Consider the following 57671-nt stretch of genomic DNA (forward strand, 5'->3'; position numbering starts at 1 on the left):
GCAACAAAAACCAGCATCACTCCCAAAAAGAGTGCTACCAGTTTTCTGCTCATACGCCCACTTGTCTTCCGTCTCCGGAATGCCCCGCTTCGTTTTTTATTTTTTTTCTGTTTACTCACGTTTTCACCTATTTCGCATCCGGAACATCCTGATACTGTCTCACATAGCTGTTTTCTGAATCATCGAAATAAATTACCTGGGACTCATCTGCATATTTCATGCCGAGCCGGTTCTGTGCTGCTTCTTTGACTGCCTCAAGATCTTCGGAGGCAACCGTTGTATTGTAATAGGCGTCATTGTCCGCCTTCAGATCGCTCAATTCTTTTTCTTTGCTGGTAATGTCTTCCGCCTGCGTGGTAACCACGGTCTGCAACTTGACATACGCAACACACGCCGCGATACACAGTGTGCAGACAATGGCAAGAAAAACAGCGTAGCCCGCGCTGATCTGTGTCGCCCGTGCCCGGTTTCTTCTTGTCTGGCTGCTCACACCCGATTTCAGAGGCCGTGCTTCTTTTGGTGCTTCCTGCGGCTGTGCTGCAAGACGCCGTACCGCACTTCCGTCCTCAAACGTATCTGGCGTATAACGTTTCGTTCTATCTGTCGAATTTACCCTTCCATCTGCCCGTCTGGCCATAACTTCTCTGTCTCCTTCGTGCCGAGCCGTCACACTTTTCGTTCAAAGACGCGCAGTTTTGCGCTCTTGGAACGGGGATTTGTTTCCATTTCCTCTTCTCCCGGCAAGATCGGTTTCCGAGTTACTACGGTTCCCTTGGACTTCTTTCCGCATACACAGACCGGAAATTCCGGCGGACACGTACATGGATGCTCGTTTTTTCTGAAAATGTTTTTTACGATACGGTCTTCCAGAGAATGAAAGGTGATGACACAAAGTCTTCCACCGTCATTTAAGAGATCAATCATGCCGTCCAGTGACTCCGACAGAACGGTAAGTTCCTGGTTCACTTCGATACGGATTGCCTGAAAGGTTCTCTTGGCCGGATGGCCGCCCGTCGCCCTTATTTTTGCCGGAATCGAGCGCTTGATGATTTCGATTAACTCCCCAGTTGTTCGAATCGGCGCCTGCTGCCGGCTTACGCATATATTGTGTGCAATTTTTCTTGCAAAACGCTCTTCTCCATATTCATGGAGAATACGCGAAAGATTCTCTTCACTGTAATCGTTCACGACTTCGTACGCGGAAAGAGCATTTCTCTGATCCATCCGCATATCCAGCGGAACATCCTCACGGTATGTGAATCCACGCTCTGCATTATCCAGCTGATAGGATGAAACTCCAAGATCCAGCAGGATTCCGTCTACCCCGGTGACTCCGATTTCGGCAAGACGCGGAACCATATCGCAATAATTGCTGCGGATAATCGTGACCTGGTTCTGAAATGGTTCCAGGCGTTTACCCGCAGCAGCTATCGCAGCTTCGTCCTGATCTATGCCTATTAATCTCCCCGTGGCAGATAAGCGCTCACATATATGACTGGAATGTCCAGCGCCTCCCAACGTCCCGTCCACGTAGATTCCGTCCGGTTTTATCTTAAGGTTTTCAATGGTTTCCTTCAGTAATACTGATGTATGCGAAAATTCCATGGTCATCTCCTGTATCCCAACGAAACAGATCAGATCACAATGCCCATCTCTTCCATTGATTCGGCGATGGCATCCATATCATCATAATTGCTGTTTTCGTTCCATTTTTCCTTGCTCCAGATTTCAATCCGGTTGATATTTCCGGTAAGGACTACATCTTTTTCCAGACCAGCAAATTCCCGCAGCGTTGCCGGTACGAGAATCCTCCCCTGCTTGTCCAGTTCACATGACGTAGCACCTGCTACAAAGAAACGGGAAAAAGTTCTGGCGTTTTTGTTTGTAAGTGGTAAGGCTCTCAGCTTCTCTTCAAAGGCAGCCCATTCGTCGTTTGGGTAAATGGAAAGGCATCCGTCCAATCCCTTCGTCAGTACAAACTCTTCTCCCAGCTGTTCTCTGAACTTGGACGGTATGATCAATCTTCCCTTCGCGTCAATCGTATGACTGTACTCTCCCATGAACATAATGAAAACCCTCTTATCACCTGAAATGGCGGTCTCCCCACGCACCACTTCATGTATCGCGCCGCAGCCGGACTGCCACATCCGCTCCACAACGCACCACTTTTCACCACTTTCTACCACTTATATTTTTATTCTATATCAACTCAGGGAAAATAGCAAGGTCTTTTTTCTATTTCATTTTTAAGATTTTCCCCAAAATGCAACATTTTTATGCGCATTTTCCGCCTTTTTTATACCAATTTTGTATCAAAAAAAGAGAAAACCTTTTTTGCCAGTTTTCCCCTTTTCTGTATTTTTATTCTGTTTTTTTCACTGGTTTTATCCTTAAGAATGGGCTGTCTCCCCACCGGATGATAATTTTTTTCGTTTCCATACCACCAAGATGGTACATCCCACCACAAGGCACCCCGAAAGGAGCTGGGAAACCGGAAGTCCCACCACCGGAAGCAGAAGCTGGTCGGTGCGGAGTCCCTCGATCCAGATTCTTCCAAGGCCATATCCTATCAGATACATCAGGAACACTTCGCCGTTAAATTTTTTTCTTTTCCGAAACCAGAAAAGAAAAAGCAGGACACCCACATTCCATAAACTTTCATATAAAAAGGTGGGATGCACCTGAATATACTCGACGCCGTTTACCGTCACCACATGATCCCACATTTTCTGTGTGATTTCATTGGCACGGACCGCGGAAACCGGAAGCTGCATCGCAAACAGGTTGTTAGTGTAGTCACCGAATGCCTCACGGTTAAAGAAGTTTCCCCACCGTCCCATAATCTGACCGAACACGATGCTCATGCTCGCGGTATCCATCAGAAGGCTGAAGTTCTGTTTCTTCTTTCTGCTGTAAATCACCACCGCAATGCAGGCACCGATGATACCGCCGTAGATGGCAAGTCCGCCCTGGCGGATGTTGAAAATACTCAAAAGATCATCCTTATAATAGTCCCAGGCAAATATAACGTAGTAAATCCGCGCCCCGAGAATACCGGCTGCGATGCCGATCATCGCAAGATCGAGGTACTGCTCCGGGTTCTGCCCCGTCCGCTTTGCCTCTCTTTGGGCAATCCAGATCGCAATCATCATACCGGTTACGATCACGATGCCGTAATAGGCAATGGAAAATCCGAAAATACTGATGTTTTTTCCCACATGATCGAGATAAATCCCGAGATTGGGGAAATTAATTTCCATATCCATAGATTTTATTCTCTCTGATTTTCAGTTCATTGTTTCAACTCACAGTCGGTATTTTCACGGAGTCTGACATGTCGAAAATAGTTCGACTGTGACCTGCCTCATGTCAGTGGAGGATACCGATTTCTCTCCGCCCGCCACTGCCGTTATGTTTCTTTTAACAATTCATCCCACCGCTTTAGAAGCGGGGGACTTCTTGTCTACTGGTGTTAAACGTTAAAACGGAACAGGATGACATCGCCGTCGCGGACAATGTAATCTTTTCCTTCCATACGCACAAGGCCTTTCTCTCTTGCCCCTGCGTAGGAACCGCAGTCGAGCAGATCCTGATAATTGACAACCTCGGCTTTGATGAATCCGCGCTCGAAATCGGTGTGGATTTTTCCGGCTGCCTGCGGTGCTTTTGTTCCGACTTTGATGGTCCATGCACGGGTCTCATCCTCTCCTGCTGTAAGGAAGCTCATGAGGCCGAGCAGACGGTAGCTTGCTGCGATCAGTTTTTCCAGGCCGGACTCGGTAAGACCAAGATCCTCGAGGAACATTTTTTTCTCATCCTCTTCGAGTTCGGAGATTTCTGCCTCGATCTCGGCGCAGATAACGAATACTTCGCTGTTGTGCTCTTTTGCATATTCGCGGACGGACTGTACATAGGAGTTGTTTGCGCCGTCGTCAGCGAGATCATCCTCTGCTACGTTTGCTGCGTAGATGACCGGTTTGCTGGTCAGCAGGTTGTACTCTGCGATCCATTTCTCCTCGTCCTCGTTCTGCAGCTCCATCAGGATGGCATCTTTTCCGTCCTCGAGCAGTTTTTTCAGACGCTCCTGGAATTCGAGCTCTTTTGCTGCCTCTTTGTCCATTCTTGCAGATTTTGCAGTTTTGGAAATACGGCGCTCGAGTACCTCAAGGTCGGCGAAGATCAGCTCAAGGTCGATGGTCTCGATATCACGGAGCGGATCAATGCTGCCGTCTACGTGGATAACGTTCGGATCCTCGAAGCATCTGACAACGTGAACGATAGCGTCTACCTCACGGATATTGGCAAGGAACTGGTTTCCAAGTCCCTCTCCTTTGGATGCACCTTTTACAAGACCTGCGATGTCAACGAACTCGATGACAGCCGGTGTTACTTTCTTGGACTGATAGAAATCTCCGAGCTGCTGCAGACGCTTGTCCGGAACCGGCACGATGCCGACATTCGGGTCAATGGTACAGAACGGATAGTTTGCGCTCTCTGCTCCTGCTTTGGTCAGGGAATTGAAAAGTGTACTTTTTCCGACGTTCGGAAGGCCCACGATACCTAATTTCATAGTAATCTATATCTCCTTTGTTTTTATTTTTCGCTTCTTTTTCTGTTCGGGTTCTTTTTATGCACAAAAAGAGCCCAATGCAACTATAAATTATAGCACACGGGCTCTTTGATTTCAATGGATTTTAATCTCTTGACTGTACCATCAGAAGAATGCCGCCCTCGTACGATACATGCGCGGTCTCCTCGACGATCTCATTGCTCACGCACAGACCACCCGAAGTATTCGGCAGATAGTGATGGTCGAGCGGGTAGGCGAAGCCCTCCAGGGTGATGGATGCGACTTCCTTTTCCAGCGGGAAGAACGAAACGTACTTTCCGAACTGATCTTCTTTCCGGATTTCAAACGAAGTTTCCACCGGAATCGTAATCAGATTGCGGCTGTCCACGATGTAAGCCGGAATTTTCTTCTCCCATGCCGTTTTCAGGTTCTGCACAATACTTAAGAAATGGTCGAGTCTTCCTCCTGTTGCTCCGAGGATCGTGATTTCACTGCTTCCCAGAACAATCGCCTGCTGAAATGCGATGTCCGTGTCCGTATTGTCCTTCATGGGATTAAATTCCCGGATCGGTGCGACATGGTTCTCCTTGTAATAATTTAAAATCTCCGGAGATAAACTGTCAAAATCTCCCAGAATATACGTCGGCATAATCTGGTAATGGTAGCAGAACTCCAGTCCCCGGTCTGCTGCCAGGATAATATCAAACTGCTGTTTCTGAAGATATGGGAAGGCAAAATCCGGTTCGATCATCCCTCCCGAAATAATACATGTTCTCACGTTTCCCTGCCTCTTTTTTCTGTCTTTTTGTATCTTATTCTGCCTTTTTGCTGTATAAAGAAATTTTTTCCTGCAGCTCGCGCACGTTCTGCTCGATGTTGCTGCCAAATACAGCAGAGCCTGCCACGATGATGTTGGCACCTGCCGCAAGGACTTCATCGATGGTCGCGCGGTTGATGCCGCCATCGACCTGAATGTGCACATGCTCCAGTCCCTTTTCATCCAGCATTCTGCGGAGCGTACGGATCCTCTCCGTCGACTCCGGGATATACTTCTGGCCGCCGAAGCCAGGATAAACGCTCATAATCAGAATCATTTCTACCTGATCCATCACGTCCGTAACCGCAGAAAGCGGCGTATCCGGATTTACGGCAACTCCGGCATCTGCGCCTGTTTCATGAATCTTTTTCACGGTTTCTGCCAGATCGCGGCATGCCTCCGCGTGAACCGTGATCATATCCGCCCCGCAGCTTTGAAATTCTTCTACGTACCGCTCCGGGTCCTTTACCATCATATGAACATCAAAATACAGACTGCTTTCTTTTCGGATCGACTTTACCACCGGCATTCCAAACGAAATGGATGGTACAAACATTCCATCCATAATATCGATATGAAGCCACCGGCACTCTGCTTTCTCTACCCTTTGGATCTGTTCTCCGAGACGGTTGAAGTCTGCGGATAAAATAGAAGGTGCCAACTGATATACTCGGCTCATGCTAGTATCTCCTCTTTTCCTGTTCTTTCAGTTCTTCATAGAACATGGTATAGTTTTCAAATCTTTCTTTGCTGATATTTCCCTGTTCCAGTGCCTCTTTGACGGCACAGCCCGGCTCTTTTCCGTGGATGCAGCCGAGGAAACGGCATTTTCCTTCGTACGGATGAAATTCCGGGAAAAAGTTTTTCAGCTCCTCTTTTTCCATATCGGTTGTATAAAGCGAGCTGAACCCCGGCGTATCGCACAGATACGTCTCATGGTCGATCGGGATCATCTGGGAATGGCGCGTCGTGTGTTTTCCTTTTTTCAGCTTTTTGCTGATCTCTCCGGTCTCCATCTGGATTTCTTTCTGCATCCGGTTTGTGATCGAAGATTTTCCGACGCCGGACGGACCGGCTACCACCGTTGTTTTCCCTTTCAGGTATGCTTCCACTTCCTGCATGCCCTGCTCTTTCGCTGCACTCACCGTAAAGACACGGTAACCGCAGTTCTCATAGACGCTTCGCAGATGGTCTGTGTAATCTTCCCCCGCAAGATCTCTTTTATTGAAACAGATTGCCGTCGGAACGTTCTGCTGTTCCATCATCACAAGAAAACGGTCCAGAAGCGTCAGGTTCGGGGTCGGATTTTCCAGCGCAAAAATCACAAGCGCCTGATCGATATTGGCCACTGCCGGACGGATCAGTTCATTTTTTCGCGGCAGAATCCGGGTCATATTTCCTGTTTTTTCCGCTTCATCCAGAATCTCGATTTCCACAAGATCTCCGACGAGCGGTTTCTGGCCTTCCTTTCGGAAAATTCCTTTTGCTTTGCACTCATAAATGCCGGATTCTTCTACGTCTACGTAGTAGAATCCGGCAATTCCTTTCATAATCTTTCCTGTCATACTCACCCTTCACTCAACGGAACCGATGGGTACTGTGCAATTGCCTGATAACTTCCGCTCGAATCCATCTCATAGAAGACGATTCTTCCGGTAGAAGAAGCAGACGATGAAGCACTCCAGTTGGTGTTGACAGAATACGGCCAGCTCGTAATGGCCTGTCCGTCCATGATGGTGATGGAGGTTTCGTTTCCGTTTCCATCATCCTGGATCAGCTCAATTTTTGCAATACCACCCTGATACTGATCCGGCGCACTTAAGGTCTGGCTGCAGGACCAGGTAACATCCGTAGCGGTATTTGCGCCCGGCTCGGCCGGTGTCGGGGTCGGTGTATTCTCATCCGGCGTCGTTGGCTGTGCACTTGGGCTGTTGACATAAATCGTAACGTCCGAACCTTTCTTCACTTTGGTTCCGATTGCCGGGTCAACCTCCATGACTTCACCCTCGGCCACCTTGCTGCTGGTTCCTGTTTTTACAATAATATTGAAATCGCTCAGGATTGATTTTGCAGTTTCCTCATCCAGACCAATTACATCACGGATTGCAATTTCTTCCGCGTCCTTTGATCCCTTGCTGACAACGAGGGTAACGGTGGATTCCGGTGCAACCTGGCTTCCTTCGGCCGGATCAACGGAAATTACGTATCCTTCGGCAACGGTATCGCTGAAATCCTCTGTGGTAGAAACCTGAAGTCCAAGCTGGGTCAGAGCAGCGCTTGCAGCGTCTTTCTGTGTTCCCACAATGCCGGTCGGAATCGTTACGGTTTCTTTTCCGGAGCTTACATAATACGTAATCGTTGCATTTTTATCGACTTTCGTTCCCGGTTTCAGATCCTGGCGGCAGATCTTTCCTGCCTCAATGACATCCGATGCCTCGGTTCCGCCGTTGACCACACCAAGTTTCAGGCTGTTTGCCAGTGTGGTTGCATCTGCCTCGGTTTTATTGGTCAGATCCGGAACGGTTACTTTTTCCTCTTCTTTGCTGCTGGAAGAAACAACTTCCGTGCTGCTCGAAGATGATGCGGAACTGGAAGAGGCTGCGGTCGGTCCTTTTCCGCCGACAATGCCGGCTGCCTGTGCAATAAAGTAGATCAGCATGCAGATGATGATGGCTGCAATCGCAAAACCGCCGATTGTGATGATCTTTTCGAGTTTGTTTCCGGCTTTGTCATCGTCGTCGTCATCGTCGTAGTAGGAATCGTCGTCATCCTCATCGTAGGAATCGCGGTCATCCTCTTCTTCGTCCTCATCCTCGTCTTCTTCGTCCTCGTAGCTGTAATCTTCGTCCTCTTCCTCATCCTCGATCTTGCTGTAGCGCTTGCGGGCCGGCTCCTCTGCCGTCTGCGCATTTGCCTTTGCTGCTGCGCCGGAACGGATCTGGCTTAACTCCTCTGCGGATACCATAACAGTCTCGGCGTGAGAGCTTAACGGAGTTACTTTTACGAAATTGCCCTGCGGCTCCATCAGCGAATGCTTCAAGTCGTCGATCAGCTCCGCCATGTTATTGTAACGGCGGTCCGGGCTCTTCTGGGTACATTTTAAGATAATCTGCTCCAGTGCGAACGGAAGGTTCGGGGTATATTTGGATGGAGATTCAATCTCCTCCTGCAGATGCTTGATTGCGATGGCAACGGTGGTGTCGCCGTCAAACGGCACTCTTCCGGTTACCATCTCGTACATGGTGATACCAAGGGAATAGATATCACTCTTATAGTCCGAATATCCGCCGCGCACCTGCTCCGGAGAGCTGTAATGTACGCTTCCCATAACGTTCGAACTGATCGTATTGGAAGAAGTTGCCTTTGCAATACCAAAGTCGGAAAGTTTTACTTTTCCGTCTGTGGAAATGATGATGTTCTGCGGTTTGACATCGCGGTGTACAATATTGCGGTTGTGTGCTGCTTCAAGACCAAGGGAAACCTGAATGGCGATGCTGGTTGCCTCTTTTACGCTCAGTTTTCCTTTGCGGTCAATGTAATCCTTCAGAGTAATTCCCTCGACAAGCTCCATGACGATATAGTAAACGCCGCGGTCCTCCCCGACATCGTACACGTTTACAATATTCGGATGGGACAGTCCTGCTGCGGCCTGTGCCTCCGTGCGGAACTTGCGGATAAAGGTTTTATCCTCCCGGAATTCCGGTTTTAAAACCTTGACGGCCACCATGCGGTTCAGCTTGTGGTCTTTTGCTTTGTAGACATCAGCCATACCGCCGGAACCGATCCGGCTTATGATCTCATATCGTTCTCCTAAAATAACGCCCTCTTTTAACATTCTTTCACCTCGTTTGTAAATGGTTCAACGACAATGACTGCGATATTGTCTCTGCCGCCATTTGCATTTGCTTTATCAATTAAACGTTTCGCCTTGTCCTCACCGTCTTCTCGGCAGATGAGTTCGAAAATCTCCTCATCCGTTACCATGTTGGAAAGGCCGTCCGAGCACATCACCAATTGATTGCCCTCTTCAAGCTGAATGTCAAAGAAATCAATCTTTACGGTATCCTGTGTGCCTACTGCTCTGGTAATAATGTTTTTGTCCGGGTGATTCCGCGCCTGCTCGGGAGTGAGTTCTCCAAGGCGCACCATCTCTGCGATCAGGGAATGGTCCTGCGTCACCTGGTCAAACGTGCCATCTGCTGCCAGATACAGCCTGCTGTCTCCTACGTTTGCAACGTAGGCATAGTTGCCGACAACCGTAGCTACTACCATCGTCGTACCCATGCCTTCCATGGATATATCTCGTTTTGCCTGCTCAAAAATCTGGCTGTTTGCTGCTTCAATTCCATGCCGAATGATCCGCACCGGGTTGAAATTCGTATCCCTTTTTACAGATTCCACCAGTACAGAAACACCGTAACGCGAAGCAAAATCGCCCGCGTTATGGCCTCCCATGCCGTCTGCAACGACAAAGAGGTTCGGAAGGTTTCCGACCGGAGAGGCGGAGGCAAACACAAAATCCTGGTTCATCGTCCGTTTCTGTCCGATATCGGTTGCAGAAAATACCTTCATGCTTTTTCTCCTGTATTGACAGCCGCTTTTTTACGGCTGTTCGTTTGATTTATCAATAAAACTTTTTCTTAACTGTCCACAGGCTCCGTCAATATCAGCGCCCATTTCCCTTCTAATAGTAACATTAATTCCGTATTTTTCAAGTTTATTTTTGAAATTCTCTACGACTTTTTTCGTTGATTTCACGTAATCGCGCTCTTTGATCGGGTTGACCGGGATCAGATTTACGTGGCAGTTGATATCCGAAATACGCGAGGAAAGCTCTTTTGCATCAGCCTCGCTGTCATTTTTTCCACCAACAAGAGAATATTCAAATGTAATCCTGCGTCCTGTTTTTGCAAAGTAATTGCGACACGCATCAAGTACCTCATCAATGGAATATTTATTGGCGATCGGCATCAGCTCACGGCGCTTCTCATCGTTTGGTGCATGGAGGGAAAGTGCCAGGGTAATCTGGAGTCCCTCATCCGCCAGTTTATACATATTCGGTACAATTCCACAGGTTGAAACCGTGATATTCCGCTGGCTGATATTGAGACCCTCCGGGCTGGAAAGCAGTCGCACAAAACGCACCAGATTGTCGTAATTATCCATCGGCTCTCCCGTCCCCATCACAACCAGATTGGAGACCCGCTCCCCTGTGTCCTCCTGAATCCGGTAAATCTGATCCAGCATCTCCGACGGTGTCAGACACCGCACCAGTCCGCCGATTGTGGACGCGCAGAAGCGGCAGCCCATCCGGCAGCCGACCTGGGATGAGATGCAGACGGAATTTCCGTGGTAGTACTTCATCCAGACGCTCTCGATCACGTTGCCGTCGCTAAGGCGGAACAGGTATTTTCTCGTTCCGTCGATTTTAGACTCCTGCACCTGCACTTTTTCGAGACAGGTAAGCGGATACTGTTCCTTTAATTTTTCCCGGAAGGCAAGCGAGAGATTCGTCATCTCATCGTAGCTGCCCGCCAGACGATGATGCATCCAGTCGTATAACTGTTTGGAACGGAATGGCTTTTCTCCCATCTGCTGGCAGGCGTCCTTTAATTCGTCTAAGGTCATTGATTTAATATCCATCTGTTACGCCCGTCCTTCCTCTGTTTTCCGGAATTTTGCAAGGAAAAATCCGTCTGTCTTGTGTACCCCCGGGATCAGCTGCAGCTGTCCTTCGGCCGTTTCTCCGCTTTTCAGCTCATCCGGCAGCAGTTCATCCAGACTGACTGCTTCAAACGGGAACTGTTCCAGAAACCATGCGGCATTCTCGCCGTTTTCTTTTCTGTTGACGGTACATGTGCTGTACAACAGTGTGCCGCCCGGCTTTACGTACGATGCGGCATTTGCAAGGATTGCCCGCTGAATCCGTACCAGCTCCTCTTCTTTTTCTTTTGAAGCGTAATATTTGATATCCGGCTTTCTGCCGATGACGCCGTATCCGGTGCACGGCAGGTCTGCAATCACAACGTCCGCTTTTCCGATCCATTCCGCATCGAGCTGTTCCGCATCTTTTACCTTCGGCACGACGCAGGAAACACCTACTCTCTGCACATTTTCCCGGATCAGATCGACCTTGTATTCGGTGAGATCACGCGCTTCCACGCATCCCTGATTTCTCATTTTATCTGCTGCATGGAGGCTCTTTCCGCCCGGTGCCGCGCAGAGATCCAGCACCTGGTCACCCGGCTTTGGATCCGCCAGATGCGCCGCCATCATGGAGCTCACATCCTGAATCTGGAACCGGCCTTCCTGGAAGGCATTCAGTGATGCGATCGTCTCAAAGTTTTTCAAATAGAACGCCTCGCCAAGATACGGCGCTTTTTCCAGCTCTGCCCCCTGGCTTTCCAGGCTTTTCTTCGTCTCCTCGATCGTATTGTTCCAGCGGTTGATACGGATCGTCACCTGTTTTTCTTTCAGGAAATCCGCCATCATCGTTTCTGCCGTTTCTTTTCCGTACTGGGATACGAACTCCTCAACCAGAAATTCCGGCATGGAGTATTTCACGGAAAGATACTGCGTAGTATTGTTCTCCTTCGGCATCGGCAGATGATCTTTCTCCCGCACGATCGTGCGCAGAACGCCGTTGACAAAGCCCTTTAAGTTGTAAAAATGCTTCTTTTCCGCCAGTTTCACCGCCTCATTGACGACTGCCGAATCCGGTACTGCGTCAAGAAAACGGATCTGGTACACCGACATCCGTAAGATCGCACGAATCACCGGCTTGCATTTGTTGATCTTGATTTTGGAATACTGATTGATGATGTAGTCATTCTGGATGCCGTATTCCACGGTTCCCTCGCAGACCCGCTTGATAAACGCACGGTCCTGCCGCGGCAGGAACTGGTATTTATCGAGGGCGTCCCTTACAGCAAGATGGCAGGGCGTTTTCTCCCTGTCCATCTCAAGCAGAATGTTCATAATCAGCTCTCTTGTATTGATTGTATCAGTCATCATTTCTCCTAAATGCTCCGGATAAAATCAGCAGCCGGAGCAGCTGCAGCAGAGAACCGATCACCGCTGCCACGTATGTCATGGCTGCAGCCCAGAGTACTTTCTTGACTCCGTCGTGTTCCGTCTCTGTCACCATACCGCCCTCACTGAGCATTTTTAATGCTCTTCTCGACGCATCGAACTCGACCGGAAGTGTTACCACCTGGAATGCCAGTGCCAGCACAAACAGCCAGATACCGGCTTTCACCAGCATTGGAAGGCTGAAAATCAGTCCGATCAGGAACAGCGGCCAGAAAAGCTGGGATCCAAGGTTCGCTGCCGGAACAATGGCGCTTCTTACTTTCAGCGGCACGTAATCCGTATTATGCTGTACGGCATGGCCGCACTCATGCGCTGCGACGCCGATCGCTGCGACCGAGGTTGAATCGTAAACCGCATCCGATAAATTCACGGTTTTTGTCCGCGGATCATAGTGATCGGTCAGTTTACCGGATACGTGGCGGACGGTCACATCGTAGATGCCGGCCTGATGCAGAATGCGCATCGCCGCCTCGCGTCCCGTCATGCCGCTGTACGAGCGGACGGTCTGATATTTGCTGAAAATCGTGTTCATGCGGGCGGATACCGCCATGGAAATCAGTGCGGCAAGAATCACCAGCAGATACGTACTGTCATAAAAAAGTCCCATATCGTTTTTCTCCTTTTTTCTCAGGCACAGCAGCCATCACACCGCTGTGCAGTTCCCCGCCTTAACTTCAGGTTGCTTTTTCTCTTTTATTCGCCAAGTCTGGTACCCGGCTCGATCGCATAGCCGCGCAGGAAATCGGCGGTCTTCATCCGTTTCTTTCCTTCGAGCTGCAGCTCCTCGATCACCAGAATGCCGTCTCCCGTCTTTACATGGAGGCCTGTCTCATCTGCCACCCAGACTTTTCCGGCACTCTTCGTCGGATTCTGTCCCGGAATTTTCGAGAACAGATCGCCGCCGAACATGGCAATGACTTTGGCATCCCAGATTTTCAGGTTCTTTCCGTTTACTTTTGTAAAAGCACTCGGCCACGGGCTCATCGCACGGATCTGACGTTCGATCTCAACGGCACTCTTCGTCCAGTCGATCTTTCCGTCTTCTTTTTTGATCATCCGCGCATACTCTGTGGTGCTTATCTCCGGCTGTTTTTCCGGTGTCACTTCGCCTTTTTCAAGTTTTGGAAGTGTCTCCACCAGAAGTTTTGCTCCGGCTGCAGCGAGCTTGTCAAAGAGACTGCCGCCGGTCTCATCTGCTGCAAGCGGAACTTCCACTTTCGTCAGCATATCGCCTGTGTCGAGGCCTTCATCCATCTTCATAATGGTTACGCCGCTCACTTCATCGCCGTTCATGACAGCCCACTGGATCGGCGCTGCTCCGCGGTAAGCCGGAAGCAGGGATGCATGAACGTTGATGCATCCGTATTTCGGCATGTCCAAAATCTCTTTTGGAATAATCTGGCCGAATGCAACGACAACGATCACATCCGGCTCCATTTTCCGGATTTCCTCGATCGCCTCTGCATCCCGCACGCGGCGCGGCTGATAGACCGGAAGGCCGTGTTTTTCGGCTGCCTCTTTCACCGGTGTCGGCATCATCTGTTTTCCGCGGCCCTTCGGTTTGTCCGGCTGGGTCACAACGCCTGTGATCTCATAACCGGCCTCCACGAGTGCCTCAAGTGTTCCCACGGAGAAATCCGGGGTTCCCATAAATACCACTTTCATCTGAAGTCATCTCCTTTATTTTAAGACTTACTCTTCGTCCTCGTACTCCTCATACTCATCGTACGTGTTGTCCCAGAGTTCGCCTTCTACTTTTTCTGTATACATATGTCCATCAAGGTGATCGCACTCGTGGCAGATGCAGCGGGCAAGAAGTTCTGTTCCCTCCAGTTCAAACGGCTGCATGTCGCGGTCCAGCGCTCTTACCTTTACGTAATTCGGACGGGTTACTGTACCGGATTTTCCCGGAAGGCTTAAGCAGCCTTCTGCTCCTGTCTGGCTTCCTGAAGTCTCCAGGATTTCCGGATTGATCAGAAGATGTGGGGTTCCATCCACATCCATGACTACGATTCTCTTTAAGATGCCGACCTGCGGTGCGGCAAGGCCGACACCGTTTGCCTCATACATGGTGTCAAACATGTCGTCGATCAGCTCGCTGATTCTTGGTGTCATCTTCTCCACCGGTCTGCATTTTTTCGTTAATACGCGGTCGCCTACGACTCTGATTTCTCTGATTGCCATAATTCTTTTCCTTTCTTTTGCTCTTCTATTATAAATAATCTATGTGTAAATAGTATGAAAAAACTAATACTTTCTGCTGAAGTCAAACTGTAAATAAACGGTACGAAAGCCTTTGTTAATCTCGATATACCGCTCCAGTTTTTCCCGCAGCCCTGCCAGCACCTCTTCCTGCGGCGCGCGTACATACACGGCCATGCGGTACAGGTCATTGATTTTCGACACTGCCTCACTTGCCGGGCCGATGATCTGGACTTCGCGGTTTCCCCGGATGCGGATGAGATATCTGCGAATGTATTCCATCGCCTGCGTCAGATGCGCTTCATCCTCCCCGGCTCCGTGGATCGCCAGAAGCTCCGCCGCCGGGGGATATCCCATCAGACGGCGGTAGTCCATTTCTTTCTCATAAAATGCCCCGTAATCCTGCTCTGCCGCCGTCTGAATGCTGTAATGTTCGGGATGGTACGTCTGAATGACTGCCATTCCCGGCTTTTCGCCTCTTCCGGCGCGGCCGACTGCCTGCGTCAGCAGCTGGAACGTACGCTCCCCGGCACGGTAATCGACTGCATTCAGGGAGAGATCCGCCGCCAGCGCTCCCACCAGCGTGACATTCGGGAAATCGTGGCCTTTTACGATCATCTGGGTTCCAATCAGGATATCGGCCTCCCCCGCCGCAAATGAGGACAGGATTTCTTCATAACTGTTTTTCGTTTTTGTCGTGTCGCCGTCCATCCTAAGAACGCGTGCCTTTGGAAACAGCTTTTTCACGTTCTGCTCGATCTGCTGTGTGCCGGCACGGAAGCCGCCGATGTACGGGGAACCGCACGACGGGCACGCATGTACCTGCGGTGTTTCATAACCGCAGTAATGGCAGACGAGCTTTCCGTTATTGTGTGCTGTCAGTGATACATCGCAGTGCGGGCATTTCATCACATGGCCGCATGCACGGCACGAGACGAAGCCCGCATAGCCTCTGCGGTTCAGAAACAGTACAACCTGTTCCTTTTTTTCAAGTCGTTTTTCGATCTCTTCCCGCAGTTTTCCGGACAGAATCGAACGGTTTCCCATCTGTAATTCTTCCCGCATATCCGCGATCCATACGGACGGAAGTGCTGCATTTCCGTACCGCGCATCCATCCGGAACAGCGCGTACGCTCCCGTCTCGCAGGCGTAAGAAGCATCCACCGACGGCGTTGCCGAACCCATCACCACATGGGCATGCTCCAGCCCGGCGCGGCGCACGGCGGTCTCCCTTGCATGGTAGCGCGGCGTCACTTCACTTTTATAGGAGGTTTCATGCTCCTCATCGATTACGATCAGCCCCAGATCCGGAAACGGTGCAAAGAGTGCGGAACGCGGACCGATCATAATACTGACCTCCCCGCGCCGCGCGCGCTCCATCTGGTCGGCGCGCTCGGACGGTGTCATCCGCGAGTTGACCACCGTGACCCTTGTTCCAAACCGTGCGCAGAACCGCTCCACGTTCTGATACGTCAGCGCAATCTCCGGGATCAGCACGATCACCTGTTTTCCTTCCTTCAGCACTCGCTCCATCAGCTCCATATAGACGAGCGTTTTGCCGCTTCCCGTCACACCGCGGATCAGGCAGGGGCGGTTCTGTCCTTCCCATTCCTTTCGAATGCCGTCCACCACGGCCTGCTGCTGTTCGTTTGGTTTTCCCGCAGTTGTTCTTCCTGCCGCATCAGATACCGGATTTCTCCAGGTGCTCGTACGGCGGATTTCCAACACGCCCTGCTCTTCCATCACGTGCAGCGTATCTGCCGTGATTTTCAGTTTCTTGCTCACAACCGGCCCTGGAAGAACCGGCTGGGCCAGCAGCGCGTTTAAGAGACGGATTCTCGCTTTATAATTTTTCTTTCTGTAGTTTTCCAGCAGCTCCTCACATCTCGCAGGATCTGCAAGAAGCGCAATTTCGCGGGTTTCTTTCCCGCGCGCCTTTACTTTGACTGGAAGCACCGTCTTTAACGCCTGGATCATCGTCGATCCGTACGTATGACGCATCCACGCGGCGAGCGCGATGAGCTTCGTCTCTACGGTCGCCGCATCCTTTTGTACCGCGAGGATGGCCTTCATCCGGTCCTGCGGATATTTCGGCTCGTTTCCGACGGAAAGCACATAGCCGGTGATCGTGCGGTTTCCGTTTCCAAACGGAATCTGTACCGCCGTTCCCGGACCAATCTCCCCTGTCAGTTCCGGCGGAACCTTGTACTGAAAGGTCCGGTCCAGTTTTTCATTTGTGATGTCTACGATTACATCAGCGTAAACGCTGCTCATACATTTCCCTTACTTTCTTCCAGTATTTCCCGGATCAGCACGCGCTCATCCATCTCGTACCGTTTCCCCTTCCGGATCTGATACGTTTCGTGGCCTTTTCCCGCGAGCACCACGAGATCGCCCGGCTGCCGGTTTTCGATCACATACCGGATCGCCTCCTTACGGTCTGCAATCTCAACGAAAGCGCCTTCTGTTTTCCCGATTCCCGTCCGGATATCGTCCAGAATCGCCTGTGGTTCCTCATCCCGCGGATTGTCCGAGGTGATGACGGTCAGATCCGCCAGACGCCCCGACACCTCTCCCATCTGGAATCTCCGGTCCCGCGCGCGGTTTCCGCCGCAGCCGAAGAGACAGATCAGGCGCTTCGGATGGTACTTCCGCAGTGTCTTTAACAGGCTTTCGAGGCTCATCGCATTGTGTGCGTAGTCAATGAGAAGCGTCATTTCCGGATACACCGGAACTGCCTCACACCGCCCACGGACGCGGACTGCGGAAAGTGCCTCCTGCATCGCCTTTTCCGGGATTCCCATCTGCGCGCAGACCGCAATGGCGGCAAGCGAGTTGGAAACGGAAAACAGACCCGGCAGATCTACCCGTACCGGAAAATCCGCTGCGCCCTGCACCCGGTATGAGACACCGAGCACGCCGGGCGCCTGATCGAGTGCTGCATCTGCTGCCATAAAATCAGCTTTTTCCCTGCATCCGAATGTCACCAGACGGCAGGTGCTCTGCCTTATGATCTCCGGAAACCTTTTGTCATCCCGGTTTACAATTCCGGTTCTGCAGGTGCGAAGCAGCTTCTTTTTGCAGGACAGATATTCTGCAAACGATGCATGCTCCCCGGCGCCGATGTGGTCGTTTCCAATGTTGGTGAACACACCGTAATCAAACGTAATTCCATCACACCGGTGCTGTTTTTCCGCCTGCGAGGAAACCTCCATCACAACATGGGTGCAGCCCTCCCGCATCATTTCAGAAAACAGCTTCTGCAGCACAACAGGCTCCGGCGTTGTATTTTCTGACGGAATGCTTTTTTCCCCGATCCTCGTCTCGATCGTTCCGATGAGTCCTGCGCGGATCCCTGCTTTTCGCAGGATTTCGTAAATCATATATGCAGTCGTCGTCTTTCCCTTCGTGCCGGTCACTCCGATTGTCACAAGGTGCTGCGCCGGATCGTCCTCCCAGGCACAGGAAAGCTGTGCGAGTGCTTCTCTGCTGTCCTTTACTACGAGTACGGTTACCTTTTCCGGAATCCCTTCCAGTTCCCGCTCCGCAACCAGGATAGCAGCGCCCCTCTCGACTGCTTCCTCTGCATATACGTGCCCGTCCATCCTGTTTCCGCGGATGCAGACAAACACGTTCTGCGGCTGTACTTTTCTGCTGTCGCATGTGATTCCTGTAACTTCCGCATCCAGACTGCCCTGCTGGAGCTGATATGCGATCCGTTTTTGTAACGTGCGCATGTTTTTCATGCCGGGACCTCCCTTTCACGTTTCAAATCCCTACGACTCAGATACTTTTATAGAATACCATAGTCCGAAAAACATTTCAATGTGCGTAATGTCGGTTTCTTCTTGATTTTTGCCCCCATAAACTTTATAATAGTTTTATATTGATGCCTGGTTTTTTCGTATCAAAATCTATGAACTGCAAAGAGAGGTATCTTCCAATGAAAAGAAAAAAAATAGTTGTTGCACTGGGACACAAAGCTCTTGGAACGACGCTGCCGGAACAGAAAGCAGCCGTAAAACGTTCCGCAAAAGTAATCGCAGATCTCGTTGCTGCCGGCGCTGATGTTGTCATCACCCACAGCAATGCGCCGCAGGTCGGCATGATCCACATGGCGATGAATGAATTCGGCAAAATGCACACCGACTACAGCGCAGCCCCGATGTCTGTCTGCTCCGCTATGAGCGAAGGCTACATCGGCTACGACCTGCAGAACGCCATCCGTGCTGAGCTTCTCCGCAGAGGAATCTTCAAAACCACATCCACGATTCTTACACAGGTTGAAGTAGATCCGTACGACGATGCCTTCAACAATCCGGTCAAACTGATCGGCCGTACGCTTACCAAAGAGGAGGCTGACGCAGAGGAAGAAAAAGGAAACTACGTAACGAAAACCGAGGAGGGCTACCGTCGAATCGTTGCTGCTCCGAAGCCGCAGGATATCGTAGAGATCGACTCCATCCGTCTTCTTCTCGATGCCGGACAGGTTGTCATCGCAGCAGGCGGCGGCGGAATCCCGGTTCTCCCGCAGAATGAAGAGTTAAAGGGTGCATCCGCAGTCATCGAAAAAGACCTCACCAGCGGCCTGATGGCAGAAATGCTGAACGCAGACATGCTGATGATCCTGACCAGCGTGGAAAACGTTTCCATCAACTACGGTACCCCGGACGAAAAACCGCTGGAGCACATCACCGTTGCTGACGCGAAGAAATACATCGCAGAAGGCCAGTTCGGAGAAAACTCCATGCTGCCGAAGATGGAAGCAGCTGTTTCTTTCCTCGAGAAAGGCATCGGCCGTACCGCAGTCATCACTTCCATTGATTCTGCACTCGCCGGATTCCAGGGAAAAACAGGTACGATTATCGAGTAATACAAAGTATACAAAAAAGGATTCCCGCGAGTGGGAATCCTTTTTTCTACTCTTTTTTCGGACTAAAAAGCCAGATTAGAAAGTAAATTTATCTGCAAAGTAAGCATCGAGATCCTCAATTTTAATTCTCTCCTGCTCCATGGTGTCACGGTCACGGACGGTAACAGCACCATCGGTCTCGGAATCGAAGTCGTAGGTGATGCAGTACGGAGTACCGATCTCATCCTGACGGCGATACCGTTTTCCGATATTTCCACGGTCATCAAACTCGCAGTTGTATTTCTTGGACAGCTCTGCAAAGACTTTCTCAGCGCCCTCGTTCAGCTTCTTGGAAAGCGGAAGCACACCGATTTTTACCGGTGCCAGTGCCGGATGGAAATGCATCACAGTACGAACATCATTCTTCTCTGCGTCGAGAACTTCCTCGTCATAAGCGCTGCACAGGAATGCCAGAACGACACGGTCAGCACCAAGAGACGGCTCGATAACATACGGGATGTATTTCTCGTTCTTCTCTGGATCGAAATAGGTCATATCCTGTCCGGATACATTCTGATGCTGGGTCAGGTCGTAATCGGTACGGTCTGCGATTCCCCACAGCTCGCCCCATCCGAACGGGAACAGGAACTCGATATCGGTTGTTCCCTTGCTGTAGAAGCACAGCTCTTCCGGAGAATGGTCTCTTGCACGCATCTCTTCGTCTTTCATGCCGAGGCTCTTCAACCAGTTGATGCAGAAGCCTCTCCAGTACTGGAACCAGTCAAGGTCGGTGCCAGGCTCGCAGAAGAACTCCAGCTCCATCTGCTCGAACTCACGGGTACGGAAGGTGAAGTTACCCGGTGTAATCTCGTTACGGAAAGATTTACCGATCTGACCGATTCCGAACGGAATTTTCTTTCTGGAAGTACGCTGTACGTTTTTGAAGTTTACGAAGATACCCTGTGCAGTCTCCGGACGAAGATATACGGTGTTCTTCGCATCCTCTGTAACACCCTGGAAGGTTTTGAACATCAGGTTGAACTGACGGATATCGGTAAAGTTATGTTTTCCGCAGGACGGACACGGAATCTGATGCTCCTCGATGAAGTTCTTCATCTCTTCCTGGGACCATGCGTCTACACTGCCGCCTTCGATTTCAATGCCTTTTTCCTCGCAGAAGTCTTCGATCAGCTTGTCTGCACGGAAACGCTCGTGGCACTCTTTACAGTCCATCAGAGGATCGGAAAATCCGCCGAGATGACCGGAAGCTACCCATGTCTGCGGGTTCATCAGGATCGCGCAGTCAACACCTACGTTGTGCGGGCTCTCCATCACGAATTTCTGCCACCATGCTTTTTTCACGTTGTTTTTCAGCTCAACACCGAGCGGGCCGTAATCCCAGGTATTTGCCAGGCCGCCGTAGATTTCGGAACCCGGATATACAAAACCTCTGGATTTTGCTACTGCCACAATTTTGTCCATTGTCTTTTCCATAGTTAGTTACTCCTCTATTTTATTTGTTTACTTACCATAAACAACAATAACAGGACTGGCAAGAAGAACGTCCTGCTCATATTCCTGCTCTGTTTCTTCTGTCTTAGTCTGCTCTGATGATGACGCAGAATCACTCTCTGTGGACTTTGTGGTCCACTCGCCGGCCGTATCCACCGTGTTTTTTCCTTTGATCACGGCTGTACCGGAAACGCAGAGCACCGGATCTTCCGTTACGATTTCCAGCGGCTCCTCGCAGACAATCACGCGTACATGCTTAACGCCTTTGACCGCATCTTCGACTGAAACCTCATTGCCTTTAGAATCGACAAAGGAAGCGGAAAAATCATATCCCGCTTCTTCTGCCTCATCCAGCGTGCCTGCGAAAAATTCTGCTCCGTGATAATCCGCGTAGGACTGGTAATCTCCGTATTCCATCCGGATCTCCACCTTGTCCTCTTTGATCTGGCATTTTTCCAGCTTCACGGAATCCGCATCGCCGCGCTCCTCTGTGAATTTTTTGATGTCATCCTCCACAAAGACCTTCAGTTCGTCTTCCGTGTAATCATCGTCTTTGCTGTAATCTTCCACAATAGCTTCTGTCACAACACCATTTTTGCTCACATAGACAGATGTCGTTGTCACATCTTTTAACTTCTCACAGCCCGACAGCAGCACGGAAGCCGCTGTCAGAACTGCGAGAAGCTGTCCTGCTTTTTTCATAAAAATCCTCTAAAAACCGCCTGAATTATTTGTTGCGGTAAATGATATCGTCTCTTCCCGGTCCGTTGGAGATCATGGTGATCGGGAATCCGATTTCTTTCTCTACAAACTCGATGTAGTTTCTGCAGTTCTCCGGCAGATCCTCGTATTTCTTGATGCCACGGATATCGCATTTCCAGCCCGGAAGCGTTTTCAGCACCGGTTTTGCTTTCTCAAGAATGCTGGTGTTCGGGAAATCGTGGATTTCTTTTCCGTCTACTTCGTATGCTGTGCAGACCGGAATCTCATCCAGATAGCCAAGTACGTCAAGTACGGTGAACGCTACATCGGTGGTACCCTGCATTCTGCAGCCGTAACGGGAAGCAACACAGTCGAACCATCCCATACGTCTCGGACGGCCTGTGGTTGCACCGAACTCTCCGCCGTCTCCGCCGCGTCTTCTGAGCTCATCTGCCTCATCGCCGAAGATCTCGGAAACGAAAGCACCTGCTCCTACTGCGCTGGAGTAAGCTTTGCATACGGTTACGATTTTCTTGATTTCATACGGCGGAACACCTGCTCCTACTGCGCCGTAGCCGGCCAGTGTGGAAGAAGAAGTTACCATCGGGTAAATTCCGTGATCCGGGTCTTTTAAAGAACCAAGCTGACCCTCAAGCAGGATCTCCTTGCCTTCCTGAATCGCGTTCCACAGGAATGCGGAAGTATCGCATACATATGGCTCAACCATTTTTTTGTATTCCATCAGCTCTGCATAGATCTCATCCGGATTTAACTGCGGTTTGTGATACAGATGCTCAAGCAGAATGTTCTTGGTCTCGCATACAGATTTCAGTTTCTCTTTCAGATGCTCATCGTCGAACAGCTCATTTACCTGGAAACCGATTTTTGCATATTTATCTGAGTAGAACGGAGCGATACCGGATTTGGTGGAACCAAAGGATTTTCCGCCCAGACGCTCTTCCTCATACTGATCGAACAGGATGTGGTACGGCATTACCATCTGTGCACGGTCGGAAATTTTGATCTTCGGTGCCGGCACTCCCTTCGAAACGATCTCATTTAACTCTTTGATCAGAACCGGAATATTGAGTGCAACACCGTTTCCGATTACGCTTGTTGTGTGGCTGTAAAATACGCCGGATGGAAGGGTATGAAGTGCAAACTTTCCATAGTTGTTTACAATGGTATGGCCTGCATTCGCACCACCCTGGAAACGGACAATAATGTCTGCCTCTTTTGCGAGCATATCGGTAATCTTACCTTTTCCCTCGTCTCCCCAGTTTGCTCCTACTACTGCCTTAATCATGTGACATCCTCCTAATTCAACGTATACTTGCGGCCTCTTTGTTTCGGCCGTTCATGCATAGTATACCATGTTTTCTTCATAAGTAAAACTTATTATTACTTATAAAATTTGTTTTTTTATTATTTCTGTTTATCAAACGCATCAGACGTTGATTTCCGCAGTCATGCCAAGTGCCTCTTTGTTTGCCTCAAGCACCGGATTAACTACGTTCTTCAGGAATGCGTCAACCTGTACGGATGCGCGGCCTGTGTATTTGGACGGATCCATCGTCTTTTCCAGCTCTTCTTTGGTCAGATGGAACATCTCATCCGCTGCGATCAGATCCAGAAGATCGTTGTCGCGGCCTTCCTCTTTGACATGTTTTCCGGCGATCATGGACAGCTCGCGGATTCTCTCATGCAGCTCCTGACGGTCGCCGCCTGCTTTTACCGCATCCATCATGATATTCTCAGTTGCCATAAACGGAAGCTCTGCCATCATGTGTTTTAAGATAACCTTTGGATAAACCACAAGTCCGTCTACGACGTTCATGCACAGATCCAGGATACCGTCGATGGCAAGGAAGCCTTCCGGAATGGAAAGTCTCTTGTTTGCAGAGTCATCGAGGGTTCTCTCAAACCACTGTACAGAAGAGGTGATGGCCGGATTTAATGCATCGGTGATCACATAACGGGACAGGGATGCGATACGCTCGCTTCTCATCGGATTTCTCTTGTATGCCATGGCGGAAGATCCGATCTGTCCTTTCTCGAACGGCTCCTCAACTTCTTTTAAGTGCTGCAGAAGACGGATGTCGTTGGAGAATTTTGTTGCGCTTGCCGCAATGCCTGCCAGAACGTTTAATACTCTCGTATCGACTTTTCTGGAATACGTCTGTCCGGAAACAGGATAGCAGTTCTTGAAGCCCATTTTCTCAGCGATCATCGGATCGATCTTGTCGATGGTCTCCTGATCTCCGTCGAACAGCTCTAAAAAGCTTGCCTGTGTGCCTGTTGTTCCTTTGGAGCCGAGCAGCTTTAAGGTGCTCTGTACGTACTCGAGATCTTCAAGGTCCATTAAGAATTCCTGCATCCACAGGGTTGCACGTTTTCCGACGGTGGTCGGCTGTGCCGGCTGGAAGTGGGTGAAGGCAAGGGTCGGCTGGTCTTTGTAGGTATCCGCAAATTTTGCCAGCTCAGCGATAACGTTCACCAGTTTTTTCTTCACCAGCTTTAAGGCTTCGTTCATGACAATGATATCGGTATTGTCGCCTACGTAGCAGCTGGTTGCTCCCAGATGGATGATTCCTTTTGCTTTCGGACACTGTACGCCGTAGGCATACACATGGGACATTACGTCATGACGGCAGACTTTCTCTCTTTCTTTTGCCACATCGTAGTTGATGTTCTCGGCATTTGCTTTCAGTTCTTCGATCTGCTCATCTGTAATAGAAAGTCCCAGTTCTTTTTCTGTCTCAGCCAGCGCAATCCATAACTTTCTCCAGGTACGGAATTTCATATCCGGGGAGAAGATGTACTGCATCTCCTTGCTTGCATAACGTTCGGAAAGAGGGCTTACATATCTGTCAGTTCCGCTCATAGACACGATTCTCCTTTTCTTGTCAAAATGTGTATTCGGTTTCTCTTTTATCCCCGCTCTTTTTCATCCCCAAAAACAGAACGGGGCGTATAAAGAGCGTGTTTGAAATACGTTTCAACCACGCTCTAGTATAACGCATGTTGTTTTTTTAGGCAAGTGCAACGTCGTTACTTCTCACGAAATTTTCCCAAAAAGCCCTGCATTCTGGCATTTTCGGAATCGAAGACTTCGTCCGGCGTTCCTTCCACGGCGATCACGCCCTGGTCCATAAAGATGACGCGGTTGGAAATCTCCCGGGCAAAATTCATCTCGTGGGTAACGATCACCATGGTCATATTCATCTCCGCAAGGGATTTGATGACCTTCAGCACCTCGCCTGTCAGCTCCGGGTCGAGCGCCGAAGTCGGCTCATCAAAAAAGAGCACCTTCGGGTTCAGCATCAGCGCACGCGCAATCGCAACCCTCTGACACTGACCGCCGGAAAGCTGACACGGATACGCCTTTTCTTTTCCTGTGAGTCCCATTTTCTGCAGCAGCTCTTCTGCCTGTGCTTCCACCTCCGCACGGTTGCGTTTCTGCACATGAATCGGCGCATCGCAGAGGTTTTTCATCACATCATAATGTGGAAACAGGTGGAAGCTCTGGAATACCATTCCAAAGTTTTCCTGAATTTTCCGCAGCACGGCCGGCTTTGCATAAACGGATTTTCCATTTTGCATGGTGACTGCCTGCTCGTCAAGATACGTCAGGTCACCGCCATCCATCGTCTCCAGCATCGCCGCACACCGCAGCAGCGTCGATTTTCCCGATCCCGACGGGCCGATGATCGAGAGCACCTCGCCCTCTTCTACTTTGAGGGAAATATCTTTTAACACTTCGAGATCCCCAAAGCTCTTTCTTACATGGTTCATTTCCAGATAAATCATATCGTTTTCCGCTCTCTTCTATAGTTAATGATAATAAGAAAATTTCTTTTCCAAAAGTTCCATCACCCACGCCACGACAAAATTGAAGATGTAGTAGAAAATACCGGCGGCGACGAACGGAACCATCGTGGTCTTGGCCGCCGCGATCTGTTTTGCGATCGTGAACATTTCCACATAGGAAATGGAAAAGGCCAGCGACGTATCCTTGACCAGCGTAATCACCTCATTGGTGATCGCCGGCAGAATCCGTTTCACAACCTGCGGCAGAATAATGCGGACAAACGTCTGTCCCTTCGAATAACCAAGAAGCTTTGCTGCCTCGTACTGTCCACGATCCATCGAAACGATGCCGGAGCGGTAGATTTCTGCAAAATAGGCGCCGTAGTTTAAGGCAAATCCGGTGATAATCGCCGGAAAGCGCCATTTTCCTATGTTCATACCGAACAGATAGAACGGTCCGAAGTAAACCACCATGAGCTGCAGCATCAGAGGCGTGCCGCGCATCAGGGAGATATAGAGCCGGAAAATTCCGCTCACAATCCGGTTTTTCGACATACGCCCGAAGGCGATCAGCAGACCGAGCGGCAGGGAAAATACGAGCGTCAGGACAAATATCGAGATCGTTCCCGCCATTCCGGTACTAAGCTGTGATAGAATCATGGACAACTTCATGCTGCTTTACTCTCCTTTTTTCTCCAGACACACCATGTCTGCGATTCCGTATTTTTCTGCGAGCTTGTCGAATGTTCCGTCGGCCAGAACCTGCTGCAGGCCTTCGTTTACTTTATCGCAGAGCTCGGTATTTCCTTTTTTGAATCCGATCGCATATTTCTCAGAGTTCAGGTGCTCGTCGAGGATTTTGTATCCTTCTCCGCGGCTTTCCAGCTGATATTTGGCAACGCCGATATCCATGGCAACCGCATCGATGGAACCTGCCTGAAGCTCTACAAACGCATTGTTATAATCCGGGAACTGCTGCAGAGCGGCGAAAGTATCGGCGAGTTCTTTCTGACCGCCTTCTTCCTCACTCTGTAAAAGATCGAGTGCTGCGGATGCTGCCTGCACACCAACCGTCTTTCCTGCCAGATCGGACAGGCTGTTGATGCCGGAATTCTCAGATACGACCATCACCTGGCTGTTGTCCACGTACGGATCGGACCAGGTGTAATCGTCCTCTCTGCCGTTCATGGTAAAGCCGTTCCAGATGCAGTCAATCGCACCAGAATTCAGCTCGGTATCTTTCGCATCCCAGTTGATCGGGGTTTTTACCAGCTTCCAGCCGTAAATCTCGCAGACTGCCTCGGCGAGCTCCAGGTCAAATCCGGTGTAATCGCCGGTCTCATCGTCCATGTAGCCGTACGGCGGGTATTCTGCATCGAAGCCCACGGTAAAGGTTGTCGTTCCGTCTGCGGAAGAGGATGCTGCTCCTGCTGATGAGGCAGATGTTTTTGCTGTGTCTGCAAAGCCGCAGCCAGCCAGCAGGGCAGATACACAAAAGGCTGCTGTCAAAATGCTAACCATTTTCTTTTTCATAATAATCTTCTCCTTTTCTACGTGATCATGTTATCACTGTACTACGCTAAACTAATTGGTATCCTACCATACTCCGGCACCGCCTGTCAACCCGCACCGGTTAAATAATCCAGAAAACCTGTTCCAACACAAAAAAGTCTCCGAAACGGTCAGCAGATTCTGCTTTTTTCCGTCTTCGGAGACTTTGATTTTTCTATTTTGGATAACTATTTATAAACCCTTGTTACACGGCTGCTGATATCGCAGAGCATCTCGTAATCGAAACGTGCCGCCGGGTTGGCGATCTCTTCGATCGTGATGGTCTCATCCCCGTCGGTTCCGACAAGCGTTACAACGTCCTCCACCTGCACATCCGGGATGTCGGTCACGTCCACCATCATCTGATCCATACAGATTCTTCCGATGATCGGTGCTTTTTTCCCGTGGATCAGCACACAGCCCTGGTTCGAGAGAGCTCTCGGATAGCCGTCTGCATAGCCGGCTGAAACAGTTGCGATCCGTGTCATCGGTTTCTCGGTCACATACGTGGCACCGTAGCTGACGCCGATGCCCGGGCCGACTTCCTTCACATGGATGACATGGCTCTTCCAGGAAAGCGCCGGGATCAGATCGAGACGCTCTTTTTTTACCTTCTCGGATGGGTAAATGCCGTAGGTGATGATACCGGAACGCACCATCTCAAAGCGGTGATCGTCAAATTCCATGATTCCGGCGGAGTTGCAGATATGGCGAAGCGGAATCGTCACGCCGCGCTCTGCTAAAAGTGCCGTCATCTTATCATATTTTTCCATCTGCATCGAACAGTACGTCTTGTCTTCCTGATCGGCGCAGGAGAAATGCGTAAACATACCTTCCAGCTCGATGTGCGGAAGATCCGCGATTTTTGCCGCCTCATCCGCATCGTGCTCTGTCACCTGGAAGCCGATCCGCGTCATGCCGGTATCGACCGCGAGGTGTGCTTTTGCTTTCCGGTTCTGGCGTGCTGCCTCTTTTTCGAGGGCAAGTGCCTGTGCGTAGCTGTCGATCGTCTGAGTGATGTCGTATTCCACAAGGTCGCCGTACTGGGACGGGGACACGTAGCCGAGAATCAGGATCGGCGCGGAAATGCCGTTTTCTCTGAGCTCGACAGCCTCCTCGATGGTTGCGGTTGCAAAATAATCAACCTGGTTTTCCAGATAGGATGCTACCGGAACGGCACCGTGGCCGTAGGCGTTCGCTTTTACAACGCCAAGGAGTTTCACGCCCTCCGGTAGTCTTTTTTTCACTTCTCTGATGTTATGCCCGATCGCTTCGAGTGAAATCTCTGCATAACAGCGTAAGTATCTGTTCACTTTTTTCCTTCTTTCTTTCCGTACTTTTTCTGAGACGCCAAAACGTGCCTGAAAACTCTTTCGGATTATTTTCAGACACGCTCTCGTATCAGATTCCGGCTGTGCCGGTTTTTATTTGTCCGGTCTGCGGATGGCGGAATAGATATTTTTTACATTTTTCAGCACTACATGCGTTCTTGTCGCATCGACGCCCGGAAGGCTCATCACCTGGCGGTGGATTTCTTCGAGTTCGTCGGATGAGTGACAGGAAATGCGGATAATCAAATCAAAATCTCCGGTCTGATAATAGCAGGATACGATGTACTCCAGTTTCTGGATCGCATCTGCAAAACTGTCAAAGAACTTCGGATGCTCCAGGCTGACTTCCATCAGCGCGGTCATCTCATTTCCCGTTTTCTTTTCGTCTACAATAATGGTGTATTCTTTAATCACTCCGGTTTCTTCCATTTTACGGATTCTCTCGATGACTGCAGAAACCGATAAATGAATCTCTTTGCTGATATTGGAAGCCGTCTCGCGGGCATTTTTCTGCAATATCTTCAGAATCTTATAATCAATGGCATCCATGTATTTTTCCTCCCATAAAAATTGACAGGGCTCTTCTTTCCAGATTTTAGCATAAAATTTCCCTGTCACTACCTTTCTATTATATCAAATTTTTCAGATAAGTCCAGTTTTTCCCAAAATATTTTATAGAAAGATTAGAATGCTTCTTTAAATTGCACAGATGCTCCTTTTTTCCTATTCTCCGAAGGTTTCCGCAATATCCTGCATCAGAATGCCGATCCCGAGGTGCTGCGGGCACTGCTTTTCACAGCGATAACAGTTGATGCAGTCATCGGCACGTTTGTCCTGACGCTCATACTCTGCACGAACCGCTTCGACGCCTTCCGTCGCTGTCCGGTTGTAAAGCGCAAACAAACCCGGGATGTTGATTTTTACCATGCACGGCATACAGCTCTGACAACCGGTGCAGCAAACCAGAAGTTCTGTTCCATTTTCCTGCATAGGGAAATTCCCCCTTTTTTGCTTTTCCGTTTTTCTATTATAGTACATTTCCCGTTCTGGAACAAGGCTGATCTTTGCGGACATTTTCACGCCCCTTTCACCCTGAATTTTCTCCTTTTTCAGTGTTTTGAAAATTTTTTAATTTTTTTCAAAAAAGGGGTTGACTTTTTCTCAGCTTTCCTGTAGAATACGTTTTGTCAGTGAGGCACGGCAGTCAACAAGACAGAGAAAAAAAATCAGTGCCCATCATCTGCGGGTGTAGTTCAATGGTAGAACACCAGCCTTCCAAGCTGGATACGTGGGTTCGATTCCCATCACCCGCTTCATCCAAAAGGATGTATATGCGCGAGTGGCTCAGGGGTGGAGTACAACCTTGCCAAGGTTGGGGTCGCGGGTTCGAATCCCGTCTCGCGCTCTTTTTATTACCGAAATTTCTTCACAGGAATTTCGGTTTTTTGTTTTTCCAAAAACTTTTTTTACCAAAGAAAGGAATTCTTATGATTCAGGACATTGCTCCGCATAAATATTATGTAGATTACCAGCCTTCTGTTCCGAACGATACGGATCTTGTTTTAATTTACGGTCATCATACAATTCTGTGCAATTTCGAAGATCCCGAGATCTGCTACCCTTCCATTGCGGAAATTGCAGCTGTTTTTCCGGAGATTAAAGAAAAGGCAAAATTTCTGTTCCGCATTGATGAGACAGACTATTATGAACTGCGCAGTCCGCAGCTTCCGGAATTTGGCATCTGGAAATACGAAAATACACTAATTCTTCGCAGCGCCGTTCCGGGATGGCTCGGGTTTGCCGGTATCACCGGTTACCAGATCCACACCTGGTACACCGACCACACCTACTGCGGCCGCTGCGGAACGAAGATGCATGCGCCTGGAAATGAACGCGCGATGCAGTGCCCTTCCTGCGGCGCGCTCTCCTATCCGGTCATCTGCCCGAGCGTCATCGTTGCCATCACCGACGGTGACCGCCTGCTGCTCACGAAGTACGCACCTTCCCACAGCAGCCACCGCCAGTACGCCCTCGTGGCCGGCTATACCGAGGTCGGTGAGACGCTGGAACAGACGGTGCACCGTGAAGTCATGGAAGAAGTCGGATTAAAGGTCAAAAATCTGAGATACTATAAGAGTCAGCCGTGGTCCTTCAGCGGCTCGCTGCTCGCCGGATTTTACTGCGATGTGGACGGCGATCCGTCCATTACCCTCGACCGCGAGGAACTCTCCGTTGCCGAATGGTTTGACCGCGATTCTCTTCCGGAGACGCCGAACCTCATCAGTCTGACCGGTGAAATGATCGAATGCTTCCGCCAGGGAAAAGAACCGAAATAAAAAATAAGAAATCATTTTGTGACTTAGTCACAGAACTTCCCGTTCTGCTGTGGTATTCTACATTCACAACAGAAAAACACTTACCGGGAAATAAAAAATCCCGTTTTAAAAAAGGAGGACTTCTATTATGTCATTAATTCATGTTACATCCGAAAACTTTGAAAAAGCTCTGCAGGCAGCACCTGGCGTTGCCGTTGTTGATTTCTTTGCTACCTGGTGCGGACCGTGCAAAATGCTCGCCCCGGTCATCGAAGAGGCAGCTGAGGATATGCCGGAGATCCAGTTCTACAAAGTAGACGTTGACGAAGCACCGGAGCTGGCAAGATCCTTTAAAGTCATGAGCGTTCCGACCCTCGCTTTCTTCAAAAACGGCGAACTCGTAAAGAAAAACGTCGGCGCCGTTTCCTATGAGGAGCTGGAAGAACTGATTAACTCTGTAAAATAAACAGCGTAATATTGGAAATGCAAGAAAAAACGTATCGGCACAAAAACCGATACGTTTTTTCTTGCATTTCTTTCCGTTCTTTTCTATCATGGAAGAAACGGCTGCTGCCGTAGTTTACAAAAGAACGTTTTTCTTCCGAAAGGAGTTTTATTTATGTCATCTTTTCTGGAATCCTGTTTTCAGGAGCATTATCCATTTTATTCAAAGCTTACCGCCGATGAACAGCAGACACTCGTGCTCTCTTCCGTCCTGACGACGTATCAGCGCGGCGATTTTCTCTACAGCTGTGACGATGACTGTCTCGGCGTTCTGCTTGTCCTCTCCGGCAAGCTCCGCATCTTTATCCAGTCCGGCGAGCAGCGGGAAATTACCCTGTTTACCACCGGTCCCGGCGAAGTCTGCACGCTGTCTGCCTCCTGTGCGATGCAGGAAATCAGCTTTGATATTCTGATTGAGGCCGAGGAGGAGACGAAAGTTCTCATCACTCCGGCCAGCACGTTCCGCAGACTGTTGAATCAGAATATTTACGTTGAAAACTACATTTACCGGGAAACAACGGAGCATTTTTCCGAAGTCATGTGGGCGATGGGCCAGCTTCTCTTTACGCGGCTTGACCAGCGCCTTGCCGGATATCTCGAGGATGAACGCATCCGCACCGGTTCCCCGGTGCTCTCCACCACGCACGAACAGATCGCGCGGAACCTCGGCAGTGCCAGAGAGGTCGTTTCCCGCACCTTAAAGTCGTTCGAGAAAGACGGCATCGTCGCACTCTCCCGCGGCACGGTCACGATTCTCGATGTCAAAAAGCTCCGCGGCATCTGCCGGATGCGCCGATAGTTCTTCTACGTGCGCAGACATTTTCCCACAGGCTCTGCCCTGCCGCTCGAGAAAATATTTTTCAAAAGCGTTCTAACGGCACTCCATCTTAATTTCAATCTCATTTCCTTCCACGGCCACCTTCGCATAACTTCCGACGATCAGCGGCATCGCCGGATGAAGGTGTCCGATGTCGAGATCCATCACGATCGGCACGTTGTATTTTCCAAGCAGATCCGTCACGGCGCGGTACTGGTCGAGTTCCCCGAATTTCTGTCCGAACTGCAGCGGGCGGCCAATCAGAAAGCCTTTCACATATTGGAACCAGCCGGCGTGCTCCATCTGCCAGATTGCGCGGCGGATCGCAAAGACGTTCAGATCGCACGCTTCCAGAAACCAGACAAAACCGTCCTCTTTATATTTTTCCACAAAATCAACCGTTCCGTCGTACTTCGTTCCAAGAATATTGACGAGACAGTCGAGACAGCCGCCGATGAGTCGTCCCTCAAATGCACTGTCCGCATCCGGGAAGCGGCGCAGAACGCGCGGTTCTGTAATCTGGTACGGCAGATACGGATTTTCCTCGCTTCTGCCCTTCGCATCGTCTCTTTCCCATCCCTCATAGCCGCGGACGGTACGCACTTCTCCCGTCAGTACGCCAAACGCATCCGCTACGGATTTATGCCACGGCTCCATGCCGAAATCACTCGCACACGGACCGTAAACAGCCGCCGTATCGCAGATGGTCGGCAGAAGATACGTAAAATGCGTATTGTCAGAATAGCCGAGATACCATTTCGCCGGTGCCTTTCTGATCTTTTCAAAATCCACGTAATCGAGATCCTCGCACATCAGCTCTCCGCCGCCGCAGGAAATCAGACAGTCATTCTTCTCACTGACATAATATTCCGTCAGCTCTTTTCCGCACTCCTCCGGTGCCGCGCTGATTCCGATGCCGTGCTCTGCATAGCAGTTTGGCCCAAGATCCAGCTGATATCCCATCTCTTTCCATTTTTTCTGTGCATTTGCAAACGCGGACTTGTATGGCTCTGTTGTGCATCCAAACGATGGTGCCACAAAGCCGATCGTTCCGCCCTTTTTCAGATTTTCCGGAAACCTCATGTCGCATCCTCCTTTATCCTAATTCTTCTGCCTCCAGATTCTTATACTGCGTCAGCGCATCCCCGAAGATCAGCTCTCCGTCGTTCTGCGCAAAGTACAGCTCCTCTTCTTTTTCCAGTTTTGCCTTTCCGTTCGTCCCCTCGGTAATCTCCGCGCAGAGACGGTCCACCTCCGTTTTCGGAACGAGAACGCGGATTTTCACCTGATCGGTGTACTCGGATTCCAGAATCGGAATCCCCCGCTGGCCGAGCAGATACTGGATTTTACCGATGCCGTTGTAATCCGTCTCAATCAACAGCCGCACGCCGCAGATCTCGTCAATCAGAGCACTGTTTGCCAGCCCCTCCTGCACCGCCTGCGAGTACGCGCGCACCAGGCCGCCCGTTCCCAGCAGCGTACCGCCGAAATACCGCGTCACCACAACAAGCACATTGCGGAGGCCTGCTCCCTGTACCACATCGAGCATCGGCCGCCCTGCCGTGCCGGAAGGCTCCCCGTCGTCGCTGCAGCGCACCGTCTCCTGATTTTCTCCAATAATATACACAAAACAGTTATGCCGCGCATCCCAGTATTTTTTCCGCAGAGCTTCCAGGCAGGAAAGTGCCTCCTCCTCAGATTCCACCAGACGCACCGTCGCAATAAAACGTGATTTCTTCTCCACGATTTCCCCGGTTCCACCCCGGTAAACCGTCCGAAACTGATCGATCATATGTCCTTACTCCTTCATCCAAATATGTACCTATCTTACCATATCATTTCTGAAAAATCAGCATTCTTTTCAGAAATACTTTTATTCCAGCCCTTTATTTGGTATAATAAAAATAAGTATACCCTGCTTTTTGCAGGGCAGGAACACCATTGATTACTGAACTAAATCAGTTTTGCAGGAACATGACATAAGGAGGATTTTCTATATGCACTTTGGAAAAAGTCATCTGGAAGACAAACGTGAAGATCTGCGGTCCCATTACGGAAAGATTGAAAAGACGGCCGGCGTGACGGCGCTGCGCATCGCGTTCTGTCTTCTTCTTGTCGTTCTCGTCTGCGGTGCCGGGCTTGTGATCGGCGCTGTCCGCGGCGTGATTGACAGTGCCCCTGATATCTCGGAGGCAAATATCATGCCGCTCGGCAACGCGTCGTTTATCTACGATGCTGACGGCAACCAGGTACAGAAGCTGACCGGGGCTCAGGGAAACCGTGTCTCGATTTCGATTGAGGAGATTCCGCTCGATATGCAGCACGCGATCGTCGCGGTCGAGGATGCCCGTTTTTATGAGCACAACGGCATCGATCCGAGCGGTATCATCCGTGCTTTCGTTGTCGGCGTCAGCCACGGCTTTCATTTTACCGAGGGCGCCAGCACGATCACACAGCAGCTCTTAAAAAACAATGTTTTCACTGACTGGATGGAAGAGACGCGGATGCAGAGCTTCAAGCGGAAGATCCAGGAACAGTACCTGGCGCTGAAGCTGGAAAAAACACTGACCGCAGAGGGTGAAAACGCCAAAGACGTTATTCTGGAAAATTATCTGAATACGATCAACTTAGGTTCCGGCTGCTACGGTGTCCAGACGGCAGCGCAGACGTATTTCGGAAAGGATGCAAAAGATCTGACGCTCTCTGAATGCGCCGTTCTTGCCGCAATTCCAAAGGCGCCGACGGCATATAATCCGAAAAACCACCCGGAGAAAAACCAGCAGCGCCGCGACAAGATCCTGAACAACATGAAAGAGCAGGGCTACATCACCGAAGAAGAATACACCATTGCCATGAACGACAACGTTTACGACCGCATCGCCATGCACACGCAGTCCCAGGCGGAGAGCGCGCCGTACTCCTACTTTATCGATGAAGTCATCACCAACCTGATCAACGATCTGATGGTACAGAAAGGCTACACCGAAGTGCAGGCAAAGAACGTTGTCTACAGCGGCGGCCTCAAAATTTATACCACACAGGATTCCTACATGCAGTCAATCCTCGATACGGAATTCCAGAATCCGGAGAACTTCCCGGCGAACACGCAGATCGGTCTCGACTGGGCGCTCACCGTAGAGCAGGCAGACGGCGAGGTACAGAACTACAGCAAAGAGATGCTGCAGCTCTACTTCCGCAACAGCGATCCGAATTTCGATCTGCTCTTTGACTCCCAGGAGGAGGCACAGAGCTATATCGACCAGTACAAAGCCGCTATCATGCAGGAGGGCGATACGATTGTTGCCGAGCGCAGCAGCTTCACCCCGCAGCCGCAGGCGTGCATGACCGTTATGGACCAGCGCACCGGTTACGTGAAAGCCATCGTCGGCGGACGCGGCGAAAAAACAGCAAGTCTTACCTTCAACCGCGCAACCGATAATTATTCCCAGCCGGGTTCCACGTTTAAGATTCTTTCCGCGTACGGACCGGCACTCGACCTTGGAAAGATTACACTCGCTACGGTAATTAAGGATGAGCCGTTCAACTACAGCGACGGCACACCGCTGCAGAACTCGGATCTTACCTACCATGGTGATGTTACCGTCCGCCAGGCGATCATCAATTCCATCAATATCCCGGCCGTCAAAGTACTGACCGAGCTTACGCCGAAGGTCGGCTTTGATTATCTGAAGAAGCTTGGTTTTTCCAAACTCTCCGAGGAATACGATGTGATCCAGCCGCTGGCTCTCGGCGGTATCACCTACGGTGTCAGTGATCTCGAACTGACGGCAGCCTACGCGGCAATCGCAGACGGCGGCCAGTACCGCAAGCCGGTGTTCTACACAAAGGTTACCGACAGCAAGGGAAATGTTTTAATTGACAACACAGAAAACAAGGCAACGCAGGTCTTCAAGGCAAGCACTGCCTCCCTCCTCACCAATGCCATGGAGGATGTTCTGGAAAAAGGTACCGGTGTTGCCGCCCGCCTCGACAATATGCACGCAGCCGGAAAAACCGGTACGACGAACGAGGCCAAGGATCTTGTTTTTGCAGGCTTTACGCCGTATTATACCGCTGCCATCTGGGCAACGTATGATACACACGCGGAGTTTCCGGAGAGCGACCGTGAATTCCACAAACGTCTCTGGGCAAAGGTCATGAATGAAATCCACGAAGGCCTTGCCGATATGGATTTCGAGACTTCCGCAACAGTACAGGAGGCAACGATCTGTACGAAGACTGGCCTGCTCGCCCGCTCAAGCTGCCCGTCCATCACCGAATACTTTGCGGTATCCGATCTGCCGACCGAGCGTTGCAAGGGCCACTACACCGCGCCGGCCTCAACACCGACGCCGACCAGAACCCCTTCCGCAGCATCAACTCCGCAGACAACCCCGACACCGACGGAGGCACCGCAGGAAACTCCGGCTCCGACCGAAACACCTGCCGATCCGCCTTCTAATACACCGGAGACTCCTGACACACCGGAGACTCCTGACACACCGGAGACCCCTGATGCACCGTCAGAACCGGATACCCCGGCGGAGATATCGGAAGTACAGCCGCAGTCCGAAGAGAGCGGCTCTTCCGAATAACTTTTTCAGTCAGTCTATACACAAAAAACCGGCCCTCTGGCATATGCCAGCAGGACCGGTTTTTCTATACTTCTTTTTCCATCTGAATCAATTAGTCAATCAGCATTTTTGCTGCGCCGTAGATACCAGCATCGTTTCCAAGGGAAGCGAGTACGATCGGGGTATCTTTGCATGCGATGAATGCTGCTTCACGGTAGTATTTAGCTACGCCGTCGATCAGGATCTGGCCTGCTTTGGATACACCGCCGCCGACTACGATAACTTCCGGGTCAACAACGCATGCGAATACTGCAAGTGCTCTTCCGAGGTACTCGGAGAACTCCTGAACGATTGCTTCTGCTGCTGCATCGCCTTCTTTTAATGCATCAAAGACAGCTTTTGCACTGATGGACTCTCCTCTTTCTCTTAAAGAAGACGGAGTATCATGGGATGCCAGATATTTCTTTGCCAGACGAACGATACCGGTTGCAGATGTCATCTGCTCGAGGCATCCGTGGTTTCCGCAGTTGCAGACCGCTTCTTCTTCCGGCTCAACACATGCATGACCAACCTCGCCGCCTGCGCCGTGAGCACCTGCTACGATCTTGCCGTCCACGATGATTCCGCCGCCGACACCGGTTCCAAGGGTAACCATAACCAGGTTCTTGCTTCCCTTTCCGCCGCCTGCCCACATCTCACCGAGAGCTGCTGCGTTTGCGTCGTTTGCTGCTTTTACTGCCATTCCGCCGAGTTCGTCGGAAAGCTCTTTTACGATATTTTTATATCCCCAGTTCAGGTTGACTGCGATGGAAAGCTCACCTTTGTCATTAACCGGGCCAGGTACGTCAATGCCGACACCGGCAACATCATCTGCTGCGATACCCTTCTCAGCCATTTTTGCTTTTACGCTTTTTGCGATATCCGGCAGAATTTCGCTTCCGCCGTTTTCGGTGCGGGTCGGGATTTCCCATTTTTCCAACAGAGTTCCGTCTGTCTGGAACAGTCCGCATTTTACTGAAGTACCCCCAACATCGATTCCAAATACATAGTTTGCCATTTTCTTACTTCTCCTCTCTTTTTTTCACTAAGTTAGCCTGTACACGGCGGTACAGCTCCTGTGCGGCATTGTAGCCCATCTTCTTCTGTCTGTGGTTGACAGCAGCGGTTTCTACGATGATCGCCAGGTTACGGCCCGGACGGATCGGAAGGGAATGGCAGACAACCTTGTTTCCAAGGAACTCAATATACTCTTCTTCCAGGCCCAGACGGTCGTATTCTTTCTCTTTGTCCCACTCTTCAAGCTTGATAACAAGGTCGATAGACTGGGTATCCTTTACGCTCTCGACACCAAACAGCGTCTTGACGTCGATGATACCGATACCGCGCAGCTCGATAAAGTGACGCGTGATATCCGGTGCCGTTCCGACCAGCGTAATGTCGCTGACACGGCTGATTTCAACCACATCATCGCTGACGAGACGATGGCCTCGTTTGATCAGCTCCAGTGCAGCCTCGCTCTTTCCGATTCCGCTCTCGCCCATGATCAGAACGCCCTCGCCGAATACATCGACCAACACGCCGTGGATGGAGATCATCGGGGCAAGCTGGACATTCAGCCAGCGGATGATTTCAGCCATGAAAACGGAAGTCGATTTGTCTACCGCAAAGGCCGGTACCTGATAACGATTGCACAGCTCCAGAATTTCCGGTCCCGGAATCATCTTCGTGGTGAAAATGACACATGGGATCTTGCGGCTTACAAACTCTTCAAACGCGCGGACGCGCTCGCTCTCTTCAAGATGCTGCAGATACGTGAACTCTACATAACCGATGATCTGCACACGCTCATTGGCAAAATGCTCATAGTAACCGGTCAGCTGCAGTGCAGGACGGTTGATATCCGGTGTGGCAATGACAAGATCTGTCATATCAACCTCTGGTGTCAGGTTGCGGAGATCCATTTCCTCCACCATTTTGGTCATTTCAATTTCTTTCATTTTCCTGTCCTCCGACTTCATTCGACGTCTTTTTAAATCCGTCTCTTCTATGATTTTAGCACAATAAAGCATCACGGGCAACCTAGAAATTTAACTATTTTGACGAATCCTCATTTTCCTCCTGTGCAGGTGCGTGAAAGAATGTGTAAACCTGCTCCGCCGCCTTTTTATTCATGCCCGGAAGTCCGGAAAGTTCTTCCACGGTTGCCGCCTTGATATCATCAATTCCCTGAAAGTGGCGCATCAGTTCTTTCCTTCTTGTCGGCCCGATGCCCGGGATGTCGTCGAGAATCGAGTGGACCTGGCCCTTGCTCCGCAGCAGGCGGTGGTATTCGATTGCAAAGCGGTGCGCCTCGTCCTGCACGCGTGTGATCAGTTTGAAGCCCTCGCTGTTCCGGTCAATCGGGATTTCCACGTTTCGAAAATACAGACCCCTCGTGCGGTGCTTGTCGTCCTTTACCATACCGCAGACCGGAATCGCAAGATCCATTTCTTCAAGCACCTCAAGCGCAATGTTAACCTGGCCGCGTCCGCCGTCCATCATGATCAGGTCCGGCAGCCGCTCGAAACCGCTGTCCTCCTGGATGCCGCGCAGAAAACGGCGGCTTAAGACCTCTTTCATACTGGCGTAATCGTTCGGTCCCTCGACGGATTTGATCTTGAATTTTCGGTAATCGGCGCGCTTTGGCTTTCCTTTCTCGTAGACGATCATCGAGCCGACCGACTGGAAACCGCTGATATTGGAGATATCGTACGCCTCGATGCGGTCGATCGACGGCAGGTTCAGCCATCTGGCGATCTCTTTTACGGCACCGACCGTCCGACCCTCTTCCCGCTTGATCCGCTCGCGGTCCTGGTCGAGAACGATCTGTGCGTTCCGCTCTGCCAGTTCCACCATTTTTTCCTTGCTGCCCTTTTTCGGCACGCGGATGCGGACCTTCTGGCCCCGTTTGCTGCTTAAATACTCTTCCATCAGCTCCTGCTCGGCAATCTCCTCGGAAATCATGATTTCCCGCGGGATGAACGGCGTGCCGGAATAGAACTGTTTCATAAACGTGAGCAGCACCTCGCTTTTCTGCTCCTCCTCCCCGATCCGCAGATAATAATGCTCCCGCCCGATCAGCTTTCCGTTCCGGATAAAGAAGACCTGCGCCACCGCATCCTCTTTGTCCATCGCAAGCGCAATGACATCTTTGTCCTCGCCGTCACTGTTCGTAATCTTCTGCCGCTCGCCGATCCTGCGCACGCTGTCGATCAGATCACGGTACTCCGCCGCCTGCTCGAACCGCATCTCCTCAGCCGCCTCCGTCATTTTTCCAGTCAGCTCTTTGATCATGTCATTGTAATTTCCATTCAGAAAACTGATCGCCTTTTTGATCTGCTCGCCGTACTCTTCTTTGGAAATGTATCCCTGGCACGGCGCCTTACACTGGTGGATGTGATAGTAAAGACACGGGCGGTCCTTGCCGATCTCCTTTGGCAGGCTCTTATTGCAGGAACGGATATCGTACAGCTTCCGCAACAGTTCGATCGTATCTTTCACAGCTCCGGCGCTCGTGTACGGGCCGAAATATTTCGCCTTGTCCTTCTTCATCTGATGGGAAAACAGAATGCGTGGAAAATCCTCGTTCACGGTCACCTTAATGTACGGGTACGCCTTGTCATCTTTCAGCATCGTATTGTATTTCGGACGGTGCTCTTTGATAAGGTTGCACTCCAGCACGAGCGCCTCCAGTTCGGAATCCGTCACAATATACTCAAAACGGGCGATATGCGTGACCATCCGCTCAATCTTCGGCCCTTTGTTGCGGCTCGTCTGGAAATACTGGCGGACACGGTTTTTCAGCGAAATCGCCTTTCCTACGTAGATAATTGTATCGTCCGCGTCGTGCATCAGATAGACGCCGGGTTTCCCCGGCAGTTTTTTCAGTTCTTCCTGGATATCAAACGCCATACGACCCTCCTCTTTTTGGGACTGTAATGTTGAAAATGCCCAGCGTGCAGAGATCGTTTTCTCTGCTCCCGCCGGGCCTTTTCGCTTTCTTTTTATACTTCTGGATTTTCAACCGCTTCTTCCGCGTTTCCATTCCGTTTTGCAATCACCTGATGAAAAATCTCCATAAATTCTTTTCCGGTGATCGTCTCTTTCTGGATCAGGTAAGCTGCGATTTCATCCATCGCATCGCGGTTAGCTGCCAGAAGTTCTTTTGCCTGCTCATACGACTCTTTCAGGATCTTCATGACCTCGTGGTCGATTTCGGTTGCTGTGGCATCGCCGCAGTTTAAGACCATTCTTCCGTCGAGGTACTGATTCTGCTGGGTCGCAAGACCGATCAGACCGAATTTCTCCGACATACCGTACTGCGTGATCATCGCGCGGACAATCTTCGTCGCTTTCTCGATATCATTCGAAGCTCCCGTTGTCACGTTGCCGAATACGATCTCCTCTGCCGCTCTTCCACCGAGGCACTCGACGATCATCGCCTCGAGTTCGCTCTTCGTGTTGAGGTATTTCTCCTCCTCCGGCACCTGCATGACGTAGCCGAGCGCACCCATCGTACGCGGCACAATCGTGATTTTCTGTACCGGCTCGGAATCCTTCTGCAGTGCAGTAACAAGTGCGTGGCCTACCTCGTGGTAGGAAACGATCTTTCGCTCTTCCTGGCTTAAGATGCGGTCCTTCTTCTCTTTTCCGACGAGGACAACCTCGACTGCCTCGAGAAGATCCTTCTGGGAAACGGCTTTTCTTCCGTTCTTGACCGCAAGAATCGCTGCCTCGTTGATCATATTTGCAAGATCCGAACCAACGGCTCCCGATGTCGCAAGTGCGATGCCGTCGAGATCAACCGTCTCATCGAGCGATACGTTCTTGGCGTGTACTTTCAGGATTTCCACACGGCCTTTCAGGTCCGGTCTTTCTACGATAATCCGGCGGTCAAAACGGCCTGGACGCAGCAGCGCCGGGTCAAGAACCTCCGGGCGGTTTGTGGCCGCAAGGATCAGAATACCCTTGGAGCTGTCGAATCCGTCCATCTCGGCGAGGAGCTGGTTTAACGTCTGCTCCCGCTCGTCGTTGCTGTTGTAGCTGTTGTCACGGCTCTTTCCGATCGCATCGATCTCATCGATAAAGATGATGCACGGTGCGTTTTTCTTTGCTTCCTCAAACAGGTCACGCACACGCGATGCACCGACACCGACGAACATCTCGACAAATTCCGAAGCGGACATCGAGAAAAACGGTACGTGCGCCTCACCGGCTACGGCTTTGGCAAGCAGTGTTTTTCCGGTTCCAGGAGGGCCTACAAGAAGCGCTCCTTTCGGAAGTTTTGCACCGATTGTCGTGTATTTTCCAGGGTTATGCAGGAAATCCACAACCTCCTGGAGCGATTCTTTTGCCTCGTCCTGTCCCGCAACATCGCGGAATGTCACGCCGGTTTCTTTCTGTACGTAGGCCTTTGCTCTGCTCTTTCCTACGCCCATGACTCCGCCGCCTTTGTTCATGCTGCGCATCACCCATACCATGACAGCGACAAGCATCACAACCGGCAGAATGACGGTCAGCAATGTGTAAATGATCGTTCCGGTAGAATCCGGCGGATCTTTGTGGTACGTAATGCCTTTCTCCTGTAACAGATCGACCAGCTCCTGCTCATCTCCCATCATCGTTACCTGATAGGTGATTCCCTCCGATTTCTGGTCTTTCGGCGTTACGGTCAGTGTTCCCGATTTCAAGACAACTTCCTGCACTTCATCGTTGTTTACCATGTCCAGGAATTTGCTATAGTCAAGATCCTCGGAAGTAATTCCCCCAAGGGCATTGTTCAGAAGTCCCATCACCATCAGGCTGACGAGGAGGCAGATCAGGATAATGAGTATCGTCTGTCTGTTTTTCGGTCCTCCCCCGGAGCCTTTTTCTGGTTCCCGGTTCTGATTTTTTCTATCGTCCATGCTTTTCCTCCTTGTATGTCAAACCGCCCCTCTTTTTTACGGACACTTTAACTCTTACATTATATCGGATTCCCTCTTAATTAGCAAGCCGGACTTTGTGAAAAAAGACTGAATTTATCTATACAAAAACGGCCCGCCGACACTCTTTCAAGTATCGGCGGACCGCCAGATAACACTCACATTACATTAGTCGTTATATCCGTTCGGATTCTTCTGCTGCCAGTTCCAGGAATCGGCACACATCTCCTCGATGCCGTACTCAGCCTCCCAGCCAAGCTCCTCTTTTGCTTTGTCGCATTTGGAGTAGCAGGTTGCGATATCACCGTCACGGCGCGGTTTGATTTCGTATTTCAGCGGATGGCCGCATGCTTTCTCGAATGCGTGGATCACATCGAGTACGCTGTAGCCTTTGCCGGTTCCGAGGTTGTAAATGGAAACGCCCTCGTTGTCAGCCAGTTTCTGGATGGCTTTTACATGGCCGCGTGCCAGGTCAACAACATGGATGTAATCGCGGACACCCGTTCCGTCCGGAGTATCGTAGTCATCACCGAAAACACCGATGCACTCGAGTTTTCCGATGGCAACCTGTGCGACATACGGAAGCAGGTTGTTCGGGATGCCCTTCGGATCCTCTCCGATAAGGCCGCTCTTATGCGCTCCGATCGGGTTGAAGTAGCGAAGCAGGATAACATTCCATTCCGGATCTGCGGTGTGGATGTCGGTCAGAACCTGCTCGAGCATGCTTTTTGTCCAGCCGTATGGGTTGGTCGGGGTTCCCTTCGGGCACTCCTCGGTGATCGGAATCTGTGCCGGATTGCCGTATACGGTTGCAGAAGAACTGAAGATGATGTTCTTTACGCCATGGTTTCTCATCTCATCGCAGAGAATCAGGGTTCCGGTCATGTTGTTGTGATAATATTCAATCGGTTTATGTACGGACTCGCCGACTGCTTTTAAGCCTGCGAAATGGATGACAGCGTCAATTTTCTCGTTGTCGAAAATTTTCTTTACGCCTTCGCGGTCCAGCATATCGGTTTTGTAGAAGGTTACTTTCTTTCCGGTAATCTGTTCTACACGCTCGATGGCTTTCTCGCTTGCATTGTAAAGGTTGTCCATGACAACAACGTCATAGCCTGCGTTCAGCAGTTCCACACAGGTGTGGCTTCCAATATAGCCTGCACCGCCAGTAACTAAGATTTTCATTTTGGTATCCTCCATGTTTTCCTTCGCTGCTGCTTTTTTTGCCGCAGCGGGTTAATTGAAGCATTTAGTTTATTCTACAACGTTTCCATGAATTTTGCAAATGCACTTCTGCCTTCCTCAGTGCACTTGTAAACGCCGGCATCCTCGAGTACGCCGACAAAGACTTTTCCGACTTCCTCTTTCAGGATATCCATCACATTTTCGCTGTTCAGCTCCGGATGGCGCGGCAGGAATTCGTCTACCCAGTCGGCATGTTTCTCCAGCTCTGCGACAGCGCGGACATCTTTTCCCTCTACGAGGCATTTGGAAAGCTCTTCCAGCTCATCTTTTAAGCGCGCCGGCAGAATCGCAAGTCCCATAACCTCAATAAGGCCGATGTTCTCTTTTTTGATGTGATGATACTGTGCATGCGGATGGTAAACACCGAGCGGGCATTCGTCCGTCGTGATGTTGTTGCGCAGTGCCAGATCGAGTTCGAACGTATCGCCCACTTTTCTTGCGATCGGCGTGATCGTGTTGTGCGGCTCTCCGTCAGTCTCGGCGAATACAAACGCATCCTCATCCGTGTAACCTCTCCAGCAGTTCAGGATATGCTCTGCCAGATCGATCAGCCGTTTCTCATCTTTGTGGCGGATCCGGATGACGGACAGCGGCCATTTGACGATGCCGGTTTCCACATCCTCGTATCCTTTGATGGTAAAATGGCGCTCGATCGGCGCTTTCGCCATTGCGAAGGTATAGTGGCCGCCCTGATAATGATCGTGGCTTAAAATGGAGCCTCCCACGATCGGCAGATCCGCATTGGAACCGATGAAGTAGTGCGGAAACAGCTTGATAAAGTCAAACAGCTTCACAAAGGTCGCGCGCTCGATCTTCATCGGGTTATGCTGGAAATTGAACACGATGCAGTGCTCATTGTAATACACATATGGCGAGTACTGGAATCCCCACTCCGTCTGATTGATCGTCAGCGGAATGATGCGGTGGTTCTGGCGCGCCGGGTGGTTGACGCGTCCCGCATAGCCCACATTCTCCTTGCAGAGCAGGCATTTCGGATAACCGCTCTGTTTTGCCAGTTTTGCAGCCGCGATCGCCTTCGGGTCCTTCTCCGGTTTGGAGAGGTTGATCGAGATATCGATATCGCCGTAGGCACTCGGTACGCTCCAGCGGATATCCTTTGCGATGCGGTATCTGCGGATGTAGTTGGAATCCTGGCTCAGTTTGTAGAAGTAATCGGTTGCCTCCTGCGGGCTCTTCGCATAGAGTTCCTCAAACTTCTTTACCACCTCTCCCGGGCGCGGCATCAGGCAGTCCATCAGTTTCGTATCGAACAGATCGCGGTAAACGACGCTGTTGTGTTCGAGAAGACCGCGCTTAGCTGCATCATCAAGCAGTTCATTTAAAGTCTCTTCCAGATCCGGGGTCTCCGGAATCTGCTCCGGCTCTTCGTAATCGGAAATCTGCATGACTTCCAGAATCCGGTTTGTCGCATAGATTTTATCCAGTCCCGAAACAAGACCGGCATTTTCTCCATATTTTACCAGTTTTGCAATACTCTCGTTAATCACTGTAGCTTCCTCCCTGCTGCCGATCCAGCTTTTTTATTTCTTATTTTAATACGTCTGCGCCGTCTCCGATGTCTACGACATAGAAGTCTGCGGCATAGCCGATTTTTTCTTTGTAAGCTGCGCCTACTTTTGCGATGAAGTTGTCAATATCTTCTGTTTTTACGATGCTGACGGTGCATCCGCCGAAGCCTGCGCCTGTCATACGGGATCCGATGACACCCGGGCAGTTCCATGCTTCTTCCACAAGAGTATCCAGCTCGATGCCGGTTACCTCATAGTCATCACGCAGGGAAACGTGGGATGCGTTCATCAGCTCGCCGAATTTTGCGATGTCGTTTGCCTTTAAAGCTGCAACGGCCTGAACGGTTCTCTGGTTCTCGTAAACAGCATGTTTTGCACGTTTCTGGCGGACCGGATCTTTGATGGCATCTTTCACTGTCTCAAACTCTTCCTCGGTCAGCTCGCCAAGGCTCTTGATGTCTTTGACTTTCTGAATCTCAGCCAGAGCAGTCTCGCACTCGCTGCGGCGCTCGTTGTATTTGGAGTCGCCAAGGCCGCGTTTCTTGTTGCTGCAGGAGATGACAATTCTTGCGCCTTCCAGTTTAACCGGTGCGTACTCATATTTCAGATCACTGGTGTCAAGGAAGATCGCACAGTCCTTTTTGCCCATGGCGATGGCGAACTGATCCATGATACCGCAGTTGACGCCGTTGTAGTTGTTCTCGGAGAACTGGCCGTACAGAGCGATGTCGATCATGGAGATGGTGTCGTAGCCGAACATGTCACGCAGCATTACGCCGGTTACGGTCTCAACGGATGCGGAAGAGGAAAGGCCGGAGCCGTTCGGAATGTTTCCGTAGAGTACGATATCGAAGCCCTGCTCTACCGGGAAGCCCTTCTGGCAAAATGCCCACATCATTCCCTTCGGATATGCGGTCCAGTTGCCTTCTTTGCCCATCTGAAATTCATCAAGGGAAGATTCTACCACGCCGAGTTTTTCAAAGTTCATAGAGTAAAAACGAAGCTTTCTGTCGTCACGTTTTCTTGCTGCCATGTAGGTTCCGATGGTCAGTGCACATGGAAATACGTGGCCTCCGTTGTAATCGGTGTGCTCACCGATCAGGTTCACACGTCCAGGTGCGAAGTAGGTGCGGATGTCGCCCTCTCCCCCGAACAGTTTTGCAAAACAATCCAGTACCTGCTGTTTCATTTTGTTGTCTCCTTTTCTTTTTGGTGTGTTGTTTTCGTGGTTTCGTTTTGTGTGTTGTGTGTGTATTGTGTGTTTGTGTGTTTTTTCTTATCTTCTTAAGTATCATTATAGTGAGCCGTACGCCCATCTGCAACAACAATATTGGGGCAAACGATAATTATATTGAGGTGATCTTCGATTTTTTCTTGTTTTTTTTCCCTTTTTGCCGCATACTTTACTTATCGTATGATTTTTAACGGATTTTATGGATTGGAGGTACGTTTCATGCAGATCCGCATGGATAAAGAAAACCGTGAGCTGAAGGCCCACGGCAGCTATGAATTTCCTGTCAACATCAGTTACGAACAGCTCTCCCGCTACGAGCGCGGCTCCTTTTCCTGGCACTGGCACCCGGAAATTGAGCTGACGTTTGTCCTCTCGGGGCAGATCGGATATCAGGTCAACGGCAAATCGTATGTCTTAAAAGAAGGGGACGGCATTTTCTGCAACACGAATGCGCTTCACAGCGGCCACATGATCGACGGGATGGACTGCGTCTATATTTCAACCACGTTCGCCCCGCGCTTTCTCTATGGTTTTTCAAACAGTGTGATCCAGACGCGCTACGTCGAACCGGTGCTGACGGATATGCAGCTCGCCTCCATCGTCTTTTCGCCGGAGATCGACTGGCAGAACCAGGTACTTGCCTGTATGCACCGCATCTACGACCTCTCGCTTTCACAGCCGTCCGCGTTTGAGATGGAAATCCAGGAGCTTCTGCTGTCGATCTGGATTGAGATTTACCGCCACGCATCGTTTTCCGGTGAATCCCAGAACACGGCGGCAGCGCGTGATGTTGAGCGGCTCCGCATTCTGCTCGACTACATCCACCGCCATTATATGGAGCATCTGACGCTCGAGGATCTCGCCGCACAGATCCACATCTGCCGCAGTGAATGCTGCCGTTTTTTCAAGAAATGCATGAACGAATCCCTGTTTGACTATCTTCTCGATTACCGTATTGAAAAAAGCCTGCCGCTCCTTCTCGAGCGCCAGGCCAGTATCACTTCCGTAGCGGAACAGACCGGATTTTCCAGTCCTGCCTATTTTTCTAAAATTTTCCGGCAGCAGATGGGCTGCTCGCCGAGCGAATACCGGAACCGCGCGGATCACACGTAACGTTCAGCGCTGCACCGAGATTTCATTTCCTGCTGCCCGGCTTTTGATCCGCTCTCACAATCCACCCTCTCCCAAAACGAATGGATTACCTCCGGGAGGCTGCTGCGCTGCACAATCCGGCAGTCCTCCCATTCTCTTGGGAACAGCTCGCGGTACTCCCGGTTTCGGAACCGCTCGTCGAGCAACAGAATCACACCCGTGTCCTCCGTCGTACGGATCACGCGCCCTGCCGCCTGCAATACTTTATTCATGCCGGGATAGCGGTACGCGTAGTCGAAACCGTTCTCTCCGCTGCGGTCAAAATATTGCTTTAAAAGTTCTCTCTCCGGCCCCACCTGCGGGATTCCGGCTCCCACAACGGCCGCGCCGATCAGCTTTTCCCCGTCCAGATCAATTCCCTCCGAGAAAATGCCTCCCATGATACAGAATCCCACCAGCGTTTTCTCGTTGTCTTTCGCAAACGCTTCCAGAAACGCTTCTCTCTCCTGCTCCCGCATCGCCGACTCCTGGATCAGGCAGGTCACGTTTTCATCTGCATACAGTTCCTCATAGACCGCATAGACATCCTGCATCAGGCGGTATGACGGGAAGAACGCCATATAGTTGCCCTTCCGGCTCTGGATCATCTCGTTCAGATAGGCGGCGATCTTCTCAAACTCTGCGCGGTTTCTCCGCTGATACTTCGTGCTGACCTCGCTTCCGATCGCCAGACACCGCTTCGTGGGATCAAACGGGGACTCCACGTAAATCGCGTAATCGTCCGTATTCGTGCTGAACATCTTCTTATAATACTGCACCGGCAGCAGCGTCGCGGAAAAGAAAACGGCCGACCGCCCCTGGTTGATACACTGCTGCAGATTCTCCGCCGGGTTGACGCAGAACAGGCGCAGTGCAAAATCGCCGTTATCGAGATAACTCGTGTAGATCAGATAATTTTCATCCACTAAATTGTAAATCTCGGAAAAATTTCGCAAGTTAAAGTAAAATTCCAGAACCTGCTTCCGGATTTCGCTTGTCTTATGCGCTTCCAGCCAGCCCGCCAGTTCTTCCAGCAGCTGATTGACCATCATAAGAAACGTCGATACGCTTTCCAGCTCCGTACAGGAATCGCACTCTCTTTTGTAGACGAGCATCTGGTGATTGCAGCGATTCAGCGCCTTCTCGAGCTTTTTGCCCGGTGCATACGGGCGGAGGAGCTGGCGGACCTTTAAAATCTCCTCTTTGACGAGCGTGGCACTGAACATATCGCGGCCCCGCTCGACCAGGTTATGCGCCTCGTCGATCAGAAAGATGTAGTCACCCTTCGTTCCTTCTGCGAAAAAGCGTTTTAATTTCGAGGTCGGATCAAACGCATAGTTGTAATCGCAGATCACGCCGTCCACCCACGAAGCCACATCAAACTGGAACTCGTGCGGGCAGACGTTCCATTTTTCCGCCTGGCGCAGGACTTCCTCTCTTGTGTAGGAATCACATTCCGTCAGCATCTCGTACACCGCCGCGTTGATCCGGTCAAAATGACCTTTCGCGCGCGGGCAGTGGATCGGATCGCATTCGGGCTCATCGAGGATACACATTTTTTCTTTTGCGGTCAGCGTGATTGCTTTGAACTGCAGTCCCTTCTCTTTTAGAATAGAGACCGCCTCCTCTGCCACGGTACGGGTGATGGTTTTCGCAGTCAGATAAAAAAGACGGTCGCCGCAGCCCTCTCCGATCGCGCGGATGGCCGGAAAGACCGTGGACATTGTTTTTCCGATGCCGGTCGGCGCCTGGACGAAGAGTTCTTTTTTCCGCAGAATGGTACGGTAGACGCCGCTCACCAGTTCCCGCTGGCCTTTCCGGTACGGGAAGGGGAATTCGAGGTGCTGCATTGAGGCATCTCGCGCTTTCTGCCACTGGTACTGGAATTCCGCCCAGATAAACCAGGCGTCGAGTAGCTCATCGAACCACTGCTCCAGTTCCGGGAGCTTGTACGTCTGCAGAAAATGGCGGATGCGCCAGTTAGAGTGCTCCGGCTTTACCTCTTCTTTGGTGAGCGGGCGCAGAAGGCCTTCCTCCTCGGAGGAGAGCAGGGTGTACGTCATCAGCACGCCCATCTCCTCTTTGCGGTTCTGAAGGCCGTAGATGTAAGCGTAGCACTTCGCCTGTGCCAGATGTACCGGAACCGGCTCTTCCATCGTTTCGAGGTCACGGTACGTTCCCTTGATCTCCTCGATCACGGTCGTGGTTCCGTCCTCGTACATGCCGTCTGCTCTTCCCTCGACGCGCAGGATGAAATGCTCATATTCTTTTTCGTGAACCAGCGGAACCTCCGCATGGTAATCGGCGCCCCGTTTTTTCTGAATCTGCTGATGCACCCGCGTTCCCGCCTGCATGGCATCCCGCTCGCCAAAACCGCCCGACGAGTTGTCCAGATCCCCGCTGCGCAGAATAAACTCCACCAGATTCCGCACGGAAATCCGGATCTCTTTCTTCTTCTCTTCCACTAGCCCGCTCCTTTTCTAACCAGACTATTCAGAGCCCCATCTCGATTCCGCTGCGCTGCATCTCGATGTGGCTTCTCGCCATATGAAATTCCAGAAAAGAACGCTCATTCATGCAAGCATGATTCGTGTCCTTTTCTGGAATTTCGCATGGCTCTGAATAGTTATCATTATACAGAAAAAAGGAGACTGCCGCAACAGTCTCCTTTTTTCTCTCTGAAGTTATGTGTCTCGTGTGATTAGTTTTTCTTCAGAAAGTCCCCTGCGCAAATTCTGTCTCTACTCTCGCTGGCGGCGCAGGCTGAATTTTTTTCGTTTCCCTTAATAAAATTTATGCTACAGCAAATTTCTGCAGGGTTTTATTGAATGCCGGACTGTCACCATAGCAGTGTACGGTGAGATCACGGTTCAGATCCATGCTGAGGATGCCAAGAATGGATTTTGCATCAATAATAACGCGGTTGTAAAAAATGTCAATATCAAAATCACATTTGGAAGCTGCTTTTACAAACTCCTCTACTTCCTCAGTTCCATTGAGTCTTACTACGCAGTGTGACATACGATTCACCTCTTTCTTAATCAATAGCTGTTTGTTTTCCTATCGTTGAGGTAGATTATGCACTTTTTCTCTTTAAATGTCAATATTGAATTTATTTCCTTGTTTTTGCCATATTATGCATGTTTTTTATGCAAGTTTTTCTCATTAACCCTTCATATTTGTCGCTTTTTGTCTCATTTGCGCAGTCGTGTGTAACCGGTTACACAAAATCCGTTTAAAATAAAATAGTTTTTGCCAAAAGAAACGTAAAAATCTTGTCAAAAAAACCCGCTTTTCCTTGTAAAATCAAGGAAAAACGAGTTTTTCATGCCATTACTTGCTTCTATATTTAATGATTAGATGTTGATCTTTGCAATATCGGTGTTATCCACTTCTGCAAATCTTCCTTCGTCCACCAGCTCGGCAAACTCCGGATGAATCGGCATTTTGCCGAGAACCGGCACGCCGATCTCGGCTGCGATCTCGTCGATGTGGCTTTCGCCGAAAATGGACAGCTTTTTGCCGCAGTCCGGACATACGAGGTAGCTGTAGTTCTCTACGATACCGAGCACCGGAACGCTCATCATCTGTGCCATCTTGTAGGCTTTCATGACGATCATGCGCACCAGATCCTGCGGGGAAGATACGATCACTACGCCGTCTACCGGAAGAGACTGGAAAACGGTCAGCGGAACATCACCGGTTCCTGGCGGCATATCGACGAAGAGATAGTCCAGGTCGCCCCAGATGACGTCGGTCCAGAACTGTTTTACGGTTCCTGCGATGACAGGTCCTCTCCAGATGACCGGCTCTTCCTCGCCCGGAAGCAGGAGGTTGATGGACATTACCTTTACGCCGTTTGCTGCAACTGCCGGGTAAACGCCCTTGTCATCTACGTTTGCAGGTCCTTTCAGGCCATACATTTTCGGGATGGACGGTCCTGTGATATCGGCATCGAGGATACCAACCTTGTAGCCCTCTTTTGCTTTCTGGTTTGCCAGAGATGCGGTTACCATGGATTTACCAACACCGCCCTTGCCGCTGACAACGCCAATGACATGTTTGATTGAAGAATCGGCATTCAGATCAATATGAAAATCCGGTTTGCCCTGTCCTGCTTTGCTTGGACATCCTTCGCAGCTTTCTTTGGAACAGCTCGAATTGCTGCATTCTTTTGCCATGTTTCTTTCCTCTTTTCTTGTTTTTCTTGCTTATTTGACAAAGCGGTCGATCGCCTTATTCAGCTCCTGAATCGCTTTTGTGTCCCCATGCTCGACTGCATCGACGATGCAATGTTCAATGTGATCCTCCAGGATAATTTTTCCTGTATTGTTAATGGCCGCCTTCACGGCAGACAGCTGGATCAGAACCTCAGTGCAGTCCCGGCCTTCCTCTACCATCCGCTTGATCGACTCCATGTGTCCGATCGCGCGGGAGAGGCGGTTTAAGACTGCTTTTGTATTTGTATGATGGTGCCCGTGGGCGTGATCGTGGGAATGCTCGATCACGGTGCCGTCTTCCAGCACATGCACATGCGTGTGTTTTTCTTCACTCATCGTTTTTTTCTCCGCTTTTCTGATATTTTCTGCGCGATTCAGATTTCTGTAAACGTAAACCGCTGGCGGATGCCGGAGGTCTCAATGTCAAAGACCAGAGATCCGTCCGCTTCCACCGTTTTTTCATATTTTAAGTTTTTGTCCGGAAATTTCTGACGGATATACGCCTCCGGGTCATCCGTCTCGATCTCGTCGAAAAAGACGTCCCGCATCTGATTATTGGCACACTCATTAAAAATCTCCCAGACGGTCTCGTACTCTTTTTTCATCCTGTCACTCTCCGTTTCGTAAGACTTCTCCGCACTGGCTCCACTCGCCAAGCAGCCGCTCCACAGACCATGCGGCGTTCGCGGGACTCGTCGACGGAAGGCGAACCGCTTCCCGTCCCAGCTGCTTCTCCTGGTACTTCCGGTAATACTTCCACGCGGTCGCCCCGTTGCAGTAAATCTGCCGGATATCGGCGCATTCCAGAATGTCCTGCAGCGGATTCGGCACAACATCGCGGATGCTCGCATCACTCGAGCCTGTGATGACGCAGGACGCGATCACATCCCAGACAGCGATATGATTCCGGAGCAGAAACGCCTTCTTCTCTTCCACGGTCTGCGGCACCTCTTCCCCGCACACGGCTGCCGTCACTTTCCAGAAACGGTTCTGCGGATGGCCGTAAAAAAATCCGGTCTCCCTGGATTTTACGGACGGAAAACTGCCGAGAATCAGAATCCGGGAATCGGCGCGGTAAACCGGCGGAATCGGATGCACCACCGGGTGCTCATTTTTGTTCTCGTCAGGTCGGCTCATCTTCATCAAACTCCACTACCGTATAGAATCCTCTCGGTGTCTCTTTTACTTCTTTTACGATTCCCTTCCGGGACTGCAGCCTCTCATACGCCTGATAATTCCTGCTCATGGCCACTGCCGGGGTAATCGTATAATAATAGGAGGTAGGCAGTGCGCTTTCTGTCACGTTGACTTCCTGGCCTTCCTCGAGAAGTCCCTGTCGCTCCATTTTAAATTCCATCTGCCGCATATTCCTCATCCTCCTTTTTGCAGCGGGCAAAAGATACGCCCATGGGGTATTTTATCACACTTTTCCGAAAAAGAACAGGGGTTTTCGACAGAAAAAGGGCGGTACCGCCCTCTTCCTGCTTATTTTTTATTCTTCAGAAAGTGCTACTCTCTCTTTGATGATACATGTGCGAAAAAAAGAAAGAATCCGGCCGCCCAGAGACCGGATTCTTTCTTCTTATATAAATATAAAACGCATTTCTTTTTAGTGATGGAACAGACGGATTCCTGTAAATGCCATCGCCATGTTGTACTTGTTGCAGCACTCGATGACAGCGTCATCACGAACCGATCCGCCCGGCTCTGCGATGTACTGGACGCCGCTCTTGTGTGCGCGCTCGATGTTGTCGCTGAACGGGAAGAAGGCATCGGAACCTAAGGTTACGCCCTTCATCTGGTCGAGCCATGCACGTTTCTCTTCTCTTGTGAAGACTTCCGGTTTTACTTTGAAGATCTTCTCCCATGCGCCGTCTGCGAGAACATCCATGTACTCCTCGCCGATGTAAACGTCGATCGCATTGTCACGGTCTGCGCGGCGGATGCCGTCTACGAACTGCAGATCCAGCACCTTCGGGCACTGACGCAGGAACCAGTTGTCGGCTTTCTGTCCGGCAAGACGGGTGCAGTGCACACGGGACTGCTGGCCTGCGCCGACACCGATGGCCTGACCGTCTTTGACGAAGCATACGGAGTTGGACTGGGTATATTTTAAGGTAATCAGTGCAATCTTCAGATCGCGTTTTGCTGCTTCCGGAATCTCTTTGTTCTCGGTTACCACGTTGGAGAGCAGCTCATCGTCGATCGGCAGCTCCTGGCGGCCCTGCTCAAAGGTAATGCCGAAGACCTGTTTGTGCTCGAGCGGAGCCGGACGGTAATTCTCGTCGATTTTGATGACGCAGTAGTTACCTTTTTTCTTTGCTTTCAAGATTTCCAGTGCTTCATCGGTAAATCCCGGAGCGATGACACCGTCAGAAACCTCACGTTTGATCAGAGATGCGGTGTCTTTGTCGCAGACATCAGAAAGTGCGATAAAGTCGCCGAAAGAAGACATACGGTCTGCGCCTCTGGCTCTTGCATAAGCGCATGCTAACGGAGAAAGCTCTCCCATATCGTCTACCCAGTAAATTTTACGCAGGGTCTCGTCCAGCGGAAGACCTACGGCTACACCTGCCGGGGAAACGTGCTTGAAGGAAGTTGCTGCCGGAAGACCGGTGGCTGCTTTCAGCTCACGTACCAGCTGCCAGCCATTGAAGGCATCCAGAAAATTGATATAGCCCGGACGGCCGCTTAATACTTCGATCGGAAGATCTCTGTCATCATCCATGTAAATTCTGGAAGGTTTCTGGTTCGGGTTGCATCCGTATTTTAACGCTAATTCTTTCATGATTTTCTCCTTTCGCAAAACACTCGATTTCTTATTTATTTTTATTCACGATTCTTGTCTCATACTTGCCGGTTGCAATGTCGATATAGCGTGTGAAGAGGGACACCTTGTTGTCCTCGTTTAAGCTGCTCCAGAGCAGTTCGGTGAAAGCATCGATGTCATCCGGAATCTCGACCAGTTTTGGCTCACCCTCAAAGCTTGGCAGCGGATTGCCGTCGTGCATGTAGGTGTGGATGAAATGGCCTTCCCCTGCTACACAGTTATCATAGGAGAAGGTGTAGCGGTTGCACTGGGAAGGATCGCCGTTATTGCTCTTTAAGATCGACATCTGGTAGCCGTACGTTCCGTTCTCTACGTGCATCACACCGGAAATACGAGGAGTGTAGTTCGGTGCATCCGGCTCAAACTCTCTGCTTCTAAGGGATACCTCAAACGTTTTTCCCTGCTCCAGTCCTTCGTATACGGTATCGGTCTGGTCTCCGTTTGTTACGATCGTATCATTTCCCAGAACGCGTACCGGTGCGTAGATGATCAGGCTCGGATCTTCCAGCTTCGACGGATCAAACGCCTGTGTGCGGATTCCCTCACCCTCCTCAACAAAGACACGGTTACGGCTGTTCTGGCTTCTGCCCATAATAAAGTATCCGGCAACGGCTTTTGTGCCGTCTTTGGATCTGCCGATCACAATTCCTCTTCCTGGATATGCATTTCCTTTTAATTCCTGTTCCAGTGATACTTTTTTCATCTTCTGTTCTCCTTTTCAATGTGGCTGGAATGGGATTTTCTGTTTTTGGATAAAAAAACAGACCCACTCCCCCAAGCATTCTTCTGCCCAGACGGTCGGCCTCTTCTCACGCTATACTCCCTGTGGTCATTTCCACTTCCGTCAGTCGTATAACTGCCTTTACCTTAACATGGAAAATCCCGCCTGTCAAGGGACACGGCGGGATTTTTTTTAAATGAAATTTTCAGAATGCACGAAGACAGCTCCGGTAAACGCCCCGGTGGATTCTGCAAATGTGCGGGTAAACGTCAACTTAGAACCCCTCTCTGTGACGCTCTTTTCGCAGTTCATAGCGGCGTTTTCCGCCCTCCCACTCAGCTTCCTGCTCCGGAGATTCCAGAATCAGCCCCGGAACGGGAAGTGCGCGGCCGTTCTCGTCGATGGCCACCATCACCACGTAGGCACGGTTGATCATTTTCCGAATGCCGGTCGCAAGCTCTTCCACGTACGTGTCGACGCGCACCTCCATTGAGGTGCGTCCGACATACGTCATTCTTCCGACCAGCACGACGGTGTCGTTCAGAAAAGCAGGATGCTTGAAGTTCAGATTGTCGATGCACGCGGTGGTGATTTCGTGGCCGCAGTGGCGGCGTCCCACCAGACCGGCAAGCTCATCGATCCACGCGACCAGCTGGCCGCCGAACAGACGGCCATAGCCGTTGATATGGCGGTGCATCAGAAGATACGACTGCTCTGTCTCAGAATCTTTTACGCGTTTCTTTGCCATTTCTTCCATTTTACCAATACGCTCCTTTTCACATCCTGTTTTTTGTATCTTTATACGTTCGCAAGCGCCTGATCAAGGTCTGCAATGATATCGTTCACATCCTCAATGCCGACCGACAGACGGATCAGATCCGGCAGAACACCGGCTTCGATGAGCTGCTGATCGTTCAGCTGGCGGTGGGTATGGCTTGCCGGGTGCAGAACGCAGCTTCTTGCATCGGCAACGTGTGTTACAATTGCTACCATTTTCAGGCCGTTCGTAAAACGCATCGCACCGTCTCTTCCGCCCTTCGGTCCGAAGCAGAGAACGCCGCACGTTCCGTTCGGCATATATTTTTCTGCCAGTGCATGGTATTTGCTGTCTGCAAGGCCTGCGTACTCAACCCACGCTACCTTCGGATGATTTTTCAGGAACTCTGCCACTTTCTCGGCATTTCTGCAGTGGCGCTCCACGCGCAGGTGCAGGGTCTCCAGACCGACATTCGTCAGGAATGCATTCTGCGGGGACTGGCACGCTCCCATATCACGCATCAGCTGTGCGGTTGCTTTTGTGATATACGCTTTTTTACCGAATTTCTGCGTATAAATCACGCCGTGGTACGATTCGTCCGGTGTAGTAAGGCCCGGGAATTTGTCTGCATGCGCATCCCAGTCGAAGTTTCCGGAATCGACAATCGCTCCGCCGAGCGCCATTGCATGGCCGTCCATGTATTTTGTGGTGGAATGGGTGACAATATCTACACCGAACTCGAACGGACGGCAGTTGATCGGGGTTGCAAAGGTGTTGTCGCAGATCATCGGAACGCCGTGCTCATGTGCAAGTTTAACAAACTTGTCAATGTCAAGTACAACACCTGCCGGGTTGGAAATCGTCTCGGCAAAGACAGCTTTGGTGTTCGGCTGGAATGCTTTTTCCAGCTCATCTGCCGGCGCATCCTGGTCCACGAGGGTAGTCTCGATGCCGAATCGTTTTAAGGTAACGGCGAGCAGGTTGGAGGTTCCTCCGTAAACCTTTGCCGCGCAGACAACGTGGTCGCCTGCCTCACAGATATTGGTAACAGCAAGCATCGTTGCCGCCTGGCCGGAAGATGTGAGCATGGCTGCCACGCCGCCCTCCAGATCGCAGATTTTCTGTGCTACGACGTCGTTCGTCGGGTTCTGCAGACGGGAATAGAAATATCCCTCCTCCTCCAGATCGAACAGTTTTCCCATTTCCTCGCTGGTTGCATATTTGAATGTTGTGCTCTGGTAAATCGGAAGTACACGCGGCTCACCGTTTTTCGGCTGCCATCCTCCCTGTACACAGATTGTGTCCTGGCTGTATCCCATAATTTTTCTCCCTTCTGTAAGTGAAACCGGTCCACCGGGCCGATTTCTGCTGTGCTCAGCGCCATAATAATAC

At 50.6% G+C, this 57671-nt stretch carries 54 protein-coding genes, 2 tRNA genes and 1 riboswitch (1 of these 57 only partly in view); of the genes, 8 read left to right on the forward strand and 48 right to left on the reverse strand.

The annotated features are described in order from the left end of the window. From DW642_RS06365 to DW642_RS06450, 18 genes are all read right to left on the reverse strand, one after another. Window positions 1–53, reverse strand: partial view of a peptidoglycan D,D-transpeptidase FtsI family protein gene (locus DW642_RS06365; RefSeq protein ID WP_117509645.1) — the 5' end (the start) only. It extends 2002 nt beyond the left edge of the window; 53 of the gene's 2055 nt are visible here — the first part of the coding sequence; the start codon lies at window positions 51–53; its stop codon lies beyond the left edge, outside the window. 74 nt (window positions 54–127) lie between these two features. Then, window positions 128–637 (reverse strand): hypothetical protein, encoded by a 510-nt coding sequence (locus DW642_RS06370; protein ID WP_022461068.1) that lies wholly within the window; start codon window positions 635–637, stop codon window positions 128–130. Between the two features lie 29 nt (window positions 638–666). Beyond that, a complete protein-coding gene (gene rsmH / locus DW642_RS06375) occupies window positions 667–1605 on the reverse strand; it encodes a 16S rRNA (cytosine(1402)-N(4))-methyltransferase RsmH (protein ID WP_055265773.1) in 939 nt (312 codons plus the stop codon). 29 nt (window positions 1606–1634) lie between these two features. Then, window positions 1635–2066, reverse strand: a complete 432-nt coding sequence (mraZ, locus tag DW642_RS06380) for a division/cell wall cluster transcriptional repressor MraZ (protein ID WP_022461070.1) — start codon at window positions 2064–2066, stop codon at window positions 1635–1637. A gap of 324 nt (window positions 2067–2390) precedes the next feature. Beyond that, window positions 2391–3266, reverse strand: coding sequence for a prolipoprotein diacylglyceryl transferase (gene lgt / locus DW642_RS06385; protein WP_022461071.1), 876 nt, complete (start codon window positions 3264–3266; stop codon window positions 2391–2393). A 206-nt stretch (window positions 3267–3472) separates the two neighbouring features. Then, on the reverse strand, window positions 3473–4570 hold the full coding sequence (gene ychF, locus DW642_RS06390; protein ID WP_022461456.1) for a redox-regulated ATPase YchF: 1098 nt from the start codon (window positions 4568–4570) through the stop codon (window positions 3473–3475). A 124-nt stretch (window positions 4571–4694) separates the two neighbouring features. Then, window positions 4695–5348: a thiamine diphosphokinase gene (locus DW642_RS06395; RefSeq protein ID WP_147326103.1), complete on the reverse strand. Its 654-nt coding sequence runs from the start codon at window positions 5346–5348 to the stop codon at window positions 4695–4697. Window positions 5349–5382: 34 nt separating this feature from the next. After that, window positions 5383–6066, reverse strand: coding sequence for a ribulose-phosphate 3-epimerase (gene rpe / locus DW642_RS06400; protein WP_117509647.1), 684 nt, complete (start codon window positions 6064–6066; stop codon window positions 5383–5385). A 1-nt stretch (window position 6067) separates the two neighbouring features. Next, window positions 6068–6952, reverse strand: coding sequence for a ribosome small subunit-dependent GTPase A (rsgA, locus tag DW642_RS06405; RefSeq protein WP_055219788.1), 885 nt, complete (start codon window positions 6950–6952; stop codon window positions 6068–6070). Window positions 6953–6954: 2 nt separating this feature from the next. Beyond that, on the reverse strand, window positions 6955–9222 hold the full coding sequence (gene pknB, locus DW642_RS06410) for a Stk1 family PASTA domain-containing Ser/Thr kinase (protein WP_117509648.1): 2268 nt from the start codon (window positions 9220–9222) through the stop codon (window positions 6955–6957). Then, window positions 9216–9959: a Stp1/IreP family PP2C-type Ser/Thr phosphatase gene (locus tag DW642_RS06415; protein ID WP_022463152.1), complete on the reverse strand. Its 744-nt coding sequence runs from the start codon at window positions 9957–9959 to the stop codon at window positions 9216–9218. Before DW642_RS06415 ends, pknB begins: the two co-directional genes overlap by 7 nt. 30 nt (window positions 9960–9989) lie before the next feature. Continuing rightward, a complete protein-coding gene (gene rlmN, locus DW642_RS06420; RefSeq protein ID WP_117509649.1) occupies window positions 9990–11030 on the reverse strand; it encodes a 23S rRNA (adenine(2503)-C(2))-methyltransferase RlmN in 1041 nt (346 codons plus the stop codon). Window positions 11031–11033: 3 nt separating this feature from the next. Then, a complete protein-coding gene (gene rsmB / locus DW642_RS06425; protein WP_117509650.1) occupies window positions 11034–12398 on the reverse strand; it encodes a 16S rRNA (cytosine(967)-C(5))-methyltransferase RsmB in 1365 nt (454 codons plus the stop codon). Then, the gene (locus tag DW642_RS06430; RefSeq protein ID WP_022463149.1) at window positions 12391–13086 is read right to left on the reverse strand and encodes a zinc metallopeptidase; all 696 of its coding nucleotides are present in this window, start codon (window positions 13084–13086) and stop codon (window positions 12391–12393) included. Before DW642_RS06430 ends, rsmB begins: the two co-directional genes overlap by 8 nt. Before the next feature lie 86 nt (window positions 13087–13172). Next, the gene (gene fmt, locus DW642_RS06435) at window positions 13173–14144 is read right to left on the reverse strand and encodes a methionyl-tRNA formyltransferase (RefSeq protein ID WP_055219781.1); all 972 of its coding nucleotides are present in this window, start codon (window positions 14142–14144) and stop codon (window positions 13173–13175) included. Window positions 14145–14171: 27 nt separating this feature from the next. After that, window positions 14172–14663: a peptide deformylase gene (gene def, locus DW642_RS06440; protein ID WP_055219778.1), complete on the reverse strand. Its 492-nt coding sequence runs from the start codon at window positions 14661–14663 to the stop codon at window positions 14172–14174. 63 nt (window positions 14664–14726) lie between these two features. Beyond that, window positions 14727–16955 (reverse strand): replication restart helicase PriA, encoded by a 2229-nt coding sequence (priA, locus tag DW642_RS06445; protein ID WP_117509651.1) that lies wholly within the window; start codon window positions 16953–16955, stop codon window positions 14727–14729. Further along, entirely contained in the window at window positions 16952–18427 is a 1476-nt protein-coding gene (locus tag DW642_RS06450) for a UDP-N-acetylmuramoyl-L-alanyl-D-glutamate--2,6-diaminopimelate ligase (RefSeq protein ID WP_117509652.1), read from the reverse strand. The genes priA and DW642_RS06450 overlap by 4 nt, the downstream gene beginning before the upstream one ends. Window positions 18428–18624: 197 nt before the next feature. Between DW642_RS06450 and arcC the strand changes: the two genes are divergently transcribed. Then, window positions 18625–19554, forward strand: coding sequence for a carbamate kinase (gene arcC, locus DW642_RS06455; RefSeq protein WP_117509653.1), 930 nt, complete (start codon window positions 18625–18627; stop codon window positions 19552–19554). A gap of 75 nt (window positions 19555–19629) precedes the next feature. Here the strand turns inward: arcC and DW642_RS06460 are convergent, their stop codons facing one another. The 10 genes from DW642_RS06460 to DW642_RS06505 all read right to left on the reverse strand — a co-directional run bounded on the left by DW642_RS06460 (window position 19630) and on the right by DW642_RS06505 (window position 29429). Further along, window positions 19630–21027 (reverse strand): glycine--tRNA ligase, encoded by a 1398-nt coding sequence (locus DW642_RS06460; protein WP_055265793.1) that lies wholly within the window; start codon window positions 21025–21027, stop codon window positions 19630–19632. A 27-nt stretch (window positions 21028–21054) separates the two neighbouring features. Further along, the gene (locus DW642_RS06465; RefSeq protein WP_117509654.1) at window positions 21055–21747 is read right to left on the reverse strand and encodes a hypothetical protein; all 693 of its coding nucleotides are present in this window, start codon (window positions 21745–21747) and stop codon (window positions 21055–21057) included. Window positions 21748–21772: 25 nt separating this feature from the next. Beyond that, a complete protein-coding gene (locus DW642_RS06470) occupies window positions 21773–23053 on the reverse strand; it encodes an adenylosuccinate synthase (RefSeq protein ID WP_055265795.1) in 1281 nt (426 codons plus the stop codon). Window positions 23054–23194: 141 nt separating this feature from the next. Beyond that, the gene (gene purB / locus DW642_RS06475) at window positions 23195–24631 is read right to left on the reverse strand and encodes an adenylosuccinate lyase (protein WP_022463140.1); all 1437 of its coding nucleotides are present in this window, start codon (window positions 24629–24631) and stop codon (window positions 23195–23197) included. A 167-nt stretch (window positions 24632–24798) separates the two neighbouring features. Continuing rightward, window positions 24799–25557, reverse strand: a complete 759-nt coding sequence (locus DW642_RS06480; protein WP_055219765.1) for an amino acid ABC transporter ATP-binding protein — start codon at window positions 25555–25557, stop codon at window positions 24799–24801. A 24-nt stretch (window positions 25558–25581) separates the two neighbouring features. Continuing rightward, on the reverse strand, window positions 25582–26229 hold the full coding sequence (locus DW642_RS06485) for an amino acid ABC transporter permease (RefSeq protein ID WP_022463138.1): 648 nt from the start codon (window positions 26227–26229) through the stop codon (window positions 25582–25584). A gap of 6 nt (window positions 26230–26235) precedes the next feature. Next, a complete protein-coding gene (locus tag DW642_RS06490) occupies window positions 26236–27090 on the reverse strand; it encodes an amino acid ABC transporter substrate-binding protein (RefSeq protein ID WP_117509655.1) in 855 nt (284 codons plus the stop codon). Between the two features lie 206 nt (window positions 27091–27296). Further along, window positions 27297–28421: an alanine racemase gene (alr, locus tag DW642_RS06495; RefSeq protein WP_117509656.1), complete on the reverse strand. Its 1125-nt coding sequence runs from the start codon at window positions 28419–28421 to the stop codon at window positions 27297–27299. Between the two features lie 111 nt (window positions 28422–28532). Further along, window positions 28533–28988, reverse strand: a complete 456-nt coding sequence (locus tag DW642_RS06500) for an Lrp/AsnC family transcriptional regulator (protein ID WP_022463135.1) — start codon at window positions 28986–28988, stop codon at window positions 28533–28535. A gap of 174 nt (window positions 28989–29162) precedes the next feature. Further along, the gene (locus DW642_RS06505) at window positions 29163–29429 is read right to left on the reverse strand and encodes a 4Fe-4S dicluster domain-containing protein (protein WP_158554987.1); all 267 of its coding nucleotides are present in this window, start codon (window positions 29427–29429) and stop codon (window positions 29163–29165) included. Window positions 29430–29681: 252 nt separating this feature from the next. On the opposite strand from DW642_RS06505, the gene DW642_RS06510 reads away from it, so the two are divergent. The 5 genes from DW642_RS06510 to DW642_RS06530 all read left to right on the forward strand — a co-directional run bounded on the left by DW642_RS06510 (window position 29682) and on the right by DW642_RS06530 (window position 32057). Continuing rightward, window positions 29682–29752 (forward strand) — tRNA-Gly (locus DW642_RS06510). A gap of 20 nt (window positions 29753–29772) precedes the next feature. Continuing rightward, window positions 29773–29844, forward strand: a tRNA-Gly gene (locus tag DW642_RS06515). Window positions 29845–29926: 82 nt separating this feature from the next. Next, window positions 29927–30775 (forward strand): NAD(+) diphosphatase, encoded by an 849-nt coding sequence (nudC, locus tag DW642_RS06520; protein WP_117509657.1) that lies wholly within the window; start codon window positions 29927–29929, stop codon window positions 30773–30775. Between the two features lie 127 nt (window positions 30776–30902). Next, window positions 30903–31220, forward strand: coding sequence for a thioredoxin (trxA, locus tag DW642_RS06525; RefSeq protein ID WP_117509658.1), 318 nt, complete (start codon window positions 30903–30905; stop codon window positions 31218–31220). A 153-nt stretch (window positions 31221–31373) separates the two neighbouring features. Next, window positions 31374–32057: a Crp/Fnr family transcriptional regulator gene (locus DW642_RS06530; protein WP_117509659.1), complete on the forward strand. Its 684-nt coding sequence runs from the start codon at window positions 31374–31376 to the stop codon at window positions 32055–32057. Between the two features lie 72 nt (window positions 32058–32129). Here the strand turns inward: DW642_RS06530 and DW642_RS06535 are convergent, their stop codons facing one another. After that, window positions 32130–33158, reverse strand: a complete 1029-nt coding sequence (locus DW642_RS06535; protein ID WP_117509660.1) for a S66 family peptidase — start codon at window positions 33156–33158, stop codon at window positions 32130–32132. Window positions 33159–33171: 13 nt separating this feature from the next. Further along, window positions 33172–33867 (reverse strand): YigZ family protein, encoded by a 696-nt coding sequence (locus tag DW642_RS06540; RefSeq protein ID WP_117509661.1) that lies wholly within the window; start codon window positions 33865–33867, stop codon window positions 33172–33174. A gap of 205 nt (window positions 33868–34072) precedes the next feature. Here DW642_RS06540 and DW642_RS06545 point away from each other — a divergent pair, with 205 nt between their 5' ends. Then, the gene (locus tag DW642_RS06545; protein ID WP_117509662.1) at window positions 34073–36670 is read left to right on the forward strand and encodes a transglycosylase domain-containing protein; all 2598 of its coding nucleotides are present in this window, start codon (window positions 34073–34075) and stop codon (window positions 36668–36670) included. A 91-nt stretch (window positions 36671–36761) separates the two neighbouring features. Here DW642_RS06545 and DW642_RS06550 read toward each other — a convergent pair whose 3' ends face one another. From DW642_RS06550 to DW642_RS06580, 7 genes are all read right to left on the reverse strand, one after another. Then, window positions 36762–37706: an ROK family glucokinase gene (locus tag DW642_RS06550; RefSeq protein WP_117509663.1), complete on the reverse strand. Its 945-nt coding sequence runs from the start codon at window positions 37704–37706 to the stop codon at window positions 36762–36764. Between the two features lie 4 nt (window positions 37707–37710). Then, window positions 37711–38646, reverse strand: coding sequence for an HPr(Ser) kinase/phosphatase (gene hprK / locus DW642_RS06555; RefSeq protein ID WP_022463126.1), 936 nt, complete (start codon window positions 38644–38646; stop codon window positions 37711–37713). A gap of 94 nt (window positions 38647–38740) precedes the next feature. Further along, complete coding sequence (gene uvrC / locus DW642_RS06560; protein ID WP_117509664.1) at window positions 38741–40600, reverse strand: excinuclease ABC subunit UvrC; 1860 nt, start codon at window positions 40598–40600, stop codon at window positions 38741–38743. 92 nt (window positions 40601–40692) lie between these two features. Further along, window positions 40693–42594, reverse strand: coding sequence for an ATP-dependent zinc metalloprotease FtsH (ftsH, locus tag DW642_RS06565; RefSeq protein WP_055219748.1), 1902 nt, complete (start codon window positions 42592–42594; stop codon window positions 40693–40695). A 186-nt stretch (window positions 42595–42780) separates the two neighbouring features. Then, window positions 42781–43797 carry a UDP-glucose 4-epimerase GalE gene (galE, locus tag DW642_RS06570; protein WP_022463123.1) on the reverse strand — a complete coding sequence of 339 codons (1017 nt, stop codon included), beginning with the start codon at window positions 43795–43797 and terminating at the stop codon, window positions 42781–42783. 74 nt (window positions 43798–43871) lie between these two features. Then, a complete protein-coding gene (galT, locus tag DW642_RS06575) occupies window positions 43872–45365 on the reverse strand; it encodes a UDP-glucose--hexose-1-phosphate uridylyltransferase (protein ID WP_055219747.1) in 1494 nt (497 codons plus the stop codon). Between the two features lie 40 nt (window positions 45366–45405). Next, on the reverse strand, window positions 45406–46575 hold the full coding sequence (locus DW642_RS06580) for a galactokinase (protein ID WP_117509665.1): 1170 nt from the start codon (window positions 46573–46575) through the stop codon (window positions 45406–45408). A 264-nt stretch (window positions 46576–46839) separates the two neighbouring features. On the opposite strand from DW642_RS06580, the gene DW642_RS06585 reads away from it, so the two are divergent. Continuing rightward, window positions 46840–47733: an AraC family transcriptional regulator gene (locus DW642_RS06585; protein ID WP_055219743.1), complete on the forward strand. Its 894-nt coding sequence runs from the start codon at window positions 46840–46842 to the stop codon at window positions 47731–47733. On the opposite strand, the gene DW642_RS06590 is transcribed toward DW642_RS06585, so the two are convergent. From DW642_RS06590 to DW642_RS06640, 11 genes are all read right to left on the reverse strand, one after another. Then, window positions 47724–50216: an ATP-dependent DNA helicase gene (locus DW642_RS06590; protein WP_117509666.1), complete on the reverse strand. Its 2493-nt coding sequence runs from the start codon at window positions 50214–50216 to the stop codon at window positions 47724–47726. The two genes, DW642_RS06585 and DW642_RS06590, sit on opposite strands and share 10 nt — an antisense overlap. Window positions 50217–50544: 328 nt before the next feature. After that, on the reverse strand, window positions 50545–50772 hold the full coding sequence (locus DW642_RS06595; RefSeq protein WP_022463118.1) for an HPr family phosphocarrier protein: 228 nt from the start codon (window positions 50770–50772) through the stop codon (window positions 50545–50547). Window positions 50773–51107: 335 nt separating this feature from the next. Continuing rightward, complete coding sequence (locus DW642_RS06600) at window positions 51108–51932, reverse strand: Mrp/NBP35 family ATP-binding protein (RefSeq protein WP_055219741.1); 825 nt, start codon at window positions 51930–51932, stop codon at window positions 51108–51110. A 30-nt stretch (window positions 51933–51962) separates the two neighbouring features. Continuing rightward, window positions 51963–52307, reverse strand: coding sequence for a metal-sensing transcriptional repressor (locus tag DW642_RS06605; RefSeq protein WP_055219739.1), 345 nt, complete (start codon window positions 52305–52307; stop codon window positions 51963–51965). A gap of 38 nt (window positions 52308–52345) precedes the next feature. After that, window positions 52346–52576: a hypothetical protein gene (locus DW642_RS06610; RefSeq protein WP_022463115.1), complete on the reverse strand. Its 231-nt coding sequence runs from the start codon at window positions 52574–52576 to the stop codon at window positions 52346–52348. A gap of 4 nt (window positions 52577–52580) precedes the next feature. Next, the gene (locus tag DW642_RS06615) at window positions 52581–53108 is read right to left on the reverse strand and encodes a DNA-deoxyinosine glycosylase (RefSeq protein WP_022463114.1); all 528 of its coding nucleotides are present in this window, start codon (window positions 53106–53108) and stop codon (window positions 52581–52583) included. Next, the gene (locus DW642_RS06620; RefSeq protein WP_022463113.1) at window positions 53095–53337 is read right to left on the reverse strand and encodes a hypothetical protein; all 243 of its coding nucleotides are present in this window, start codon (window positions 53335–53337) and stop codon (window positions 53095–53097) included. Before DW642_RS06620 ends, DW642_RS06615 begins: the two co-directional genes overlap by 14 nt. Before the next feature lie 243 nt (window positions 53338–53580). Beyond that, window positions 53581–54759: a phosphoribosylaminoimidazolecarboxamide formyltransferase gene (locus DW642_RS06625; RefSeq protein WP_117509667.1), complete on the reverse strand. Its 1179-nt coding sequence runs from the start codon at window positions 54757–54759 to the stop codon at window positions 53581–53583. Window positions 54760–54790: 31 nt separating this feature from the next. Further along, entirely contained in the window at window positions 54791–55504 is a 714-nt protein-coding gene (locus tag DW642_RS06630; protein WP_022463110.1) for an IMP cyclohydrolase, read from the reverse strand. A gap of 78 nt (window positions 55505–55582) precedes the next feature. Next, window positions 55583–55663, reverse strand: a riboswitch (ZMP/ZTP riboswitch). A 133-nt stretch (window positions 55664–55796) separates the two neighbouring features. Next, window positions 55797–56279 carry an acyl-CoA thioesterase gene (locus tag DW642_RS06635; RefSeq protein ID WP_117509668.1) on the reverse strand — a complete coding sequence of 161 codons (483 nt, stop codon included), beginning with the start codon at window positions 56277–56279 and terminating at the stop codon, window positions 55797–55799. A gap of 41 nt (window positions 56280–56320) precedes the next feature. Then, entirely contained in the window at window positions 56321–57598 is a 1278-nt protein-coding gene (locus DW642_RS06640; protein ID WP_055227011.1) for an O-acetylhomoserine aminocarboxypropyltransferase/cysteine synthase family protein, read from the reverse strand. Window positions 57599–57671 lie beyond the last annotated feature (73 nt).

Origin of the sequence: Blautia sp. AM23-13AC, from assembly GCF_003435675.1 — a bacterium.
Taxonomy (GTDB): Bacteria; Bacillota; Clostridia; order Lachnospirales; family Lachnospiraceae; genus Fusicatenibacter; species Fusicatenibacter saccharivorans.

Excerpts from the sequence above, each read along its gene's own strand:
- purB (WP_022463140.1), bottom strand. The coding sequence starts at position 24,631 with ATGAGCGGAACTGACAGATATGTAAGCCCTCTTTCCGAACGTTATGCA.
- DW642_RS06620 (WP_022463113.1), bottom strand. The coding sequence starts at position 53,337 with ATGCGGCAGATGGAATTTAAAATGGAGCGACAGGGACTTCTCGAGGAA.
- DW642_RS06450 (WP_117509652.1), bottom strand. The coding sequence starts at position 18,427 with ATGAAAAACATGCGCACGTTACAAAAACGGATCGCATATCAGCTCCAG.
- DW642_RS06580 (WP_117509665.1), bottom strand. The coding sequence starts at position 46,575 with ATGAAACAGCAGGTACTGGATTGTTTTGCAAAACTGTTCGGGGGAGAG.
- DW642_RS06470 (WP_055265795.1), bottom strand. The coding sequence starts at position 23,053 with ATGATTAAGGCAGTAGTAGGAGCAAACTGGGGAGACGAGGGAAAAGGT.
- lgt (WP_022461071.1), bottom strand. The coding sequence starts at position 3,266 with ATGGATATGGAAATTAATTTCCCCAATCTCGGGATTTATCTCGATCAT.
- arcC (WP_117509653.1), top strand. The coding sequence starts at position 18,625 with ATGAAAAGAAAAAAAATAGTTGTTGCACTGGGACACAAAGCTCTTGGA.
- DW642_RS06530 (WP_117509659.1), top strand. The coding sequence starts at position 31,374 with ATGTCATCTTTTCTGGAATCCTGTTTTCAGGAGCATTATCCATTTTAT.
- DW642_RS06505 (WP_158554987.1), bottom strand. The coding sequence starts at position 29,429 with ATGCAGGAAAATGGAACAGAACTTCTGGTTTGCTGCACCGGTTGTCAG.
- DW642_RS06640 (WP_055227011.1), bottom strand. The coding sequence starts at position 57,598 with ATGGGATACAGCCAGGACACAATCTGTGTACAGGGAGGATGGCAGCCG.
- priA (WP_117509651.1), bottom strand. The coding sequence starts at position 16,955 with ATGAGCAGCGTTTACGCTGATGTAATCGTAGACATCACAAATGAAAAA.
- DW642_RS06415 (WP_022463152.1), bottom strand. The coding sequence starts at position 9,959 with ATGAAGGTATTTTCTGCAACCGATATCGGACAGAAACGGACGATGAAC.
- rsmH (WP_055265773.1), bottom strand. The coding sequence starts at position 1,605 with ATGGAATTTTCGCATACATCAGTATTACTGAAGGAAACCATTGAAAAC.
- DW642_RS06370 (WP_022461068.1), bottom strand. The coding sequence starts at position 637 with ATGGCCAGACGGGCAGATGGAAGGGTAAATTCGACAGATAGAACGAAA.
- pknB (WP_117509648.1), bottom strand. The coding sequence starts at position 9,222 with ATGTTAAAAGAGGGCGTTATTTTAGGAGAACGATATGAGATCATAAGC.
- DW642_RS06540 (WP_117509661.1), bottom strand. The coding sequence starts at position 33,867 with ATGATCGATCAGTTTCGGACGGTTTACCGGGGTGGAACCGGGGAAATC.
- rpe (WP_117509647.1), bottom strand. The coding sequence starts at position 6,066 with ATGAGCCGAGTATATCAGTTGGCACCTTCTATTTTATCCGCAGACTTC.
- galE (WP_022463123.1), bottom strand. The coding sequence starts at position 43,797 with ATGAAAATCTTAGTTACTGGCGGTGCAGGCTATATTGGAAGCCACACC.
- ftsH (WP_055219748.1), bottom strand. The coding sequence starts at position 42,594 with ATGGACGATAGAAAAAATCAGAACCGGGAACCAGAAAAAGGCTCCGGG.
- DW642_RS06490 (WP_117509655.1), bottom strand. The coding sequence starts at position 27,090 with ATGAAAAAGAAAATGGTTAGCATTTTGACAGCAGCCTTTTGTGTATCT.
- DW642_RS06465 (WP_117509654.1), bottom strand. The coding sequence starts at position 21,747 with ATGAAAAAAGCAGGACAGCTTCTCGCAGTTCTGACAGCGGCTTCCGTG.
- DW642_RS06485 (WP_022463138.1), bottom strand. The coding sequence starts at position 26,229 with ATGAAGTTGTCCATGATTCTATCACAGCTTAGTACCGGAATGGCGGGA.
- def (WP_055219778.1), bottom strand. The coding sequence starts at position 14,663 with ATGGCAATCAGAGAAATCAGAGTCGTAGGCGACCGCGTATTAACGAAA.
- DW642_RS06610 (WP_022463115.1), bottom strand. The coding sequence starts at position 52,576 with ATGAAAAAAGAGTACGAGACCGTCTGGGAGATTTTTAATGAGTGTGCC.
- fmt (WP_055219781.1), bottom strand. The coding sequence starts at position 14,144 with ATGAAAGTGGTATTTATGGGAACCCCGGATTTCTCCGTGGGAACACTT.
- mraZ (WP_022461070.1), bottom strand. The coding sequence starts at position 2,066 with ATGTTCATGGGAGAGTACAGTCATACGATTGACGCGAAGGGAAGATTG.
- DW642_RS06605 (WP_055219739.1), bottom strand. The coding sequence starts at position 52,307 with ATGAGTGAAGAAAAACACACGCATGTGCATGTGCTGGAAGACGGCACC.
- rsgA (WP_055219788.1), bottom strand. The coding sequence starts at position 6,952 with ATGACAGGAAAGATTATGAAAGGAATTGCCGGATTCTACTACGTAGAC.
- DW642_RS06480 (WP_055219765.1), bottom strand. The coding sequence starts at position 25,557 with ATGATTTATCTGGAAATGAACCATGTAAGAAAGAGCTTTGGGGATCTC.
- DW642_RS06430 (WP_022463149.1), bottom strand. The coding sequence starts at position 13,086 with ATGGGACTTTTTTATGACAGTACGTATCTGCTGGTGATTCTTGCCGCA.
- DW642_RS06535 (WP_117509660.1), bottom strand. The coding sequence starts at position 33,158 with ATGAGGTTTCCGGAAAATCTGAAAAAGGGCGGAACGATCGGCTTTGTG.
- trxA (WP_117509658.1), top strand. The coding sequence starts at position 30,903 with ATGTCATTAATTCATGTTACATCCGAAAACTTTGAAAAAGCTCTGCAG.
- DW642_RS06585 (WP_055219743.1), top strand. The coding sequence starts at position 46,840 with ATGCAGATCCGCATGGATAAAGAAAACCGTGAGCTGAAGGCCCACGGC.
- DW642_RS06460 (WP_055265793.1), bottom strand. The coding sequence starts at position 21,027 with ATGGAAAAGACAATGGACAAAATTGTGGCAGTAGCAAAATCCAGAGGT.
- DW642_RS06615 (WP_022463114.1), bottom strand. The coding sequence starts at position 53,108 with ATGAGCCGACCTGACGAGAACAAAAATGAGCACCCGGTGGTGCATCCG.
- uvrC (WP_117509664.1), bottom strand. The coding sequence starts at position 40,600 with ATGGCGTTTGATATCCAGGAAGAACTGAAAAAACTGCCGGGGAAACCC.
- DW642_RS06595 (WP_022463118.1), bottom strand. The coding sequence starts at position 50,772 with ATGTCACACTGCGTAGTAAGACTCAATGGAACTGAGGAAGTAGAGGAG.
- rlmN (WP_117509649.1), bottom strand. The coding sequence starts at position 11,030 with ATGGATATTAAATCAATGACCTTAGACGAATTAAAGGACGCCTGCCAG.
- DW642_RS06630 (WP_022463110.1), bottom strand. The coding sequence starts at position 55,504 with ATGAAAAAAGTATCACTGGAACAGGAATTAAAAGGAAATGCATATCCA.
- rsmB (WP_117509650.1), bottom strand. The coding sequence starts at position 12,398 with ATGACTGATACAATCAATACAAGAGAGCTGATTATGAACATTCTGCTT.
- DW642_RS06500 (WP_022463135.1), bottom strand. The coding sequence starts at position 28,988 with ATGGATGCCATTGATTATAAGATTCTGAAGATATTGCAGAAAAATGCC.
- DW642_RS06635 (WP_117509668.1), bottom strand. The coding sequence starts at position 56,279 with ATGGAAGAAATGGCAAAGAAACGCGTAAAAGATTCTGAGACAGAGCAG.
- DW642_RS06625 (WP_117509667.1), bottom strand. The coding sequence starts at position 54,759 with ATGAAAGAATTAGCGTTAAAATACGGATGCAACCCGAACCAGAAACCT.
- DW642_RS06550 (WP_117509663.1), bottom strand. The coding sequence starts at position 37,706 with ATGGCAAACTATGTATTTGGAATCGATGTTGGGGGTACTTCAGTAAAA.
- nudC (WP_117509657.1), top strand. The coding sequence starts at position 29,927 with ATGATTCAGGACATTGCTCCGCATAAATATTATGTAGATTACCAGCCT.
- DW642_RS06600 (WP_055219741.1), bottom strand. The coding sequence starts at position 51,932 with ATGGCAAAAGAATGCAGCAATTCGAGCTGTTCCAAAGAAAGCTGCGAA.
- hprK (WP_022463126.1), bottom strand. The coding sequence starts at position 38,646 with ATGAAAGAAATTGAAATGACCAAAATGGTGGAGGAAATGGATCTCCGC.
- DW642_RS06545 (WP_117509662.1), top strand. The coding sequence starts at position 34,073 with ATGCACTTTGGAAAAAGTCATCTGGAAGACAAACGTGAAGATCTGCGG.
- ychF (WP_022461456.1), bottom strand. The coding sequence starts at position 4,570 with ATGAAATTAGGTATCGTGGGCCTTCCGAACGTCGGAAAAAGTACACTT.